Source organism: Acidovorax sp. Q11 (assembly GCF_054950075.1).
On the sequence record NZ_JBUDZG010000004.1, the window covers coordinates 112,449 to 166,995 of the forward strand.

Sequence of the window (54,547 nt, forward strand, 5' to 3'; positions counted from 1 at the left end):
TGGTCTTGATGTAACCCTCAAGCCCCTCCAGACCCAGGTCCAGGATGGCCTGGGGTGTGCCTGCCACGGGGAACAGCTTGCGCGTGGCCTTGTTCACGCCCACGTCAGTGGCCTGGGCCGACAGCAGCACGGCGGCCAGCAGCTCGAACGGGGTGGTGTATTCCAGCTCCGTGTTGGGCATCGGGTTGGCCGCCTTCAGGGTGGCGAAGAAGGGCTCGATCTGGGCGGTTTTCATCATCATCGTTGGTGGGGTGGGGCAGGGGGCTGGCTTCTTTTGGCGGGCGTGGCCGGTGGCGCATTGTCCCGCAGCTGCGCCTGCAGAAACTCAAGGAACATGCGCACGGCAGCGGGCAGGGTGCGGCCGCTCAGGGTCTGCAGCTCGGCGGCGCGGGCGCCCATGCCGGGCTCGCGGATCTGGGCGGCATGCATTTCGCCGCGCTGCACCCGATCGCGCACCGTCACCTCGCCCGAGATGGACAGGCCGCCGCCATGCAGCACAAAGTGCATCAGCGTCTCGAAGTGGTTGCACACCAGCGCGGGCTCAAAGACCAGGCCCCGCTGGCTGCAGCCAATGTCGAACAGCTGGCGCACGGTGTTGTCGCGCTCGGGCAGGGCGATGGGGTAGGCGTGCATCTGCGCCAGCGTGACGGAGTGGGCGCGTGCCAGCGCGTGGTCAGGCCGCATGATGGCAATGACGGGCGCGGCCTGGCGGTGCTGCACGGTGATGTCCCGCTCGGCCGAGCGGCTGTAGGTCAGGCCAATGTCTGCATCGCCGTTGAGCACCCCCACGGTCACAGCTGCCGGGCTGGCCACGCGCAGGTGGAACTGGATGCCGGGGTACTGCAGGCGGAATTGCGCCATCACGCGGGGCAGGAACTCGATGGCAAAACCCGCAGAGCTGCAGATGCGCACCAGCCCCGTGCGCAGGCCCTGCAGCGCCTGGATGTCGGAGACCACGCGGTCGGCCTCCAGCGCGCCGCGCCGCGCATGGGCGGCCAGCAGCTCGCCTGCAGCGCTGGGTGCCATGCCGCGCGGCCGCCGGTCAAACAGCGGCACGCCTAGCAGGTCTTCGAGGGCGGCGACTTGGCGGCTCACGGCCGAAGGCGACACGTTGAGGCGCGTGGCGGCCTCGCTGACCGAGCCGCTGCGCACCACTTCCAGAAAGTAGCGCAGCGCGGTGTCCTGCAAGCGGCTGGAAAGCATGGGGGGCCTTTCGGGGCGTGGATTGCGTAAAACGCAAAGATAACCCCAGAAATCGTTGATTGTCGAAACGCAGCGGGCTGCTTATGCTGACTTGCAAATGACACATTTACCGGCCCCAGCCCCCATGCCTTCTGCAAACAGCGTCACCCCGGGTGGCACCCCCAGCCACATCGTGGACTACACGGCCACCGGACTGTCGCGCGCCATCCATGCGCGGGAGGTCTCCTGCACCGAGGTGCTGGATGCCTACCTGGCCCAGGTAGACCGGCTCAACCCCGTGGTGAACGCACTGGTAGCGATGGTGGACCGCAACGCCCTGCGCGCACAGGCGTCAGAGCGCGATGCGCAACTGGCGCGCGGCGAGAGCCTGGGCCTGATGCATGGGTTTCCGCAGGCACCCAAGGACATCATGCCCGCTGCGGGCATGGTCACCACGCGGGGCTCGCCCATCTTTGCCGGGCAGGTGTCGGCCACCGATGCCGTGGTGTTCGAGCGCATGCGCGCGGGCGGAGCGCTCTTCATCGGCCGTAGCAACTCGCCCGAGTTTGGCCTGGGCGGCCATACCTACAACCCGGTGTACGGCACCACGCGCAATGCCTACAACCCGGCCGTGTAGGCAGGCGGCAGCAGTGGCGGCGCAGCAGTGGCCGTGGCATTGCACATGCTGCCCGTGGCCGATGGCTCGGACATGATGGGATCGTTGCGCACGCCAGCGGCTTTCAACAACGTGTATGGGCTGCGTACCTCGTTCGGCCTGGTGCCGCACGGGCCGACGGAGGAAGTGTTCTTCCAGCAGTTCAGCGTGGCCGGGCCCATGGCGCGCAACATCCCGGACCTGGCGCTGCTGCTGTCGGTGCAGGCAGGTTTTGATGCACGCCTGCCGCTCACGCGGCGCCATGAGGACGTGGCCCTGCTGGGCCAGCCGCTGGAGCGCGACTGGCGCGGTGCGCGCATCGGCTGGCTGGGTGACCTGGGCGGCCATTTGCCCACCGAGCCCGGCGTGTTGGCCACCTGCGAGCAGGCGCTGGAACACTTCCGCACGGTGGGTTGCACCGTGGAATCTGTGGCGCCCGCATTCAATCTGGAACAGCTGTGGAACGCCTGGATCGACCTGCGCAGCTTCAGCGTGGCAGGGGCCAATGCGGCCTTGTATCGCAACCCGGCCACGCATGCTCTGCTCAAGCCCGAGGCGGTGTGGGAGATCGAGCGTGGCATGCGCCTGACGGCCCTGCAGGTGTACGACGCGGCCCGCGTACGCAGCGCGTGGTACCAAGTGCTGCGCGGCCTGTTCGAGCAATTCGATTTTCTGGTGTTGCCCGCTGCCCAGGTTTTCCCGTTCGATGCCGGGCTGGACTGGCCCCACGAGGTCGGCGGCCGCACCATGGACACCTACCACCGCTGGATGGAGGCCGTGGTGCCCGCCACCATGGCGGGCCTGCCCGCGCTGGCTGCCCCCGCAGGCTTTGGGCCTGGTCGGCTGCCTGCGGGCTTGCAGATCCTTGCCCCGGCGCAGCAGGATGCCGCCGTGCTGCAGATCGGCCATGCCTATGACCAGGCCAGTGGCTATGTCCGTGTGGCGAGCCCGCTACTGGGTTGATGCGCCTGAAGTCCGTCCCGCTTTTCCAGAATTTTTTTTGACCGGTGAAATCCCCATGCCCTTGCTGCGCTCCCGCTTCATTTCCTGTCTTCTGGCTGGCGCGTGCGCGCTGGCGGCGCCCGCCGTGGCCTGGGCGCAGGCCTATCCTGAGCGGCCGGTCAAGCTGGTCATACCGTTTGCACCCGGCGGTGCCACCGACATTTTGGGGCGGCTGCTGGCCACGGCCCTGGGCGAGCGCCTGGGCCAGCCCATGGTGGTAGAGAACCGGCCCGGCGCAGGCACGGTGGTGGCGGCCTCGCTGGTGGCCAAGGCCCCGGCCGACGGCTACACCCTGCTGCTGGGCGCCAACACCACGCTCACCATGAACCCCGCCATCCGCACCAATCTGCCGTACGACCCCGTGCGCAGCTTCACGCCCATCGGCATGGTGGCGGACATGGGGCTGTTGCTGGTGGCGCACAACGATGTGCAGGGCAGCACGCTCAAGGACATCGTGGCGCAGGCCAAGGCCGCGCCGGACAAGTTCTCGTACGGCTCCTACGGCACGGGCTCATCGGTGCATTTTGGCGCCGAGATGCTCAAGACCACGGCAGGCTTTCCGATGATGCATGTGCCTTTCAACGGCAGCTCGCCCAACCTGACGGCGCTGATGGGCGGGCAGGTGCAGCTGGCGGTGGACACGGTGGTGGCCTCCACTCCGCTCATCAAGGCGGGCAAGATCAAGCCCATCGCCGTGCTGAGCCCGCAGCGCCTGGCGTTGTTGCCCAACGTGCCCACGGTGGCCGAGAGCGGCTACCCGGGCTTCGACATGGGCTCGTGGTTTGCGTTCGTCGCGCCCGCTGGCCTGCCCGCACCGGTGCAGAAAAAGCTGGAGAAGGCCCTGGCCGACACCATGGCATCGGCCGAATTCAAGAAGAAGCTGGTGGACATCGGCATGACCCCGGCCTGGGGCAATGGCGACGCGCTGCGTGCCCGCATCGAACGCGAACTGCCGCTGATGCGCGCCGTGGCTGCACGGGCCGACATCCGCGTGGATTGACACACGGGCGCTGGCGTTGGGCACGACGGATTCGTCCACACCTTCTCAGGCCACGCGCTGCACCGCCAGGCACAGCCAGCAGGGAAACGCGCCCGTGGCGGGGTTGACGGCGAAGTGCTCGTTATACACCTCGATGGCGGGCCGGGCCGCCACCTCCCAGCCTGGGGGGATCTGCCCGGGGGCCGTCATGCGGGCCCAGGCCGCGCCGATCTCGGGCCCGGTGCCGACAAACTGAAAACAGGCGTAGTCGCCTCCGGGGAAGTCCTGCACTTGGGCCTCGGTGCCCGTGCGCAGGCCCACGCCCACCTGCACGCAGGCGTCGTAGCGGCACTGCGCGGGCGGGGTGCAGGCGGGGTTGTCCAGGCTGATGCCATAGAACTTGGGGCGCGGCTCGCTCAGGCCATGGGCCTCGCACCAGCGGCCAAAGCGGTCCCACAACTGCGTGAGGGAGGGGCCGTAGGGGCCGGTCTGGCGCATGTAGGCAAGGCGCATCGGGGGCAGCTGGCGGATTTCGAGGGGCATGGGGGCTCCGTAGCGGGGCGGTGGGTCAGGTTTTTGCCTTCGCAGTTTAGGGTGACACGCCCCAAGCCGCAGGAAACCTGCACGCCAATTGGCGACAATGCGAGATCCTTTGCCACCCACTTCTGTCCACGCCATGCAATTTGCCGACCGCCTGAACAACGTAGAAACCTCCGCCATCCGCGAGCTTTTCAAGCTTCTGGGCAAGCCCGGCATCATCAGCTTTGCAGGCGGCTTCCCCGACAGCGCGATGTTCGACGTGGAAGGCATTCGCGCCGCCAGCAATGCCGCCCTGGCCGAAGAACCCGGCGCTGCACTGCAATATGGCGCGACCGAAGGCTACAACCCGCTGCGCGAACAACTGGCCGCCTTCATGACCAGCAAGGGCGCCAAGGATGTGGCGGCCGACAACCTCATCGTCACTACCGGCAGCCAGCAGGCGCTGGACCTGCTGGGCAAGACGCTCATCAGCCCCGGCGACAAGGTGATTGTGGAAGGCCCGACCTTCCTGGCCACCATCCAGTGCTTTCGCCTGTACGGCGCCGAACTCATCAGCGCCCCCATTGATGGCAATGGCGTGAAGACCGACGAGCTGGAAAAGCTCATCGCCGATCACAAGCCCAAGTTCGTCTACCTGATCCCCACCTTCGGCAACCCCAGCGGCGCCATGCTGAGCCTGGAGCGCCGCAAGGCCGTGCTGGAGATGGCGGTGAAGCACAACACCCTGATCGTTGAGGACGACCCCTACGGCGACCTGTACTTTGGCGATGCGCCTCCCCCCAGCCTGCTCAACCTGTCGGCCAGCGTGCCCGGCAGCCGCGATCTGCTGGTGCACTGCGGCAGCTTGAGCAAGGTGCTGTCGCCCGGCCTGCGCGTGGGCTGGATGATTGCCCCGGCCGAGTTGCTGGGCAAGGCCACCATGTGCAAGCAGTTCAGCGATGCACACACCAGCACCTTTGCGCAGGCCACGGCCGCGCAGTACCTCAAGGCCGGCCGCATGCCCGGCACGCTGGCCCATGTGCGCAAGGTGTACGCCGAGCGCGCCCAGGCCATGGGCGACGCGCTGCGCAAGGAGCTAGGCGATGCCATCGAATTTGTGCAACCCCAGGGCGGCCTGTTCGTGTGGGCGCGTCTGACCGGCGCGGGCGGCAAGGTGGCAGACGGCAACGTGATGGCCAAGCGCGCGATTGAAAAGGGCGTGGCCTTCGTGCCCGGCACTCCGTTCTTCTGCGCCAACCCCGACCACGCCACCTTCCGCCTGTCGTTTGCCACGGCCGATGTGGACAAGATCCGCGAAGGCGTCGCGCGCCTGGGCCAGGCGATCTGACGCCTCCATGTCCGACACCAACGATCTCGCCAACGTTCTCCAGCGCCTCGAGAGCCTGGAGATCAAGGCCAGCTTCACCGAAGACCTGCTGGACCAGCTCAACATGACCATCTACCGCCAGCAGGAGCTGATCGACCGCCTCGCACAGGAGGTCATCCAGCTGCGCCGCCAGGTGCCCGAGGGCGGGGGCTCACTGGCGCCGCGCAACCTGCGCGACGAGTTGCCGCCGCATTACTGAACTGGCAATCTAGGCTTTCAGCGACCGCCACGCCGCATCCGCCAACTCTGCACGGTAGGTGGTGGGCGAGGGCAAACCTCCCTGGGCCGCATTGCCCGACAGCCACGCCCTGCAATAACTCTGCACCGGCCCCATCACCAGCGACGGCATCAGCTCACACGGCAAATCGCGCACCGCGCCAGACCGTCGGTGGGGTTCAAACCAGGCCACCAGCGCCTGGTTGCGGCGCCGCGCGGCCTCAGCCAGTTCGGGCGTGCGCGGGCCTGCGGCCACGGCGCCCCGCGCCTGGAACATGAAGCGCGCCCGCTCGGGCTGCGCCACCACCCAGTCCAGATAACCGGTGACCAGCGCCCGCACGCCCGCCTCCACGCTCAGAGCCGCGTCCAGTTGCGCCTGCACGGCGCGCGATTGGTCGTGAAAGATGTCGAAAAACAGCGCGGCCACGATGCCGTCGCGGTTGCCGAAGTGGTGGTAAATGCTGCCCACGCTGGCACCGCAGCGCACGCGCACGCCGTCGATGGTGACGGCATCGACCCCGCCTTCGGCCGCGCAGGCGAGGGCGGCGTTCAGGATGTCCTGGCGGCGGTCAGTGGTTGCGTCGGCAGGGGATGAGGCGGGGGGCGGGGAATTGCGGCTTGCCATGGAACGGGATTCTAGAATAAAGTTCTAGAAAATATTTCTAGTCCACGATCCTTCCATGCATTCCTCTTCCATTGCCGCCCCTGCAGCCGCTGCCTCCATGCCCGGCACCGCCTTGTACCCGCACCTGCTTGCCCCGCTCGATCTGGGCTTCACTACCCTCAAGAACCGCGTGCTCATGGGCTCCATGCACACCGGGCTGGAGGACGGGCGCGACCTGTCTCGCATGGCGGCGTACTTCCGCGAGCGGGCCGAGGGGGATGTGGGCCTGATCGTGACGGGCGGCTTTGCGCCCAACATCGCGGGCTGGGCCAAGCCGTTTGCGGGCACCTTGTCCACCTCGGGTGCGGCCAAACGCCACCGGGTGGTGACCGACGCGGTGCATGGCGCGGGCGGCAAGATCGCGCTGCAGATCCTGCACACGGGCCGCTACGCCTACCACCCGCTGGCCGTGGCGCCGTCGCGCCTGCAGTCGCCCATTTCGCCGTTCACGCCGTTTGCGCTGTCGGCGCGCGGGGTGGAGCGCCAGATCCGCGCCTTCGTGAACTGCGCGGTGAAGGCGCGCGAGGCCGGGTACGACGGTGTGGAAGTGATGGGCTCCGAGGGCTACTTCATCAACCAGTTCCTCTCGCAGGCGACCAACCTGCGCAAGGATGCCTGGGGCGGCGACTACAGCCACCGCATGCGCCTGCCCGTGGAGATCCTTACCCGGATGCGCGAAGCCGTGGGGCCAGACTTCATCATCATCTACCGCCTGTCCATGATTGACCTGGTGCCCGGCGGCAGCGCGTGGGACGAGATCGTCACCCTGGGCAAGGCCGTGGCCACGGGCGGGGCGAACATCGTCAACACCGGCATCGGCTGGCACGAGGCACGGGTGCCCACCATTGCCACCAGCGTGCCGCGCGCAGCGTTTGCCTGGGTCACGCAAAAGATGAAGGCCGAGTTCGCGGCGGCAGGCATCACCACGCCGCTGGTCACGTCCAATCGCATCAACACGCCCGAGGTGGCCGAGCAGGTGCTGGCCGATGGCTGCGCCGATATGGTGTCGATGGCGCGGCCCCTGCTGGCCGACGCAGCGTTTGTGAAGAAAGCCGCGCAGGGCCGGGCCGACCGCATCAACACCTGCATCGCCTGCAACCAGGCCTGCCTGGACCATGTGTTCCAGAACAAGACCAGCAGCTGCCTGGTCAACCCTCGTGCCTGCCACGAGACCGAACTGGTGTACCGCCCGGTATCGTCGCGCAAGCGCATTGCCGTGGTCGGCGCGGGGCCCGCGGGCCTGACCGCCGCCACCGTGGCCGCCGAACGCGGGCACGAAGTGCATCTGTTCGACGCGGCGCCCGCTATCGGCGGCCAGCTCAACATGGCCAAGGTGATTCCGGGCAAGGAAGAGTTCCACGAAATGCTGCGCTACCTAGCCACACGCGTGGAGGACACGGGCGTTCAGCTGCACCTGAACCGCAAGGTCGATGCAGCCGATCTGGCGGGCTATGACGAGGTGGTGGTCGCTACCGGCGTGCTGCCGCGCGACCCGCAGATCCCCGGCCAGGACCACGCCAAGGTGCTGAGCTACATCGACGTGCTGCGCCACGGCAAGCCGGTGGGCGAGCGCGTGGCCATCATCGGCGCGGGTGGCATTGGCTTTGACGTGGCCGAGTTCCTCACCCATGGTGAGCATCCGTCCACCACGCTCGACCTGCCCGCCTGGAAGGCCGAATGGGGCATCACCGACCCGGCCGATGCGCGCGGCGGCCTGGCCCCCACGGGGCCGCGCGCCACGCCGCCCGCGAGGCAGGTGACGCTGCTGCAGCGCAAAAAAGGCAAGCTGGGCGGCGGCTTGGGCAAGACGACGGGCTGGATCCACCGCACCGTGCTGAAGATGAAAGCGGTGGAGATGGTGGGTGGCGTGAACTACGAGCGCATTGCCGACGAAGGGCTGCTGGTCTCGTACGGCGAGAAGCGCGAAGACCCGACCTGGATCCCGTGCGACACCGTGGTCCTGTGCGCGGGCCAGGTGCCGTTGCGCAGCCTGGCGCAGGACCTGGAGGCCCAAGGCCGCAAGCCCCACCTGATCGGCGGTGCGCTGGAGGCGGGCGAACTGGACGCCAAACGCGCCATCGACCAGGCGGCGCGGCTGGCGGCGCGCCTGTGATGCACGGGTAGAGCGTGGTTCGTGGTAAAAAAGGCCGTTACCGCGCTATGGGTAAGTATTTGTAGCTATATTTTTAATAGCAAATGATGGTCCCGCACCCGGGCCCGGCGCCGACCCTCAGGTGGCGGCAGGGGCCTGTAGCGCATGGAACACCCGCAGCGCTGCCCAGGCGTCGTTGGCTGCGTAGACCAGCTGGGCCTCGGTGAGCTTTTCGTTGGCCCAGTTGGAGGTGGCGGCTTTCTTGGACTTGATGAAGCGCCGGTTGAACAGCATGGCCACCGCGCCTTTCACGCCCATGTCCTTGCGGTAGCCGCGTTGGCGGAACACGGTGTTCAGCTCCAGCACGTCGCTGGGTTGTACCCCCAGCTTGGCCTGTATGCGTTTGGTGTCGTCGCCCAGGCCAAAACCCGCCTTGGTCACGCCGCGCAGCGCCAGCAGCTCGGCCACACGCGCGCGGCAGCCGGGGTCGTGCAGCTGAAAGACCCAGGCATGGTCGAGCGTGGCCAGCTGCACGATGTGGGGCCCGTCGGACTGCTCGCCCTGCACGAAGGTGGGTTTGGATTCGGTGTCGAACCCCCAAACACGGGCGGCGGCCAGGGCTGTGCAGGCCTGTTCGGCCTGCGCGGGGGTGGAGACCAGCGCGATGCGGTCGGTGCCCAGGCGCTCAAAGGGTTCCAGCAGGGCGATCTGGTCTTTGTCGGGGGTGGCGTGGTGGGAGGGGCGCGCACTGGGGTGGTGGCGCCGGGCAGGGGGAGTGGCCGTCAAGCGGGCATTGTGCCGTGTGCCCCCTTGTGTCCTGTGTTCCCCCGTGTCCATCGTGCGGCTGCGGCCTCCGGACCGGATTATTTGCACGCGTCGAGAAAATAGCCTGGTAATGTTATTGACAGTGCTTTAATAATAAGTTGGTTTATTGCTGCGAGGGCGCGGAAGAAGCGATCAAACTCATTCCCAGCGGCGTGCCCTTTTGATCGCGAATGGATGTGATGACCTTGAATGCAGCGGCTTGAACCCGGTCGGGGAGGCGCACAAAATTGTTTTCACTGACCAGGGTGTCGCCATTCACAAACGACCAGATAATGAATTTGAGCGCATGGCTGGTTTGCTCGGGGTTGCTGGTGACCTTGGGGAACACCACAAAGGTTCCCATGGTGATGGGCCACACGGATTTACCGGGTTTCTGCGTCAGCGTGTTGTTGAAGGCCCCGGTGGCCGACCATTCGCTGTTGGCCAGTGCGGCCTTGAAGGCATCGATGGAGGGTTTGACAAAAACACCTTCGGCATTCTTCATCTGCACCGACGCCAGGCCGTATTCGGCCACATAGCCAAAATCCACATAACCAATCGCGCCCACGGTGTCGCGCACGCCTTTGGCCACGCCCTCGCTGCCTTTGAAAGCCAGGTGGCCGTCGGGCCATTTGATGCTGGTCTTGACGCCAAAAGAGGCCTTCCATTTGGGGCTGACCTTGGCCAGGTAATCCGCGAAGTTGTAGGTGGTGCCCGAGCCATCGGCGCGCACCACCACCTTGATGGGCAGGTCGGGCAGCGGCGTGTCTGGGTTCAGGGCGGTGATGTCGGGGGCGTTCCAGCGGGTGATCTCGCCCATGAAGATGCGGCTCAGCACCTCGCCTGTCAGGCGCAGCTGTGCGTTCTGGACCTTGGGCAGGTTGACGATGGGGCTGATGCCGGTGATGGCCACGGGCAGCGCAATCAGGCCGTTGTCGATCAAGTCCCTGTCCGAAGGGTAGACGTCGGTGGCCCCGAAACCCACCGCCTGCTGCTGGATCTTTTTCATGCCGGCACTGGAGCCCACAGGTTCATAGGCCACCCCAGAGCCCGTTGCCCTGGTGTAGGCCTTGGCCCAGCTGCGGTAGATGGGGGCTGCGGCAGACGAGCCAGCACCGGTCACGGCTTGGGCGCTGGCCCCACCCGCCAGCGGCAAGGCCCATGCGAGCGCAAAAATGGCATAGATATATTTCATGGATTTCTCTGTTATTGGTTTTGAATGTGTTTGTATTTTTCGAAAATCTGCAGGCTATCGGCCTGCGAGGCCGGTAGCTTATCAAAAAGTATTATCTTTTTTAAAAGCCCGGTGAGGGTGAAATGGTCTTGTCGTTGCGTCACGGTTTTGTCATTTGAAACAAATAGTATCTTTCTCCGATGGCCATACCGTGGCTGGAAATGGTGGCTGAAACAGGGGTGGCACGACCACGCCAGGTTTTCGCCACGTGGATCAAACGCGATGGTGGTGCCCCCAGGTCGCCACCGGGTCATTGACGAGACTCTCAGATGCTTCAAAAAATCAAAATTGGTACCCGACTGGCCCTGGCATTTGCCGTGCTGCTGCTGTTGATTTCGGCCCTGGCGGCGGGCGGCATCAGTGGTGCCAAGCGCCTGACTGAGCGCAGCGCCGCGCTGTATGGCGACCGCACGGTGCCTTTGGGCGTGCTGGCCGAGATCAGCCACCTCACCCAGCGCAACCGGGTGCTGGTGATGGACATGCTGATGGACCCTGGCACCAGCAACCTGCAGGCCAGCCACACTGAGCTGACGGCGAACGTGGAGCGCATCCGCAGCCTGTGGGCCAGCTACACGGCCAAGCCGCTGGCCCCGCAAGAACAAACCCTGGCCCAGGCCTTTGCCGACGCCAACACCCACTACCTGGACAAGGGGCTGCTGCCCGCTGCGCAGGCGCTGGTGTCGGGCAAGTACGACGACGGGTCGGAGCTGTACATCACCCAGATCCGCCCCCAGGCCGCCAAGGTGCAGGCGGCGGTCGAGCAGCTGGTGGGCCTGCAGATCGAGGTGGGTGCAGAAGAGTTTGGTGCCGCCAAGGCGATGAGCGAGACCATCCATGTGTGGATGCTGGCCGCCACCGCGCTGGCGCTGCTGGTGGGGGCGGCGATGGCCCTGATCATCACGCGCTCCATCTCCCGCCCGTTGCAGCAGGCGGTGGCTCTGGCCCGCACGGTGGCAGGGGGCGACCTGAGCGCGCAGATCGTGGTGCGTGGAACCGACGAAACCGCCGAACTGCTGGGCGCCCTGCGGGAGATGAACCAGCAGCTGGTGCGCGTGATCACCGAGGTGCGCGACAGCACCGAAACCGTGGCGCGGGATGCCGTGCTGATGGCCGGTGGTGCCGAAGACCTGGCGCGCCGCACCGAGGTGCAGGCGTCCAACCTGCAGGAGACAGCGGCCTCGATGGAGCAGCTCACCATCACCGTGCAGCACAACACCGACAACGCCCACCGCGCCACCCAACTGGCGCAGGAGGCCAGCAAGGTCGCCAACGAGGGCGGCACCGTGATGCGCGACGTGGTGGCAACCATGCAGGAGATCAACCTGCAGTCGCAGAAGATCACCGACATCATCAAGGTGATCGACGACATTGCGTTCCAGACCAACCTGCTGGCCCTCAATGCCGCCGTGGAAGCAGCCCGCGCGGGCGAGCAGGGCCGTGGTTTTGCCGTGGTGGCGGGCGAGGTGCGGGGGTTGTCCCAGCGCAGCAGCACGGCGGCGCGTGAGATCCGGGGCCTGATCGCGGCCAGCGTGCAGGGCGTGGGGCGGGGCTCGGCGCTGGTGGGCCAGGCCGGCGAGCGCGTGGCCAACACCGTGCGGCATGTGAACCAGGTCGTGGCGCTGATCAGCGAGATCCAGAACGCGGGCCAGGAACAGGCCCGGGGCATCGCCCAGATTGGCGAGGCCGTGCGGCAACTGGACGCCGCCACGCAGCAGAACGCGGCGCTGGTGGACGACAGCTCGTCCGCCTCCACCGGTGTGAAGAACCAGGTCCGGCGCCTGCTGGAGGTGATCCACCAGTTCCGGCTGGCGCCCGACGGTGCCCGCCCGGCCGTGGATGCGCTGGAGGGGCCCCGCCAGGGCGGGTTGCCGCTGCCGCCAACAGCGCCGAACGCGCTGGCGGCCGCGCTGCCCGCCGGGGCTACGCCGCGCCAGCCGCAGCTGTCCATGGCACCGCGCTAGGCCCCGGCGTGCCCCCATCCTCCGTGGCTATGCACTGGTAGCCCGGCCATGAATCACACCGATGTCCTGATCGCCATTGCCGAAGTGGCGCGCAGTGGCGGTGCATCAGCGCCTGAGGACGCGATCGCGCAACTGGCCATGATCATCGACGGCCTGGAGCTGTCGCACCAGGGCGCCGAGCAGGTGATGGAGATGCTGCTGGGGATTGCCGCCTGTCTGTGGAATATGCAGCAGGAGCGGATGCGCCTGTAAACGTGGCGTGCTCCCATCCACCTTGCGGTGGCACGGCAGGGGCAGGGTGCCCTGCGTCAGTCGCCCGGGGTTTCGAGCGAGGCGATCTGGTCGCGCCCCTGGTGCTTGGCCTGGTACAGCGCCTGGTCGGCGCGGTCCAGCATGTCGCGCAGGCTGCGGTCGCCCTGGCGGAAGGCGCCCACCCCCAGGCTGGTGGTGATGCGGTAGGCCTGGCCTGTGTCGTCGCTCAGCTGCAGCGCGCGCACGCTCTGCAGGATGCGGTGAGCGGCCTCCAGGCCCTCGGCCAGGGTGGTCAGTGGCAGCAGCACGCCAAATTCTTCGCCACCCAGGCGCCCCAAGGCATCGCTGGCGCGCAGCTGGCTTTTGACGGCCTGGGCAAAGGCCACCAGGGCCCGGTCGCCCTCCAGGTGGCCATAGCGGTCGTTGATGGTCTTGAAATGGTCCAGATCCAGCATCAGCAGCGTGAGCGGCTCGCCGCTGTGGCATGAATGGGCATATGCGGATTCCGCCGTCTCCAGAAACGCACGCCGGTTGGCAATGCCGGTGAGCATGTCGGTGGTGGCCAGCCGCTGCAGCTCGCGCTCCAGGTTCTTGCGCTGCGTCACGTCGCGGTAGATGCCCTCCACCCCTGCGAAGTTGCCCGCATGGTCATACAGCGCGTGGCTGCTGATGGAGATGTCGATCACCTGGCCGTCGCGCCGCACCATCTGGCCGGGGAAGTCGCTGACCTCGCCATCCGCCAGGATCGCGGCCTTGAACGCGTCGCGGTCGGAGCTGTGCGGGTAGTACGACTCGGCCGTGCGGCCCTCGATCTCGTGCGGCTCGTAGCCCAGCACGCGCCGCACGCCAGGCCCCACATGCTGCACTACGCCCTGGGCGTTGGTGCGGTAGTACACGTCCTGCAGGCTGTCGAACAGGCGGCGGAAGTTCTGCTCGCTCTCGCGCAGCTGGGCCTCGATCTCGCTCTGGTGGGTCATGTCCAGGCCACACATGAGCACGGCGGGGGCGCCATCCCACTCCGTCGCCACGCTGCTGATCAGCACCATGCGCAGGCTGCCGCGCGCGGTGCGGATGCGGAACTCGGAGGATTTGTTGGGCCGCCCCGCCTGCTCGGGCACGGCCACCTGCTCGATGCGGTTGCTGGAGCGCACCTTGTCCATGGGGTGCACGAAATCACCCGAGAGGCGGCCGATCAGGCTGTCGGCGCTGGGCGCTTCCAGCAGTTCCACGCTGGCCGCGTTGGCAAAGCGGATGGCGCCATCCTGTGTGACGAGCACAGCCGCTGGCAGGATGTGCAGCAGACGCAGGTCGTAGGACATGGGGCTTGGTGGTAACCAAAAGTAATGCACCATTGTGGCACCTGGGGGCTTGGCTGGGAACGGGCGGGTGTCGCAGGCGGTACCATCGCCCATGAGAAAAACTTTCCAACTCCACGTTGAAGGCAAGAATCGCGACCGCGTTCTGGATGCCGTCAAGCACGAAATCCGCAAATACATCAAGCGCGAACGGCGCCGCGACCTGCCCGAAGGTGCCGATTTCTGGGACTTTGACTGCCAGTTTGGCCGCACCAAAGAAGACGCCGCTGTAGCCCACCTCTCGGCCCTGACCGGGCTGATCAACGGCGTGGCCGCTGAGGGCGGCGCGCAGTTCTATGTCGAGATTTTGGCCAAGCCCGCCAAACGCACGCCACGGGCGCCGGGCGAGTCGCAAGGCGCTGATGGGGATGGTATGGACGAGGGCGACGAAGAGGTCTGACACTGAGGCCGCTTGGGCGGCCGCCCTTCACGGCGCTTCCAAAGGCTCCTTTCAGGAGCCTTTTTTATGGGCGGTGGAGGGCGCTTCGGTAGCTGCAGCCGCTGCAGCGCGCAGCTTGTCCTTTTTGCTGGGCCGCCTGCCCTTGATGCCGCCGGTGCCCTGGGGGTCCGTGGATGACGGGGGGGCCGGGTTCTCGGTGGGCTCGAAACCCGCAATCTGCTCGCGGGGCAGGGCCAGGTGCTGGCGTTTCTCGATCAGCCGGAAATGCGCTTCGGCATCGGCCGTCACAAAACTCACGGCCATGCCACTCTCGCCCGCGCGGCCGGTGCGGCCGATGCGGTGCACGTAGTCCACGGCCGAGCGTGGCAGGTCGTAATTGACCACAGCAGGCAGCTGCGCAATGTCGATGCCGCGCGCGGCCAGGTCGGTGGTCACCACCACCTGCCAGCGGTCGTCCTTGAACTCCTGCAGCACCTGGTTGCGCGCGCCCTGGCTCAGGCCACCGTGGAAGGGCGATGCAAAGATGCCCGCCTTGTACAGCTTCTCGGCCACATGCTCGGCCGCGTATTGCGTGGCCACAAACACCAGCACGCGCGACCAGTTGTGTTCCTTGACCAGGTGGCGCAGCAGCTGGGTGCGGCGGCTGGCGTCCACTGCAATGGCGCGTTGTTCGATGGCGGGCTCGTTGCCCGGGGTGCGGGGCACCTCCACACGCACGGGGTTCTTCAGCAGGCCATCGGCCAGCGCCTGCACCGCTGCAGGGAAGGTGGCCGAGAAGAACAGGTTCTGCCGCTGCGCAGGCAGCAGGGCCAGCACACGGTTCAACTCTTCGGCAAAGCCTAGGTCCAGCAGGCGGTCGGCCTCGTCCAGCACCAGGTGCGCCACGGCCGACAGGCGCAGCGCGTTGTGGTCTACCAGGTCCAGCAGGCGGCCCGGCGTGGCCACCACAATGTCGGCCCCACCGCGCAGGCCCAGCATCTGCGGGTTGATCGAGACGCCACCAAACACGATGGCCACTTTCAGCGGCTGCTGCAGGTGCTGGGCCAGGCTGCGTAGCACCTCGCCCACCTGGGCGGCCAGCTCGCGCGTGGGCACCAGCACCAGGGCGCGCACCCGGCGTGGGCCGCCAGTGGCGCTCAGTTGCAGCTGTTGCAGCAAGGGCAGGGCAAAAGCCGCTGTTTTGCCCGAACCGGTCTGGGCGGCCCCCAGCAGGTCAGCCCCCTGCAGGATGGCCGGGATGGCACCCGCCTGGATGGGCGTGGGCGCGACAAAACCCGCTTTTTCTGCAGCGTGGACAAGGGCAGGGGACAGACCGAGGGAGGCAAAGGGCATGGAGGCGGCGCTGGGGCGGCGTTGGCAGGAAGGGCCGCACGGCAGCGCGAAACGGGGAAGGAGATGGGGGATTGTCGCCGCAGTTGCGGTTTGGGCCCCTGTGTGCGCGGAGGCCATGGCATGCCGGGCCGGGCTGCGGGCCCGGCGAGGGGGCATCGCGCGGATAATCGGGGCCCCGGCGCCCCGCCGGTTTTCCATTTTTTGGTAGCGCCATGGCCCTCACCCTTGACTCTTCTGCCATCACCCACGGCATCCAGCTGGCGGTGGCCCCTGTGTTTTTGCTCACCGCCGTGTCCGGCATGATCGGCGCCGTGGCCGGGCGCCTGGCCCGCATCATCGACCGGGCCCGCGTGGTGGAAGACCGAGCCCGTGCCAGCACCGAGCCCGAGTTTCTGGCCCGCGCCTACAAGGAGCTGGCCGACCTGCGCCTGCGCGGGCGGCTGGCCAACGGCTGCATCGCCCTGCTCACGTTCTGCGCCTTCTTGATCGGCATCACCATCATCCTGCTGTTCCTCGGCGAAACGACCAATTTCCAGTCCAACCGGCTGGCGGTGGCGGGTTTCCTGGCGGGCGTGGCGTCCTTCCTGCTGGCATTGGTGTGTTTCCTCACCGAAACCTTGTTGGCCACGCGCCTGCTGGATTTCCACATGCTGCAAAACGAAGTGGAGCACAAGCGATGAAGTCGTTCGCCGACCTGGGCGGCCTGGTTTACTCCACCGAATCTGGCCGCATGTGCCCCGACTGCCGCCAGCCCGTGGCGCAATGCACCTGCAAGCAGAACAAGCCTTTGCCCACCGGCGATGGCATCGTGCGGGTGTCGCGTGAAACCAAGGGCCGGGGCGGCAAGGCCGTGACCCTGGTCAAGGGCGTGTTGGTGGATGCAGCTGCATTGGAGCAACTCGGCAAGCAGCTCAAGGCCGCCTGCGGCAGCGGCGGCACGGTGAAGGACGGCGTGATCGAAGTGCAGGGCGACCATGTGGAGCGTGTGATGGCCGCATTGCAAAAGCTCGGCCACAAGGTCAAGCGCGCGGGCGGCTGAGGGGCTGGCGATGGATGCGGACAAGCTGCAGCGCCTGGTCACCACCGAGATGCCCTATGGCAAGCACAAAGGCACGTTGCTGGCCGATCTGCCCGGCAACTACCTGAACTGGTTTGCGCGCGAGGGTTTCCCCAAGGGCGAACTGGGGCAGTTGCTGGCGCTCATGCACGAGATCGACCACAACGGTTTGTCGGACCTGCTCAAGCCGTTGCGCGGTGCGGGTGCTGCAGACCGCCGCTGATCCGCAAGTCACTTGCAACGCCCGGCTGCACGGGCTGCTCCATGTGCTTGAGCTTTGTCGGGGGCAGGCCAAAGGCCGCTGGAGCGCCACAGCATGGTGACGATCATTGCCAGCGCAATCAGCAGGGGGCGCATTACTCCGGCGTCCAGCTGCCCGTCGGTCGCTGCCTGCAAAGGGCCGACCACGTAGCGCAGCACTTCGGGCAGGGCTGCGAGCAGAACCGCGCCCAATACCACGCCTGGGATATGGCCCATGCCGCCGAACACCACCATGGCAACAATGAGCACCGACTCGTTCAGGCTGAAGGCTTCGGGGGAGATAAAGCCCTGGAAGGCTGCAAACATGGCGCCAGTAACGCCGCCAAAACTGGCCCCCACGCCAAACGCCAGCAGCTTGAGATTGCGGGTGTTGATCCCCATGGAGCGCGCCGCAGTCTCGTCGTCGCGGATGGCCATCCACGCGCGGCCGATGCGCGAATCCTGCAGGCGCTGGCAGATCGCGATGGTGATCAGCACCAGGGCTAGGAACAGGTAGTAGTAAAGCGTGACGGAGGCTACTTCGTGGCCTGCCACGGCCAGGGGCTTGCTCAGGTCCACCCCCAGGATGCGGACCGGGTCAATCAGCCCCAGGCCTTGGGCGCCCTGGGTGATGTTGACCGGGTGGCCCATGTTGATGACCAGCAGCCGCACAATCTCTCCAAAGCCCAGCGTGACCACTGCCAGATAGTCGCCACGCAGTTTCAGGGTGGGAGCCCCCAGCAGCATGCCCAGGATGGCTGCTAGCGCCGCGCCCAGCGGGATGGTCACCCACCAGGGGGCGTGCAGCCCGTCCGGGAACAGTGCAGCGATCCAGGCAAAGTGGTCGGTCAGGTGCGGTGAGGTCAGCAGCGCAAACAGGTAGGCGCCCAGTGCGTAGAAGGCGACGTAGCCCAGGTCGAGCAGGCCTGCATAACCCACCACGATGTTCAGGCCCAGCGCCAGCATGACGTACAGCAGGCTGGTGTCTGCGACACGCACCCAGTGGTGGCCAAAGCTTTGCAGCACCAGGGGCAGCACGAGCAAGGTGACTGCCAGGCCTGCGTGCCTGGCATGCCGTGCAAAGGGCGTTTTCATGGGCCGGGGTGGGTGATGGCGCGCTGCATGAAACGCCAGTGGCCGTGCAGCGTGGCAGGCACTTCGGTGCCTTCGTAGGCTGCACAGTCGGTAAAGCCGTGGGCTGCGTATAGGCCGTGCGCAGCCTGCATGAAATGCGCGGTGTCCAGGCAGATGCGGGTGTAGCCCCGCTGGCGGGCGTCTTCGAGCAGCCTGCGCAGAGCCGATGAGCCCAGTTGCATGCCCCGGTAGGCGGGGCGCACATACAGGCGCTTGATCTCGGCAGTGTTGCCGCCCAGGATGCGCAGCCCGCACATGCCAGCGGCTTCGCCATCCACCTTGATCAGATAGAACATGCTGCCCGGTGGGTGCTCGGCGCAGAGCGCCTGAACCATGTCCCCGTCGCCTCCGGTCTGCAGCAGCTCGGCATCGGGAAAGCATCGCGCCATCTCGCCCTGCACCCAGGACAGGTACTCGGTCTGCAGGCTCTGCAACGGATCGTGGGCAGCGCAGGGGCTGCTGGCTCTGGCGCGAATGAACGACGGGGTGGGCATGCGGTGGGGTGTTGGGGTGAGTTAGAGAAGGTTAAACTGGCTTGAATAAATAAAAAAGTAGCTTTGACTCCTTTCATTGCGGATCAAAACGATTGAATCGACCGCATCAGACAACCAAATTGGCAGGTGCATATGGACAAGCTCAGCGGCATGTTGGCCTTTGTCAAAACGGCGGAACTGGGCAGCTTTGTGGCGGCTGGAAGGGCGCTGGCGATATCTGCGTCTGCCGTGGGCAAAGGGGTGGCACGGCTGGAGCAGGAGGTGGGTGTGCGGCTTTTGCAGCGCAGCACCCGGCGCGTTCAGCTCACGGCGGAAGGGCATCTGTTTCACGAGCGCTGCCGCCGCATCCTGGATGACTTGGACGACGCGCAGGCCATGCTGTCCTTGTCGCGCGAGGCCCCCCGTGGAAAGCTGCGGGTGAGCGCACCCATCGTGGGCTACTACTTCCTGATTCCCCTGGTGCCGGAGTTTCTTGCGCGCCACCCAGAGGTGGAGCTGGACATCAATTTCAGCGACCGCGCGGTCGATCTGATCGACGAAGGCATTGACGTGGCCATCCGCAGCGGAGACCTGCGCGACTCCCGCCTGGTTTCGCGCCCGTTGCAAAAATTTCGGCTGCTGTTGTGTGCTGCACCGGCTTACTTGGCGCTCCACGGCATGCCCGTTGCCATGCGTGACCTGGAGCAGCATGCCTGCGTGCGGTTTCGCCACCCGGATTCTGGCAAGTTGCTCGACTGGCCCTGGCGCGAGGCGGTGGCCAGCACCGAGCCCCGCCTGCACACCGTGCTGGCCTGCAACAACATCGAGGCGGTCTTAGGCGCCACGCTGCGGGGGCTTGGCATTGCGTGCCTGCCCGATTTTTTGGTGCGCGATGCCCTGGCCGATGGCCGACTGGTCAGGGTGCTTGAGCAGGACATGGGCCCCAGCCGCCAGTTCTGGGCGCTGTGGCCCTCCAGCAGGCATTTGTCGCCCAAGGTGCGTGTGTTTGTGGACCATCTGGGGGCGCGGCTCTCCGGCCCGCCATAATCGCGCCTAGATACACAACTACCCTGAGGGAATGCACATGAAGGGCCATATCGCTGCGATCGTCCTGGTCGTTTTGGGCGTGTTTTTTCTGCTGACCAATCTGGGGCTGATCAGCATCAGTCTGCGCGAGCTGCTGCGGGTGTGGTGGCCGGTGGCGCTGATTGCGGTGGGCCTGGCGCTGTTCTTCACGCCTGGCGACAAGAAGAAGTAACTGGCCCCGGCACAACAGGCCGGACCCTGACTCAATCCCCGCCGTGCTCGCTGCGCGGCGGCACAAACGCCGGGTCGCTGCCAAAGTAGCCCCGGAACAGATTGCGCGCAATGCCGTGTGCCGCTACCTGCAGGTCGTGCGCCACCTCGGGGGCAAACAGGCCGCTGGTGTGGCGCTGCCACAGTCCCACCCAGGCGGCAAAGTGAGCGGGCGTCACGCCCTCCAGCGCCATGTGCTTGCCAAATACGTCGCCCTTGAAGCTGCGTGTGCCCAGTGCCACCGTGCTCCAGAAGTCCACCAGCCGCTGCAGGTGGGCGTCCCACTGGCCGTGCAGGGCCTTTTCAAACACGGGCCCCAGCAGCGGGTCCTGGCGCACATCGCCATAAAAACCATGCACCAGCCGCGTGATGCTCTCCACGCTGGGTGGTGCGTGTGCCCCAAGACCCTCGGGTGAAGTGGTTTGCAGGTTCATGCCTGCAGTGTGCCCCCGCCGCTGCAGGCGCAGCCTGACGGACCGCAACCTTGCGACGAAGGGGTTGTGCTGGCTTCGAAAGCCGGAAACAGCACGTTGTTTTCCAGGTGGATGTGGTTGATGAGGTCATCGCCCAACTGGGCGATACCTGCATACAGCGCGCGCCAGGTATTGCAGGCGCCTTGGGGGGGCGTGGCGTCGTTGGTCAGGGCGTTGAGCTTGTCCAGCGCTTCGCCGTGGTCCACGTGTTCGGCGCGCATCATGCCGATGGGCTGGCCCACAAAGGGGTTGCCGCCGCTCTTGAGCATGGGGAACAGCACCTGCTCTTCCTTGAGCATGTGCGAGAGCAGCTCTTCGTGCATGGTTTCCAGGTGGTCGGCCAGTCCGGCGGGCACATGGGGGTTGTCGCGGTGCACGGCCTCCACGCGGCGGGCCATGCGGATCAGCTCGGGCAGCTGCTGGCGGTGCACCTCGTGGTAGCGGACCAGGATGTGGTCGATGAGCGCGCTGGGCGATGCGGCTTCGGGCACGGCGTCGCTGCGTTGCAGGGCCGCCAGCTCGGCCAGCACGGCGTTCGCGTCCAGCCCCTTGTCGGTAGCCGCCTTTGCCAGGCTCACTTGGCCGCCGCAGCAAAAGTCGAGCTTGAGCCGCCGGAACACCGCCGTGGCGCCGGGCAGTTGCACCGCGATCTGGCCGATCTGCTGGTCGGCACTGAGCGGGGTGGGGTGGGCGGGAGCAGCATCCAGGCGGTCAACGCGGGCGTTCATGGCGGGTCCTTTTAAAGATTCATTTGATGTGAATATTTTATTCAATAAAATTCGTCCTGCATACCTCTTTAACTTGACCTGCGGCAAAACCCATGCGCCTGACCCAATGGACCGACTACACGCTGCGCGTGCTCATGTACTGCGCAGCCGCCGAGGGCCGCGAGCAGCCGGTGACCATCACGGAGGTGGCCGAGGGCTACGGCATCTCGCGCAGCCACCTGATGAAAATCGTGCAGCAACTGGCCGCCCAGGGGCTGCTGGAGACCACGCGCGGGCGGGGCGGCGGCATGCGGCTGATGGTGCCTGCGTCGGCCATCAACATCGGCGCCGCGGTGCGAGCGACCGAGACCGACTTCAACCTGGTGGAGTGTTTTGACCCCGGCACCAACCAGTGCCGCCTGAGCAGCCACTGCCGCCTCAAGGGCGTGCTGTGGCAGGCCATGCAGGCCTACCTGGCGGTGCTGGACAGCGTGACGCTGGCCGACCTGATGGCCCCGGCCGCTGCGGGTGGGGCGGCTGCACGGGCCTTGCTGCCCACGGTGGCACTGCCCCAGAGCGGCGGCGCCATGCGCAGGAGCGCACCCGTGGCCGGATTGCCATCCAAAACCGAAAACATTGAGTAAAAATGGCCGTTTGCGCGCGTTGTGTATCGAATTTGCGCTATCAAATTGATGGTAAATTCGGCCCAGGTGCACCCACACATCCAAATGCCTGCCGGTAGCGCGCCGGGGTCAGGCCCACATGGCGCGCAAATTCGCGTGTGAAGTGGGGCTGGTCGGCAAAGCCGCACGCAAACCCGATTTCTGCGAGGCCATGCGGGCTCTCCAGCAGCCACTGCGCCGCCACCCGCGCACGTGCCTCGGTCACGATGTGGCGGCAGCTCAGGCCGCGTTCGGTCAGCGCCCGCTGCAGGCTGCGGCGGGCCAGGCCCGTGTGCTGGGCCAGTGCATCCACCGTGTGCTGCGCTGCCGGGTCCTGCAGCACATGGCGCGCCAGCTGGTGCGCCAGCGGTGGCCAGGGCAGGGCTTCGCACAGGCGGGTGGCGGGCTGGGGCTGCAAGGCGGGGGTTGTGGGTGCGTTGCCGTCGTGATGTTCCCAATGCAAGGTCCAATGGCCTAGCAACCTTCGCGCGGCCAGCGGTGCCAGTTGCGCGTGCAGTTCGGCCGGGGTGGCGACAGGGGCTTCCATCCGCAGGTTCACGCGGTGGCCTGCGGCCTCGGGCGCGCCGATCTCCACCCGCAACCCGCGCACGCCCAGGGCCTTGCTGGCACCCACCAGCACACCCAGCACGGCCAGGCTTTCGGTGGGATGGGGTTCTTCCGGCACACCGGGGCGCGCGTGGTGGCGCAGTGCCAGCGTGCCCGGGGCGCTGGCGGTGACGCTGACCTGGTGGCGCGAATGCACATACCGCTCCAGCCGCTGCCAGCGCGCCATCAGCTCGGGCGGGCTGCTTGCCCCCAGCAGCGCGCGGTGCACCGGGTCGCCCGCCAGCAGGTCCACCCGCTGGGCCAGCTGCAGCAGTGTGCCCAGGCCGCCCTGGTGCAACACGGCTTCGACCACGCTGCGTTTGTAGGCCAGGGGCACGTGGCTCGCGGCCAGCCCGTCGGCACCCGGTGGGGGCGGTGGCGGCACCAGCCCGTGCGCAGCCATGGCGCGCACCAGCAGGCGGACCATGGCGGCGCTGGCAAAGTCTTGCATGGGCGGATTGTGCCGTTGGTGCTACCCCGCTAAGCCCGCGTGGACAAGGCTTGCAGCACATCCGCGCTGCGCACCGGCAAGCGGGCAAAACGCACGCCGGTGGCGTCGCGCAGCGCGTTGGCGATCGCTCCGGCCCCGGCCACCATGGCGGTTTCTCCGGCACCGGTGGGCGGCGCGCTGCTGTCGATCAGGTGCACATGCAGCGGCGGAATGTCGCCCATGCGTGGCAGCGGGTAGTCGGCAAAGCTGGCCGCTGCCACGCCCGAGCGGGCCACGGGCAGCTGCTCGTGCAGCACCATGCCCAGGCACCACACGAGGTTGCCCTCGGTCTGCGCGCGCACGCCGTCGGGCTGCAGCACCAGGCCGCAGTCGTGCGCGCACCACAGCGCCGTTACGCGTACCTGGCCGGTGGCGCGCTGCACCTCCACATCGGCCACGGCGGCGGCGTAGCTCACGCCCTTGTAGATGCCGCCTGCGATGCCGCGCCCGCGCAAGGTGCTGGCGTCGCTGGCGGGGCGCTCTGGCCAGCGGGCCTCGGTGGCGGCACTGCGCAGCACCTGGGCCAGGCGTGCATCGGTGGTGTGCTGCAGGCGCCAGTCCAATGGGTCTGCCTCTGCGCGGCGCGCGCATTCGTCCATGGCGCTTTCCACCACCAGGGTGTTGGGCCCCGCGCCCAGGCCACGCCAGGGGCCTGTGTGCAAGGGCAGGCGCTGGGCGGTGAACTCGATGCGCTGCTGGGGCACGTCGTATGGCATCTGCGCGCCGCGCGCCACGCCGCTGTCGCCCGCCAGGTCGGCCAGGGTCTGCATCCACACCGGCATGGCGGCGGGTGTGAACAGGATGTGGCTGCTGGCCAGCGCGTGCCACCAGTGGGTGATGCGCCCGCCCTGCACGCGCGCCCGCACGCGGTGGCTGGAGGGCGGGCGCTGGAAGCCCTGGGCGAACTCCTGCGCGCGGCTCCATTGCACCTTGACGGGCGCCCCCACAGCCTGGGCGAGCACGGCGGCTTCCAGCTCCACCGTGCACAGCGTGCGGCCGCCAAAACCACCGCCGATGCGGCAGGCCTGCACCTCGATGCGTTCTGCCCCCAGGCTGAACTGGCGTGCGAGCACGTCGCGCATGTAGAACAGGTCTTGGGTGCCCGCCCATACTTTCAGGGCGATGCCTTCTTTGCCTGCGTCGGCCAGCCAGTGCGCCGTGGCGCTGCGCGGCTCGATGGGCGCGTGGGCGGCCAGGGGCACGTCCATGCGCAGGTCCAGCGTCCATGCTGTGTCTGTGGGCAGCTCGTCATTGCGCAGGCGGTGCTGCAGCGCGCCCCGGCGCAGGTGGGTGTCGATGTCGATGCGCTCGTCGATGGCGGCCTGCTCGAATGCGCTGCCATCTTCCACCTGCCATTGCACGGCCAGCGCGGCCTCGATGCGGTCGAGCGCCGAGGGCGTGCGCGCCACGATGCCCAGGCCCAGGCTGCCCATCTGCGCGAGGCGCGGGTGCTGCACCACGGCCACGCAGGCCGGGTCGGCGCGGGCGGCCTTCTCATTCCACGCCTGTGGGCGCGAGGTGATTTCGGCCGACACCGGTGCGCGCAGCACGCGGCCATAGAGCAGGCCGGGCAGGCGCGTGTCGCCCGCAAACAGCGGCTGGCCGGTGACGAGGGCGTGCAGCTGGCCCGGTGCCGCAGGCGTTGTTTTGGCCGCCCCGGTGCGCGGTTGCAGGCTGCGCAGCGCATTGGCCGGGATGTCACGCGCGGCCAACGTGCCCGTGGTCTGGCCTTGGGCCAGGGCCTCGCGCAGCGTGGCGCAGGCGCGGGCCAGGGGCAGGGCAAAGTCCTGCACGCTGGCGCTGCCCACGGTGGCGCGCACGCGGGCGATGTGGCGGGTGCTGGGCAGTTGCAGGTGTACTTGTGCAGGCGGCACGCCCAGCTCGGCAGCGGCCAGGCCCTGCATGGCGGCGCTGATCTGCTGGCCCATTTCGGCGCTGGGCAGCCACAGGGTGTAGCGGCCGTTTTCGTGCCGTATCCAGCCCAGCGCGTCGTCGGCGGTGGAAGTGGGGCGCTTGGGGATCACCGGCACCAGGCTGCAGCCCGTCAGCGTGACGGTGAGTACCCCGGCGCCTGCCGCTGCCAAAAACTGGCGGCGCTTCATGGCTTCGCACCTTCAGCAGCCTGGTGGATGGCCGCGCGCACCCGGTGCTGGGTGCCGCAGCGGCACAGGTGGGCCGACATGGCGGCGTCGATCTGCGCATCGCTCGGGCGGGGCGTGGCGCGCAGCAAGGCCACGGCGCCCATGATCTGGCCGCTCTGGCAGTAGCCGCACTGGGGCACGCGCAAGTTCAGCCAGGCCTGTTGCACGGGGTGCAGCGTGCCGTCGGGTGCCGCCAGGCCTTCGATGGTGGTGATGGAGCGCCCTTGCAGCCCGCGCGCCGTCTGCAGGCAGGCGCGTTGCGCCTGGCCGTCGATGAGGACGGTGCAGGCGCCACATTGGCCCATGCCGCAGCCAAAGCGGGTGCCCGTCATACCCAGGGGCTCGCGCAGCAGCCAGAGCAGGGGTTCGTCCTCCCAGCCGGGGGGCACCGGCTGGGCTTGTTGGTTCAGGGTGATGTGCATGGGGCCTCCGTGGGTGTGACGGGGCCAGTGTGCAAAGGACGGGGGGAGCGCGTCTTGAAGATTTGCGCCAGACGCAGCGCGGGGCGCATCAGGGCATAGGGCGCCCGGTGGAGTAAAAAATAGTGGTCAAAATGGCCGTCTGCGCGCGTCCATCAAGCGCAAGCAGCTATTGTTTTGGAAGCAATGCTTTCCACTGCGGCATGGTCTGCGTCCACCACAGCCGCAGGCGCATGGCCCATTCGGGCGTGTAGCCCGAGGTGGCAAACCGCACCTGGCCGTGCGCGTCGATCACCACCAGCGCGGGCACGGAACGCACGCCCCAGCTGCGCGACAGGGTGGCCTGCGGGTCCACCGCCGTGGGCCACGGCATGCCGCGCTGGCGTTGCACCTGGGCCACCCGCTCGGCGTTGCCCGACTGCATGGCCACGCCCAGCAGGGGCCAGTCGGAGGAGAGGCTGGTGATGCTGGGCTCTTCGAGCTTGCAGACTGCACACCATTCGGCCCAGAAGTGCACGGCCACGGCCTGGCCGGGGTGCTGGGCACGCCACTGGGCCAGGGTGGTGGGGGCGGTGGCGCCAGCGCTGGGGGCCATCACCAACGCCGCATCGGGCGCAGGGCCTTGGGGCAGGTTGCGCGTGCGCCAGGTGTCCACCGCCACGATGGCGATCCAGGCGAGTACAAGGGTGACCATGTGCTGCTTCCAGCCCTTGCGCAGGGACTGCGCAGCGCGGGTGATGCGGGCTTTCAGCATGAATGGGTGAAGGGAGATACCGCGGGGGATCAGCGCAGCACTTCCAGCAGCCGGTCCAGCCCGCCCTGGTTGATGGCCACCTTGGCCTGCGCGCGCACGGCGGGCTTGGCGTGGTAGGCCACCGACAGGCCGGCCGCGCCCATCATGGGCAGGTCATTGGCGCCGTCGCCCACCGCAATCGCCTGCTGGGGCGAGATGCCCATGAGCGAAGCCACTTCCAGCAGCGTGCGGCGCTTTTCGGCGCCGTCGCAGATGTCGCCCCAGGCCTGGTCCACCATGCGGCCGGTGAGTTGGCCATCTTGCACTTCGAGCATATTGGAGCGCGCAAAGTCGATGCCCAGGCCCGCCTTCACGCGGTCGGCAAAAAAGGTGAAACCGCCCGAGACCAGCAGCGTCGTCAGGCCTGCAGCCTTGGCGGCGGTGATCAGCTCCTTGGCGCCAGGGTTGAAGCGCAGGCGCTCGGTGAACACCTGTTCCATGTGCTGCACCGTCACGCCCTTGAGCAGGGCCACGCGCTGGCGCAGGCTCTCTTTGTAATCGGTGATCACGCCCTGCATGGCCGCTTCGGTGATGGCGGCCACCTCGGCCTTGCGGCCTGCGGCGTCGGCGATTTCGTCCACACACTCGATGTTGATGAGGGTGGAGTCCATGTCAAAAGCGATGAGCTTGTAGCTCGACAGGGACAGCGGGGGCGTGATGCCCTGGATGACGAGGCCGGGGGCGAATTCGGTAGCGTGGGTCATGGCGCAGACGACGGGGTTTTTGTGTGGGGGAGAACAGAACCCGCAATGGTATCGCCCCGCCTCATGCCCCTTCCGTCTGCGCCTGTTGCCATGCCACCGTGGTTGCGGGCGCCCTGCGCAGCGCCGCTGCTTCAGCGCGACGGCGGTGGGCCCTTGATGCTGCCGCTGCCAGCCCTTGCGCGGCCCGCAGGGTTGGGTGTGGGCGGCTCGTTCATCTTGACCAGGAACATGCGCAGGAAAAACGCGGCCATGCACAGCATGAACCCGATGCCAATGATGCTCATCAGGCCGTAGTCGGTAGAGAAAAGATCGTTCAGCAACTTCATGGTGGGGCACTCCTTGTGGTGGGTGTGGCATCCACTATCGCGCTGCGGTGGGCAACGCCCCTTGCGCTGTATCAAGCATCAGTTGCAGTGCTGACGCAGTCGCTGCCAGTGCTCAGATGGAAGGAGGATTGACGACGCGTGTGCAGCCGTCAGGTGTGGACCGGTGCAGGGGCGGCCGTGGGGCCGCAAGGCTCAATCCCGTTCTGCCGCAGCCAGCAAGGCGGCGATGCGCTGCAGCAGCGCCAGGGCCGCCACGGGCTGCGTCTGCAGCCACGCGTGCAGGGCATGGCCCACGCCAGGCAACTGGACCACGTCCACGCTGCGCGCGGCCTTGGCGGCCTGGCCGTAGCCCTGGATGACGGTGGGCGGGATCACCGCATCCTCCGCGCCCCACACCAGAAGCAATCGGCCGCGAAAGCGCCGCAATGCTGCCCAGGCAAGGGCATCGGCGAAGTCCGTGGTGGCGCGCAAGGTCTGCTGAAAAGCTGGGCCAAAGGGCTGGTGCTCTGCCGCCGGCGTGTAGGCCGCTGGGCAGAACAGCACCAGGGCGCGTGGCTGCAGCGTATCCAGCAGCTGGCAGGCCGTGTGGCCGCCCATGCTGGAGGCCATCAGGGCCAAGGGCGGGCATGCGGTCCCCAGGCCCAGGTGGGCTGCCACAGCCAGCGCCTGAGCCTGGCGGTCTGCCAGGCTGGAGCCCAGCAGGCTGCCGCCCGTGGTGCCGTGGCCTACGAAGTCGAAGGCTGCGCCGGTCCAGCCTTGGGTGGCCAGGGGCTGGAGCAGGTAGTCCACGCGCCGGTGGTTGGTGGCCGCACCGCCGCCATGCAGAGACAGCAGGCGCGGCACCGCTGCGGCCATGTGACCCCAGGTGCTGCCATGCAGTTGGCGGGCGCCGTGGGCCATGGCAAAAGGCGTGCGCACGGCGACGGGTGCGCTGTGCACTGCGGCCTCTGGGGTGGCGGAGTCAGGGCTGTCGGCCATGCAGGTACAGCCGGTCCGACCAGGTGGCCAGCCACTCGGGCTTGAAGGCCACAAAAATCGCCGCGAGCATGCCGGTGACAAAGCCGTCGCCCCATGCCATCAGCCAGCGCGCCACCAGCGACAGCTCATCGCCCACGCCGGGCAGCAGGTGGCCGCTCCACTGCGACAGGACACCCGCCGCAAACACGCAGACCACCGTGCCCAGAAACGCACGGCCCAGCACATAGACAAAAGGCCTGGTGCCGGTGTAGCGCCGCAGCAGCGCACCCAGGCCCAGCGCCAGCGTGGCGCCCAGCGCGTCGGCCCAGGCCAGCGCGGGCGAGATCACGCTGGCCGCCGTGCCCACGGCGATGAGCACCGGGATCGCCAGAGGCCAGCCCAGCATGAGCACCACCAGGCAGGCACCCGACCACTGCAGCTGCAGCGGCATGGCGTGCAGTGTGGGCAGGGCCCACAGCCAGGGCAGGAAGACCAGCGTGGCGAGCAGTGGCGTCCACAGCGCAGAGGGCTCGGCATGGCTTTTGTGCGCCAGCGGCTTGCGGTTGGCCAGCATGCGCCAGGGCCGCGCAGCCAGGGCGGCAGCCAGGGCCACAAGGAGGAGGATGCCTTCAAGCCACATGACCGTCTTTTGCTATCCTATTAATAGCTATTGAGGCATGATGGACGCGCGGCAGAGGCCAATTTTTCTCAAAATTGAACACTCATGCGGCCACCACCGGCTGCCCCAGCGACCGCAGGATGTCCCGCACCATCTGCGCGCGGTCTTTCGGCTCCTTCAGCTCGCGCTCGATGCGCAGCTTTTCGTTGCCCGCCAGCTTGATGTGCTTGTTCTTCTGGATCAACTCGATGATGCGCATCGGGTCGATGGGCGGCTGGGGCTTGAAGGTGATGTTGATGACGCCCGGAGCGGCATCCACCTTCACCACGCCGTAGGGCTGGCTCAGCACGCGCAGGCGGTGCACGTCGATCAGGGTCTGGGCCTGCGGCGGCAGTTTGCCGAAGCGGTCCACGATCTCTTCGAGCAGGCCGTCGATCTGGTCGGGCGTCTTGGCGGTGGCCAGCTTCTTGTAGAACGACAGGCGCAGGTGCACGTCGCCGCAGTAGTCGTCGGGCAGCAGGGCGGGGGCGTGCAGGTTGATGTCGGTGGTGACCGACAGGGGCGAGAGCAGGTCGGGTTCTTTGCCTGCCTTGAGCGCCTTGACAGCCTCGTTCAGCATCTCGTTGTAGAGCTGGAAGCCCACTTCGAGCATGTTGCCGCTCTGGTTCTCGCCCAGCACCTCGCCGGCGCCGCGGATCTCCAGGTCGTGCATGGCCAAGTAGAAGCCGCTGCCCAGCTCCTCCATCTGCTGGATGGCATCGAGGCGCTGGGCGGCGTGCTTGGTCAGGCCCTCGGTGTCGGGCACCATGAGGTAGGCATACGCCTGGTGGTGGCTGCGGCCCACGCGGCCGCGCAGCTGGTGCAGCTGCGCCAGGCCGAACTTGTCGGCGCGGCTCATGATGATGGTGTTGGCCGTGGGCACGTCGATGCCGGTCTCGATGATGGTCGAGCACAGCAGGATGTTGTAGCGCTGCGCCACGAAGTCGCGCATCACGCGCTCCAGCTCGCGCTCGGGCATCTGGCCATGGGCCACGGCGATGCGGGCCTCGGGCAGTATCTCTTCGAGCTTCTGGCGGCGGTTCTCGATCGTCTCCACCTCGTTGTGCAAAAAGTAGACCTGCCCGCCGCGCTTCAATTCGCGCAGCACCGCCTCGCGGATCACGCCCGTGCCTTCGTTGCGTACAAAGGTCTTGATCGCCAGGCGCCGCTGCGGCGCGGTGGCGATGACCGACAGGTCGCGCAGGCCTTCGAGTGCCATGCCCAGCGTGCGCGGGATGGGCGTGGCAGTGAGGGTGAGCACGTCCACCTCGGCGCGCAGGGCCTTCATCTGCTCCTTGTGGCGCACGCCGAAGCGGTGCTCCTCGTCGATGATCAAAAGGCCCAGGTTGTGGAACTTGGTGGACTCAGACAGCAGCTTGTGCGTGCCGACCACGATGTCCACCGTGCCGTCGCCGATGCCCTTGATGGCCGAGGTGATCTCCTTGCCGGAACGGAAACGCGAGACCTCGGCCACCTTCACCGGCCACTTGCTGAACCGGTCCACCAGGGTCTGGTAGTGCTGCTCGGCCAAGAGCGTGGTGGGCGCGAGGAAGGCCACCTGCTTGCCGCCTGTGACGGCCACGAAGGCCGCGCGCAGCGCCACCTCGGTCTTGCCGAAGCCCACGTCGCCGCAGACCAGGCGGTCCATGGGGCGCGGGCTGATCATGTCCTGGATCACGGCGTGGATGGCGGCGTTCTGGTCGGCCGTCTCCTCGAAGCCGAAGTCGTTGGCAAAGGTTTCGTAGTCCTGCGGGCTGTAGCGGAAGGCATGGCCCTCGCGCGCGGCGCGGCGGGCGTAGATGTTGAGCAGCTCGGCCGCGCTGTCGCGCACCTGTTCGGCGGCCTTGCGCTTGGCCTTTTCCCACTGGCCGCTGCCCAGCTTGTGCAGCGGCGCCTCGTCGGCGCTCACGCCGGTGTAGCGGCTGATGAGCTGCAGCTGACTCACGGGCACATACAGCACCGCCTTGTCGGCGTATTCGAGGTGCAAGAACTCCTGCATGGCGGGCGTGCCGTCGGGGTTCTTGTTGCCCACGTCCATGTTGACCAGGCCGCGGTAGCGCCCGATGCCGTGCTGGCTGTGCACTACCGGGTCGCCCACGTTCAGCTCGGCCAGGTCCTTGATCAGCGCCTCGACATCGCTCACCTGCTCCTGCTTCTTGCGCCGGCGCGTGGTGGGGCCGGCGGCAAACAGCTCGGTCTCGGTGACGAAGTCGATGCCGTCCTCGACCCAGCTGAAGCCCACCGTGAGGCCGGCGGTGGCGATGCCCACCTTTTCCTCGGCCGTGCCCTGGAACTCGGCCAGCGAGTCGAAAGTCGGCGGGTTCACCCCGCTGGCGCGCAGAAAGTCGAGCAGGCTCTCGCGCCGGCCATCGCTCTCGGCCAGCAGCAGCACGCGGTGCTGGGTGTTGCGGATGTGGGCGTGCAGGCGGGCCAGCGGGTCTTCGGCGCCACGCACTACCGACAGGTCGCCCAGCTTCTGGAAGTGCGGGTTGTCGGCAATGTCCTCCACACCGGGGCGGATGGACAGCTGGGCATGCTCCTTGGCGCGCGTGTAGAACTGGTCTGCCGAGAGGAACAGCTCCTCGGGCGGCAGCACCGGGCGCTCGGGGTCGCCCTGCACCAGGCGAAAGCGGTCCTTCGTGTCCTGCCAAAAGCGCTGGAAAGCCGGCTCCAGGTCGCCATGCAGCACCACCGTGGCTTCTGACCCGAGGTAGTCGAACACCGTCGCTGTGTCATCGAAAAACAGCGGCAGGTAGTACTCGATGCCGGCCGTGGCCACGCCCGCGCCCATGTCCTTGTAAATGCGGCTCTTGGTCGGGTCACCCTCCAGCATCTCGCGCCAGCGGCTCCTGAACTTGGCGCGCGCGTCGTCGTCCATGGGGAACTCGCGGCCGGGCAGCAGGCGCACCTCGGGCACGGGGTACAGGCTGCGCTGGCTGTCGGGGTCGAACGTGCGGATGCTGTCTATCTCGTCGTCGAACAGGTCCACCCGGTACGGCACCAGCGAGCCCATGGGGAACAGGTCGATCAGCCCGCCACGCACCGCGTATTCGCCGGGGCTGACCACCTGCGACACGTGGCTGTAGCCCGCCAGCGTGAGCTGCGCCTTGAACTTGGCCTCGTCGAGCTTTTGCTTGACCTTGAAGTGGAAGGTGTACCCCGCTAGGAAGGACGGCGGCGCCAGCCGGTACAGCGCCGTGGTGGCGGGCACCAGCACCACGTCCGCACCGGTGTCCTTGTCCTTCTGGCTGATGCGCCACAGCGTGGCCAGCCGCTCGCTGATCAGGTCCTGGTGCGGGGAGAAGGTGTCGTAGGGCAGCGTTTCCCAGTCCGGGAACAGCGCACAGCGCAGGCCAGGTGCAAAGAAGGCCATTTCCTCGATGAGGCGCTGCGCGTCGGTGGCATCGGCCGTGACGATGGCGGTGGTGCGGCCTGCCGCCTTGTCACGTTCGGCCAGGCGGGCCAGCAGCAGCGAATCGGCGCTGCCCACGGGGCGGGGCAGGGTGAAGCGTTTTCCGGGGGAGAGTTTGGGCAGTTCCATGCGGACGGAGTCGGTCGTCTGGGCCACCGCATCCCCAGGGGCGCGATGCGCGCACGGGCTGGATGGGGGCAACGGGGCATTTTAGGTGTTGCAAGCCATCTGTACCGGGGCGTGTGGCAAGTGCCGCACCACTGGTCGCCCGTGGCCTGTCGTCTGTCGTCTGTCGGCCGGTGCCCATGGCCGTCTGCTGGCACCCTAAACTCCCGCGCCAGGAGGAGGACACCCCTTGAGCACCACACTGACCACCGAGCACCTGCAGGCCCGCCGCCTGGACCGTGCCCTGGACGAACTGCTGGCCAACGCGCGGCGGGCCGCCGTGGCCGGTCACGCGCGCGAGGCCCTGGTCGCGTTGGGCCTTTTGTTGCAGCCTGAGGGCGCTTGGCGCCTCCCTGCACATGGCGCGCTGGTGACCGAGGCGCAGCGGCTGTGGCCCCTGGTGGCCCTGCTGGCCGGACAGGGTTGCCCGGCGGTGGGCGAGCAGCAGGCGATGGACGCCGTGCAACTGGCTGAGTGGGCCGAAGAACAGGCCGGACAACTGCTGCAGTCCCTGGCCCTGCCGGGCCGCCAGCAGCAGGTGCCTGCGGGCGAAGGCTGGTCGCCCGACTTCCTGGCTACCCTGGTGCAGCGCCAGGGGGCGGCAGGCGCGCCGCAGCCACACCGGGCCTTTGGCAGCTTTTGCATCGATGCGGAACTGGTGCTCAAGGCGCGTGTTGCCCGGCAGTGGGGTGTGTTGCACGCCATGGGCGACGAGCTGCCCACGGCCGACGACCTGATTGCCCTGGGCCTGCCCGAGGGCGAGGTGGCCGCCATGCTGGCGCAGATGCAGTCGGCCGGGCACATCGACGTGGCGCCTGCGGCCGAGGCCACGGATACTCTGGCCATTGCGCGCGCTATGGCGGGCTACCTGCGCGCCACGGGCTTTGCCGGTGGCTACCTGGTGCACAACATCTGGCAAGCCGCCTGGCTGCTGCTGGCGCACGAGGGGCGTGATGGCGATGCCGCCGACGTGGCAGCCGTCTGGCTGGCCCACGATGCGCCGACCGCTGCCACGGGGCTGCTCGATCTGGCCGTGGTGCCCGCCACCGCGCGCCTGCTGCGCGCGGGCCACCTGGCGCAGGTTGTGGGCGTGGAAAAAGCGGCCGTTGTTGGCTGGCTCGCCGCCCTGGGCACGCGCTCCGTGTCCGGGCCTGCCAATCCCGCGCTGCCAGCAGAGATTGCCGCCACCCCCACGGAATCGCACGAAGCCTGGCATGCCCGCCTGCAGGGCACGCCGCTGGCGGGGCTGGACTGGCTGGTGCTGCCAGTGCCCGGCCACGCTGGCGCGGACAGCGGTGAGATCGCCTGGGCCGCGCAGGTGCCTGTGGGCGAGCGCCAGGCCCTGTGGCAGGCAGCGAGGGCACTGGTGGAGCGCGGCAGCGGCCGCTGGCCCGTGGTGACCACGCTGTGGTCCGGGAGCACCGAGGCACCGGATGCCGATGCCCTGGCGAAAGACCTGTTCATGCGCTTCCCCTACGAGCAGGGGGCCGCGCGCGACGATGTATCGCCGCGCTCCTTCATCGCGACCGCGCGCAGCTTGGACCCCGAAGACCTGCTGGCCGAACTGGCCGGGTCTTTCTACCCGTTGGACGAAGAAGACCAGCTGGAGGTCTGGCGCAGCGAACTCGTGTCGGCGGGGGCTTCTGCCGATGCCGCAGGCTTCGACGCTGTCTGGGCCGACTGCGCGGGCGACCGCCTGCGCTTCGAGCACTGGCTGGCCACGCTCGAAGCCTCCCACGGCGCTGCTGACCCCGAGTGCGGCCGACAGGAGCGCTTCGACCCCGACAACGCCTGGCTGGTGCTGCTGCCCACGCCTCACAGCGAAGAGGCGCTGGCCTATCTGCACTGGTACGGCATGGAGCGCGGCCCCGCCGACGGTTTCATCGCGCTGCTGCGCCGCTGGCGCGAGCAGCACGGCGCCGAGCTGTGGGCCCACCATGGCACCATGCTCGAATTCGTGGTGGGCCAGCCGCCTGGGGATTTCGACACCGCCCTGGCCCTGGCGCGCGAACATGACCTGGCCGCGCCCTGCACTCTGGCACTGCCCGGCATCGCCTTGCGCCATCACGCGCTGGGGCTGGTGGGGCATGGCACCTGGTTCCTGCACGAACGGCCTTGAAGGCTGGCGGTGGAAGGGGAGTAAGGGGCTAAGGCCTCCTAAAATGCGCCTCTCATGACCATCGACCCGCTGCTGCAACCCTCGCTCGCTGCCCCCCATGCGCCCACATCGGCGCCAGGGCGTTTGTGGGCGCTGGTGCCCTGTGCGGGCGTGGGCTCGCGGGCCGTGGCTGTACCGCCTGCCGCACCCGCAGGCAGCACGGTGTCGGCCTTTGGCGCGCTGGCCGCAGCCGCAGGCGAGCCTGCGCCGCCACCCCTTCCCAAGCAGTACCACCTGGTGGCGGGCCACCCCATGGTCATGCACACGCTGGCTGCGTTTGCCGGTGTGGCCCGGCTGGCGGGCACGCTGGTGGCAGTGGCGCCGGGAGACCAGTTCCTGGACGCCCATGCCCACCCCTCGTTTTTTGTTGCCCACTGCGGCGGGCCCACGCGCGCAGCCACGGTGCAGGGCGGGATCAAAACCCTGCTGGAGCGAGGCGCTGACCGCGACGACTGGGTGCTGGTGCACGATGCCGCGCGTTGCCTGGTCACGGCCGAGCAGATCGACCGGCTCATCGATGCCTGTGTGCACGACTCTGTGGGTGGCCTGCTGGCCCACCAGCTGGCCGACACACTCAAGACCTCCATCGACGGGCCGGGCGGCGTGCGCGTGGCTTCCACCGTGGACCGCAGCAACAAATGGCTGGCGCAGACACCGCAGATGTTCCGCATCGGCCCGCTGCAGGACGCGCTGGCCAAGGTGGGCACCAACGTAACCGACGAGGCCAGCGCCATGGAGGCCATGGGCCTGCACCCGCGCCTGGTGCCCGGCGGCGCGCAGAACTTCAAGGTGACCTACCCCGACGACTTTGCGCTGGCTGAGGCCGTGCTGGCCCAGCGCGGTTACGGCACCACGCTGGCCCGTTTTGGCGGCGAGCGTGGCTACGGCGCCAGCGAGACGGGGCGCAAGACGATTTTCTAATCCACCCCGGACGGGGGCGAGGCAAAGGAACACATGAATTTCAGGATTGGTGAAGGCTGGGACACGCACGCCCTTGTACCTGGGCGCGCTCTGGTGATCGGCGGCGTTCACATTCCCCACTCGATGGGCCTGCTCGGCCACTCGGATGCCGATGTGCTGCTGCACGCGATCACCGACGCCGTTCTGGGCGCGGCCGGGCTGGGCGACATCGGCCGGCACTTCCCCGACACCGATGCGCAGTTTCGCGGCGCCGATTCGGCCGTGCTGCTGGCCGAGGCCGCGCGCCGCGTGCGCGCTGCGGGCTGGCGCGTAGGCAATGTGGACAGCACCGTGGTGGCGCAGGCGCCGCGCCTGGCCGCGCACATTCCGGGCATGCGCGAGTGCATTGCCAAGGCCCTGCAGGTGGAGCCTGACCAGGTGAATGTGAAGGCCAAGACGGCCGAGCGCCTGGGGCCCGTGGGCCAGGGCCTGGCCATGGAAGCGCGCGCAGTGGCGCTGATCTACAAGGCCTAAGCCTTCAGGCGGTCTGCGCAGCCCAGGCTGCTACATATCCGGGCACGGGTGTGGTGTTCAGTCGGTCAGCCACAGGTGCACCGCGCACCTGCACCAGGGGAAGTACGCCTGTCCACACGGGGTGTTGCATATCTTCGGCATCGTCCACCGGCGGGCCGCTGCGCACCTTGCAGGCGGCTTCATCAAGGGAAATGCGCAGCACGGTGGTGGCGGCGAATTCCTTGTCATTGCTCGCGCGGATCTCGGCCTGGCGGCCCACGGCCAAGTGGTCCATGAGGGCAGCCAGTGCGGCGTGCTTGTCGGCCACGGGCTCGAAGCGGCCATAGATCATGGCCGAGCGGTAGTTCATCGAATGGTTGAAGGCCGAGCGCGCCAGCACCAGGCCGTCGAGGTGGGTGATGGTGACGCAGGCCTGCGCACCCTGGCCCAGCCACTTGACCATGCGACCGCCATTGGAGCCATGGATGTACAGGTGCTCGCCCTCGCGCCAGCAGGCCGTGGGGATGTTGTGTGTGCCCTTGTCGTCGGCAAAGGCCACATGGCACAGGTAGGCTGCGTCGATGATGGCGTGCAGCGTGGCGCGGTCGTAGCGGGCGTTTTCGGCCACGCGGCGGACGCGGGTGCGGTCGGTCGGGGGCAGGGCGGTGGCGTTGTCGTTCACGGGGCGTGTTTCCGATGGGAAAGTGGATGAAGGGGCGCAATGTAGATCCTGTGTGGTGCCAAAATAAGACCCACAACGTGACTATTTTTTAGGGCCACAGATCGCCATGGATTTTCAGCTGCTGTTCGGCGCCTTCAAGGCGCAGCCTGCACATGCGCACTGGCCGCAGCAGCGCCAGCTGCACGAGTGCTTGCGCAACGGCATCCGCAGTGGCAACCTGGCCAGCGGCATCCGCCTGCCTGCCAGCCGCACGCTGGCGGCCGAGCTGGGCGTGGCGCGCAACAGTGTGTTGTACGCCTACGAGCAGCTCGCCACCGAGGGCTTCATCACGGCCACCCGGCGCGGCAGTGTGGTGGCGCCTCTGGCAGAGCGGCTGGTGGCGGGCTCCGCCCCCGTGCCGCCGGTTCCTGCGGGACGTGCGAGCCTGTCGCGACGCGCTCAGAACATGCCGCTGCTGCCGGGATCGGAAACGGCCGCCGCATTCGCACCCGGTGTACCCGCGCTGGGCGACTTCCCGGTGCTGCGCTGGCGGCGCATGCTGGACAAAGCCTGGGCATCACTCACGCCTGCACACCTCAACTATGCCGACCCGACGGGCGAGCCCGCGCTGCGCGAGGCCATCGCTGGCCACCTGCGCGTGGCGCGCGGTGCGTTGGTGGACGCCGCGCAGGTCTTCATCACCGACGGCACGCAGGGCAGCCTAGACCTGTGTGCCCGCTCCTTTGCCGACGCGGGCGACAAGGTGTGGATAGAGAACCCGGGGTACCAGGGCGCGGTGGCGGCCTTTCGCGCTGCGCAACTCAAGGCCGTGGGCATTGTGGTGGACGCCAACGGCATGGCCCCCACGGCCAGCGACTGGCTGCGCCAGCGGCCCCGGCTGATCTACACCACGCCGTCGCACCAGTACCCGGTGGGCAGTGTGATGAGCCTTGCGCGGCGCTTGGCGCTGATTGATGGCGCGCGCCAGGCGGGCGCGCTGGTGGTCGAGGACGACTATGACAGCGAGTTCCGCCACGATGGACCGCCCCTGGCCTGCATGCAGGGCTTGGCGCCCGATGCGCCCGTGGTCTACCTGGGCACCTTCAGCAAGACAATGTTCCCCGGCCTGCGCATCGGCTTCATGGTGGTACCCATGGCCCTGGCACCCGCGCTGGCCCTGCTGCTGGACCGCGCCGCCCCGCGCGGGCGCACGGCCGACCAGCGCGCGCTGGCCGAGTTCATCGTGAGCGGACAGTTCGCCCTGCACCTGCGGCGTATGCGCCGCCTGTATCGCCAGCGGCGCGATGCGCTGGTGGCCGCGCTGGCGCAGCACTTGGGCGATGTGGCTACCGTACACGGCGGCACGGCGGGCATGCACCTGGCCCTGCGCCTGCACGACGCGGCTGCCGACGATGTGGCGCTGAGCACGCGCCTCATGGCGCAGCACGGCATCATGGCCCCGGCCTTGAGCCTGCACGCCGTGGGCTTGCGCGTCCAGCCCTGGCGCGGCTTTCTGCTGGGCTATGCGCAGGTGCCGGTGGATGCGATGGAGCCGTTGGTAATGAAGCTCGCTGCCGTGGTGCGTGGCGGTGCCTAGGGCGTGTCATCCATCAATACCCCCACGCGAAAGCCATCCAGGCCGTGCAGTGCTAGGCGCCCTGAGTGCCGTGTAGCTTGGCTACACAAATGAATGGCAACGACGCAATGCGCGGCCTGGATGACTTTCCCTTCGGGCTGGCTGCGCAATGCGGCGTCTGCTTTGTCGGGTGGCTTGCCAATAGCCCGCTATTGGCTGCGCCCCCCTTCGCGCATCCATCCACATTGCGCGGCTAGCGCGTGGGGGTATTGATGGATGACACGCCCTAGGCGCTGTCCCTCTCGATAATGGAAAAGCCGATGTCCACTACCGGCTCAGCCACGGGCTGGCCCTCGGCGCGGTCGGCAATCAGCTGCGCTGCCGTATGGCCCATCCGGGTGCCATCGATGCGCACGGTGGAGAGGCTGGGGCTCACGGTCTGCGCGAAGTCGATGTCGCCAAAGCCCATCACCGCGAGCTGATCGGGCACGGCGATGCCGCGCACGCGCGCCTCGGTCAGCACGCCCAGTGCGAGCATGTCGGAGCTGCAGAACACTGCATCGATGTCGGGCGTATCGGCTAGCAGGGCAACCAATCCCTCGCGACCATCGGCGTGGGTGGTGGGCGATTTGCCCAGCCGCACTGCAGGCGCGCGCAGCCCCAGGCGCAGGGCGGCGGCTTCAAAGCCGCGTGCGCGGCGGGCCGCGCGCTCGTCGCCGCCACTGAGCAGCGCCAGGCGCCGCCGCCCTTTGTCAAACAGGTGCTTGCACACGGCAGCACCCAGCTCTTCATGCCGCAGGCCCACCAGCATGTCGATGGGGGTGTCGGTGAAGTCCCAGGTCTCGACGATGGGAATGCCCGAGGCGGTGAGCAGGCGCCGCCCCTCTGGCGAGTGCATGACGCCTGTGAGCACGATGCCATCGGGCCGCCGCCCGACGATGGCGCGCAGCAACTCGTCCTCGCGCGAACGCGCGTAGCCCACCTGGCCCAGCATCACCTGAAAGCCCCGCAGTTCCAGAGCCTCGGTCAGCGCCTGCACCATTTCGCCAAACAAAGGGCCTGTGAGCGTGGGCACTAAAGCCGTGACCACATGGCTGCGTGCCGAACGCAGCCCGCCAGCCACGAGGTTGGGCACGTAGCCCAGTGCTGCTACCGCTTCCTGCACACGTTCCCGCGTGCGCTCAGACACCTGCTGCGGGGTGTTGATGGCGCGCGAGACAGTGATCATCGACACGCCCGCCCGCCCGGCCACTTCGCGCAGCGTGACGGCGGGGCGGTCGCGGCCAAGGAGAGGGGCAGGGTGGGCCGGGTCGGGGGCGTGCATGGTGGCGGAGTCTAAAGCGGGAAGTCGCCTGATCAATGCTGCAGGTGGTCTCGCGGTGCATCAGCGTTCATCGAAGTTAAAACCAAGGGTTTATCCTATGTTGTCTGATGATGTTAACGTTAACATTCGCTTATTCAAGCAAGGTTTTTCAAATTTCCACCGAGAAGAACCAGCTTGTACGACCTTTGGGTTTGCTTTCCACTATTCACCGCGCGCCATTCACCATGACCCCTCAAGACCTCAAAACCATCATGGGCTCCGGCCTGTTGTCCTTCCCCATCACGGACTTCGACGAGCAAGGCAACTTCCGCCCCAAGACCTACATCGAGCGCCTGGAGTGGCTCGCCCCCTACGGCGCCAGCGCCCTGTTTACCGCCGGTGGCACGGGTGAATACTTCTCCCTGTCGGGCCCCGAGTACAGCCAGGTCATCAAGACGGCCGTGGACACCTGCCGGGGCAAGGTGCCGATCATTGCCGGTGCCGGTGGCCCCACCCGCACGGCCATTGCCCATGCCCAGGAGGCCGAGCGCCTGGGCGCCCACGGCATCCTGCTGCTGCCCCACTACCTGACCGAAGCCGGCCAGGAGGGCCTGATCGAGCATGTGGCCCAGGTCTGCAACAGCGTGAAGTTCGGCGTGATCGTCTACAACCGCGACCGCACCAAGCTCACGGCCGACTCCCTGGCCATCCTGGCCGAGCGCTGCCCCAACCTGATCGGCTTCAAGGACGGGGTGGGCAACATCGAGACCATGTCCTCGATCTTCATGAAGATGGGCGACCGCTTCTCGTACCTGGGCGGCCTGCCCACGGCCGAGGTGTATGCAGCCGCCTACAAGGCGCTGGGCACACCGGTGTATTCGTCGGCCGTCTTCAACTTCATCCCCAAGACGGCGATGGAGTTCTACAAGGCGGTGGCGGCCGACGACATCGCCACGCAGCACAAACTGCTCAAGGAGTTCTTCATGCCGTATCTGGCCATCCGCAACCGGGTGGAAGGCTATGGCGTGTCCATCATCAAGGCGGGTGCGCGCATCGTGGGCCATGACGGTGGGCCGGTGCGGGCGCCGCTGACGGACCTCAAGCCCCATGAGGTGGAAGAGCTGGCTGCGCTGATCAAGAAGCTCGGCCCGCAGTAAGCCGCGCTCTTTTCTTTCTCCCTTCACCCACACCCCATCTGAGGCCCCGCAGAGGGCCATCGACCATACCTTTTGGAGACACATCCATGTTCCTTGCCAAGAAACTCCTGTTCATCGCCAGCGCTTGCAGCATGGCGTTTGCCGCATCAGCCCAGACAGGCGCCCCCACGACCTGGCCCGATAAGCCCGTGACAATCGTCGTTCCATTCCCCGCCGGTGGCTCCACCGACATGGTGGCCCGCGCCATGGCACAGCAGATGGGCGACAAGCTGGGGCAGAACTTCGTGGTGGACAACCGCCCCGGTGCCACGGGCACGCTGGGTGCTGGCGCGGTCAAGCGCGCTGCGCCCGACGGCTACACGCTGCTGGTGTCGTCGCTCGGTGCCTTCGTCGTGGCGCCGCACCTGCTCAAGAGCGTGCCGTACGACGCGCTCAAGGACTTCGACTACATCACTGTGCCCGTGCAGGCGCCCAATGTGCTGGTGGCTGCGCCGGGCCAGAAGGCCCGCACGGTGAAGGAAGTGATCGCCCAACTGAAAGCCAACCCCGGCAAGATGAGCTTTGCGAGCTCGGGCAACGGCTCGTCGGACCACCTCTCGGCCGAAGTGTTCTGGCAGCAAAGCGGCACCGAAGGCCTGCACATCCCTTACAAGGGGGGCGCGCCGGCCATCAACGACCTGCTGGGCGGGCAGGTGGAGTTCTCGTTCCAGAACGTGAACGCCGTGCTGCAGCACATCCGCGCTGGCAAGCTGCATGCGATTGCCGTCACCGGCGATAAGCGCAGCCCCGTGCTGCCCGACGTGCCCACCCTGGCCGAGGCCGGTGTGGCCGGTGCCGAGGTCTATTCGTGGCAGGGCATGGCTGCGCCCAAGGGCCTGCCGCCCGCGCTCAAGAAGAAGCTATCGGACGCCGCCATCGCCGCCATGAACGACCCTGCCGTGAAGAAGCGCATGCTCGACCAGGGCCTGGAGATCGTGGCCAGCACGCCCGAAGCCTTCACCGCCTACCAGGCACGCGAATTCGCGCGCTGGAAGACCGTCATCGAAACGCGAAAAATCACTGCTGATTGAGCCCTGCCACGGGGCGCCTTCGCACGCCCCATCCTCGTTTTCGGACCACCATGACCACCTCCACCATCCCTTCTGCCACCACTAGCACCCCCGTCATCACCGAACTGCGCGTGGTGCCCGTGGCGGGCCACGACAGCATGCTCATGAACCTGAGCGGCGCGCACGGCCCCTTCTTCACGCGCAACCTGATCATCCTGCGCGACAGCGCGGGCAACACCGGGGTGGGCGAGGTGCCCGGCGGCGAGAAGATCCGCCAGACCATCGAGGATGCGCGCCCGCTGATCGTGGGCCGACCCATCGGTCACCACAACGCCGTGCTCAACGCCATGCGCGCCCAGTTCGCCGACCGCGATGCGGGCGGGCGCGGCCTGCAGACCTTCGACCTGCGCATCACCATCCATGCCGTGACGGCGGTGGAGTCGGCCTTCTTGGACCTGCTGGGCCAGCACTTGAACGTTCCCGTGGCCGCGCTGCTGGGCGAGGGTGTGCAGCGCACCTCGGTGCAGATGCTGGGCTACCTGTTCTACTTGGGCGACCGCGAAAAGACCGACCTGGCGTACCGTACCGAGCCCGATGCCGACAACGACTGGTTCCGCCTGCGCAACGAGAAGGCCATGAACGCCGAGGGCATCGTGCGCCTGGCCGAGGCTGCGTACGAACGCTATGGCTTTGCCGACTTCAAGCTCAAGGGCGGCGTGCTGCGCGGCGAGGAAGAGGTCGAGGCCATCCGCGCGTTGCATGAGCGCTTTCCCGAAGCGCGCGTCACGCTGGACCCCAATGGCGGCTGGTTGCTGAAAGATGCGATTCGCCTCACGCGTGATCTGCACGGCGTGATGGCCTATGCCGAAGACCCTTGCGGCGCCGAAGGCGTGTTCTCGGGCCGCGAGGTGATGGCGGAGTTTCGCCGCGCCACGGGCCTGCCCACCGCCACCAACATGGTGGCCACCGACTGGCGCGAAATGGCGCACAGCCTGGCCCTGCAGTCGGTGGACATCCCGCTGGCCGACCCGCATTTCTGGACCATGGCCGGATCGGTGCGCGTGGCGCAGATGTGCCAGGCCTTCGGTCTGACCTGGGGTTCGCATTCGAACAACCACTTCGACGTGTCGCTGGCCATGTTCACGCACGTGGGCGCCGCCGCTCCCGGCCGCGTGACGGCCATCGACACGCACTGGATCTGGCAGGACGGCGAGCGCCTGACGAAGGAACCGTTCCAGATCCAAAACGGCTTCATCGAGCTGCCCAAGAAGCCCGGCCTGGGCGTGGAGCTGGACATGGACGAGGTCGAGCGGGCCCACCGCCTGTACCTGCAGCACGGCCTGGGCGCACGCGACGATGCGATTGCCATGCAGTACCTGATCCCGGGCTGGAAGTTCAACAACAAGTCGCCGTGTATGGTGCGCTGAGCATGCGCCGTCTCATGCCCCCTCGTTTCTCAGAGGGGCCGCAGCAGGGCATCCGCACATAGGCGGGTGCCCTGTTCTTTTTAGGGGCATCCCCGGCGCTGCAGTCCCGCTCAGGCTGCAGGGTCGCCCAGGATCTCCAGCGCCTCTTTTGCGATCGCCAGCGACAACTGCTCCTGCAGGAGGCCGGCCTTGAGCACCAGGTGCTGCAGACGGCGTTCGCGGCTCGGCTCCTTGCCAATGAAGTCGCGTTGCTCGATGCGCTGGTAAACATCCAGCTTTGCCTGGTGCATGGCTTGGCGCCTGGCAATTTCCTGTGCCAGCCCGGCGGGGCCGATGGCTGCTTCGGCGCGCAAGCGCACCATGAGCTCATCGCGCAAGGGCGTGGGGTCCTGCTGCTCGGCGATCCAGCGGCGCAGCTCCTTGCGGCCTGCAGGCAGCAGGCGGAACTGGCGCTTGCGGCCGCGGCCCGTCTCTGCGGGAAGGGCCTCGATCCAGCGCGCTTCCTCCAGCCGCGCCAGCTCACGGTAGATCTGCTGGTGCGTGGCGTGCCAGAAATAGCCGATGGACTTGTCGAAGCGCTCGGCAAGCTCCGAGCCCGAGCAGGGGTGTTCGACCAGGGCGGTGAGAAGGGCGTGGGGCAGGGACATCGGAAGAAGAAGGGCGCGAAGGACGATTCGGAACTCGCCATCTTGCCTGAATCGGGTGCACAGTCCAATGTTTGTGCAACCAGTTGCATAAATGCGGGATGCTGGCTACATTTGTGCAACTGGTTGCATAAATACAAAGGAGACCCCCGATGAACGCCGTCTTGAAACCTGCCCCTGCCTCTCTGTCGGCTGGCAACAGCCCTTACCCAAACCTGCATGCCCCGCTGGATCTGGGCTTTACCACGCTCAAAAACCGCGTGCTCATGGGCTCCATGCACGTGGGGCTCGAAGAGGTGGCCAACGGCTTCGAGCGCATGGCAGCTTTCTATGCCGAGCGCGCGCGCGGCGAGGTCGGGCTCATCGTCACGGGCGGCATTGCACCCAACGAGCGCGGTCGGCCCATGCAGGGCGGGGCCATGCTGGTCAATGACCACGAGGCCGAGCAGCACCGCAAGGTGACCCAGGCCGTGCATGCCGAGGGCGGCAAGATCGCGATGCAGATCCTGCACTTCGGCCGCTATGCCTACCACCGCGACCTGGTGGCGCCCAGCGCCTTGCGCGCGCCCATCAACCCGCATGTGCCGCATGCGCTCACGGCCGACGAGGTGGAGCAGACCATCGAAGACTTCGCGCGCTGCGCCGCGCTGGCCCAGCATGCGGGGTATGACGGGGTGGAGGTGATGGGCTCCGAGGGCTATCTGATCAACGAGTTCATCGCCGCGCGCAGCAACCAGCGCGACGACGAATGGGGCGGCAGCTACGCCAACCGCATGCGATTCCCCGTGGAGATCGTGCGGCGCACGCGCGAGCGCGTGGGGCCGAACTTCATCATCATCTACCGCCTGTCCATGCTCGACCTGGTGGAGGGCGGCTCCACCCTGGCCGAGGTGATACAGCTGGCCCAGGCCATCGAGGCGGCGGGCGCCACCATCCTGAACACCGGCATCGGCTGGCACGAGGCGCGCATTCCCACCATCGCCACCAAGGTGCCGCGCGCGGCCTATGCCTGGGTGACGAAGCAGGTGATGGGGCAGGTGGGCATACCGCTCATCACCTCCAACCGCATCAACACGCCCGAGGTGGCCGAGCGCCTGCTGGCCGAGGGCTGTGCCGACATGGTCTCCATGGCGCGCCCGCTGCTGGCCGATGCCGACTTCGTGCGCAAGGCGCGCCAGGGCCGGGCCGACGAGATCAACACCTGCATCGCCTGCAACCAGGCCTGCCTGGACCACACCTTCGGCGGCAAGATCACGAGCTGCCTGGTCAATCCCCGTGCCTGCCACGAGACGGAACTGGTCATCGCCCCCACCGCCGCCAGCAAGCGCATCGCGGTGGTCGGCGCCGGCCCCGCGGGCCTGAGCTTTGCCGTCACCGCCGCGCAGCGTGGCCACGCGGTGGTGCTGTTCGATGCGGGCAGCGAGATCGGCGGCCAGCTCAACATCGCCAAGCAGGTGCCGGGCAAGGAAGAGTTCTACGAGACCCTGCGCTACTACCGCCGACAGCTGGAGCTGCATGGCGTGGACGTGCGCCTGAACGCCCGCGTGCAGGCCAGCGACCTGGCGGGCCAGGGCTATGACGAGGTGGTGGTGGCCACGGGCATCCGGCCGCGCACGCCCGACATCGAAGGCATCGACCACCCCAAGGTGCTGAGCTACCTGGATGTGCTGCGCGACAAGAAGCCCGTGGGCCAGCGGGTGGCGGTGATCGGCGCGGGTGGCATCGGCTTCGACGTGGGCGAGTACCTTACGCACGAGGGCGAGAGCGGCGCCCTGGCACCCGCCAAGTTCAACGACGAATGGGGCATCGACACCGCCTACACCCAGGCCGGCGGCCTGCGTGCCGCGCAGGTGCAGGCGCCCAAGCGCCAGGTGCACCTTCTGCAGCGCAAGACCAGCAAGGTCGGCGACCAGCTGGGCAAGACCACGGGCTGGATCCACCGCACCTCATTGAAGGCGCGCAACGTCAGCATGAGTTCGGGCGTGGCCTACGAGCGCGTGGACGACGCGGGCCTGCACATCACCATCGACGGCCAGCCGCACGTGCTCGATGTCGACCACATCGTCGTCTGCGCCGGCCAGGAGCCGCTGCGCGCGCTGTACGACGCGCTGGTGGCTGCAGGGCAGAGTGCCCACCTCATCGGCGGTGCCGACGTGGCCGCTGAGCTCGATGCCAAGCGCGCCATCCTGCAGGGCACGACGCTCGCAGCCTCGATCTGATTTTTTGAACGCCAACCACTCCAGGAGACATTCCATGACCGAAGCCCCGAAGAGCATCCACCCCGCCGTCGCCCGCTCGCTCGACACCTGGCACCACATGGTGGCCAGCCGTGACCTGTCGAACCTGCTGTCCATCGTGCACCCCGATGCGGTGTTCCGCTCGCCCATGGCGAACACGGCCTACACCTCGGCACCGGCGCTGATGCTGGCCCTGTCCACCGTGATCCAGGTGTTCGAGGACTTCACCTACCACCGCCAGCTGGCTACCGACGACGGCCTGAACATCGTGCTGGAGTTCAGCGCCCGCGTGGGTGACAAGCAGCTCAAGGGCATTGACCTGGTGCGCTTCAACGAGCAGGGCCAGATAACAGAGTTCGAAGTCATGGTGCGCCCTCTGAGCGGTCTGCAGGCCCTGGGTGCGGAAATGGGCGCGCGCCTGGGGGATAAGTTGCCCGCCTTCAAGGCCAAGGCCTGAAAGGCAAAGGCCTGAAAGGCAAAGGAGGATCGCACTTGGCCGGTGTGGTCCTCCTGCTTGGCTTTTTGGTGAATGCCACCTCGGTGAGTGCGGCTCGGCCGCAAGCTACAGCTTGTCCTCTGCGCGTCGGCGTGGCAGTTGCCGCTTGACGGAGGGGCGTTGCAGGCGCTGTTTGGGGTCCACCCCATCGGGTAGATCTATGGCGCGCTGCAATTGCAGGTGCGCCACCAGCCCTCCGGTGCTGGAGTTGGCGAGGGCAAAAATCCCGCCCATGCGCTGCACCGTCTTGTCCACAATGGACAGGCCAAGGCCCGCACCCGCTGCCGCCGTTCGGGCAGAGTCGCCTCGGAAGAACGGCTTGGTCAGGTTGGACAACTGTTCTGGCGGGACGCCCGCGCCATGGTCGCGCAGCTTGACCAGCACCCAGCGCTCGCGGCTTTTGGCCACGATGTCCACGCTGGTGATGCCCGTTTCCTCGGTCTTGCCATAGCGTCGGGCGTTTTCCAGCAGGTTGGAGATCACGCGGGCCAGCTCTACTTCGTCGGCCAGCACGTTCAGGTCCTCGGGCACGCTCATGGTGATCTGCAGTTCCCGGTGGTCCTGTACGGCATACACACAGGACGAAACCACCGCATGCAAATTGATGGGCGTGAGCGTGACATGGTCGGGCCGCGCGTAGTCGAGAAACTTGTCGATGGTGGCGTCGAGCTGCACGATGTCCGCCACCATGTGCTCGCGGGCTACCTCGTCGTTCACGCTCATCTCGGTTTCCAGCCGCAGCCGAGCCAAAGGCGTGCGCAGATCATGCGAGATGCCAGCCAGCATCACGGCGCGGTCCTGTTCCAGCTTGGCCAGTTTCTGTGCCATGCGGTTGAAGCCGATGTTCACCTCGCGGATTTCACTGGTCACCACTTCTTCATCCAGATGGCTGGCGGCGAAGTCGCCATCTTTGACCCGGTTGGCTGCATAGGACAACTGTTTGAGCGGGCGATTGATCAGGCGCGCAATGGCTGCGGCGCCCGCCAGCGAGAGTGCGGCAGCCGTGATCAGCCATATCAACCAGGTGCGACCACCGGCTGGGCTGAAGCGCGAGCGGTCCATCAACAACCAGTTGGGGTCGCCGTTGATGTTGAAACCCACCCAAAGGCCGTTTTCTCCATTCACGCTCTGGGCCACGATGGTGTCGGGCCCCAGGCGCATGGTCAGCTCGTCGGTCAGCCGGTTGCCCAGGGCGGTGGGGTCCAGCAGCGCATATTTGTCCTTGGGCTCGCGCGGCAAGATGCGCACACCCTCCTGGTCGGCCATGGTCTTGATGAGGGACACGCGTGCGATGGCGTCGGAGTGCACCAGTGCCGCACGGCTCAGGTTGACGAGCGACGCAATCTGCTGCGCGGTCTGCAGTGTGCGCGGCTCGAATTCAAGCGCGCGCAAGGTCTGCAGCCATGCAAGGATGCTGCCCACCAACAACAGCGCCAGCAGGAAAAACGTGCGCCAGAACAGGTTGAGGCCCACGCGCGCGCGCTGCTCCCGCGCCCGGCGGATAGCCTCCAGGGGCGCGGGGCTGGTGGCCTCCGAGGCCGTCACCGATTTGTGGGACGACTGCCGGGGCTTGCCCTCGGTCTTGTACATGAACAGATCAATCAGCTCGTGCCGTCCGGCACGAACACGTAGCCCACGCCCCACACGGTCTGGATGTAGCGCGGCGCGGCGGCATCCACTTCCACCAGTTTGCGCAGGCGCGAGACCTGCACGTCCAGGCTGCGATCAAAGGGCTCGAACTCGCGGCCCCGGGCCAGCAGGGCCAGTTTTTCGCGCGACAGGGGCTGGCGCGGGTGGCGCACCAGGGCCTTGAGCATGGCGAATTCGCCGGTGGTCAGGGGCAGTTCCTCGCCATTGCGCTGCAGGGCGCGCGTGCCCAGGTCAAAGGTGAAGGGGCCGAAGGTGACCACTTCGTTGTCACCCGATGGGGCGCCAGGGGCTTCTTGCGCGGGTCGGCGGCGCAGCACGGCATGGATGCGGGCCAGCAGTTCACGGGGGTTGAAGGGTTTGCCCAGGTAGTCGTCGGCGCCCACTTCCAGGCCCACAATGCGGTCCACGTCCTCGCCCTTGGCGGTGAGCATGATGATGGGCGTGCGATCGTTGGCGGCGCGCAGGCGGCGGCAGATGGAGAGGCCGTCTTCACCGGGCATCATCAGGTCCAGCACGATGATGTCCACCGTTTCGCGCAGCAGCAGGCGGTTCAGTGCCTTGCCGTCTTCGGCGACCATGACTTCAAAGCCCTCTTGTGTGAGGTAGCGGCGCAGCAGATCGCGGATTCGCGCGTCATCGTCCACCACCAGAACTTTGTCGGTGCGATTGGTTGTTGTGGCCATGTTGATCCCAAGTCCAATTTGTAACAGAGCCAATTCTGACCACTTGGAACGCCGAAGTTCGGTTTTTGGGGGCTGGTTTGACCAACTGTTACAAGTTTTGCCCGACTTCTCACACTCGCTACCGACGTTTCACGGGGCGGCGCTTTGTAGCGGGTAAGGTGGCGGCCTGCGCAGCCGGATCATCTGTTGCGCGCTCTTTCGAAAAGGCCATCACCATGAAAATCACGACCCGTTTGGTCACGGCTGCGGCTTTGCTGGCCTGTTTTGGCGCTGCCATGGCGCAGACCGCCACCCCTCAGGAACCACGCAACGTGGTGCAGCTGTCGGCCTCTGGTACGGTTGAAGCGCAGCAGGACGTGTTGGTGCTCACTCTCTCGGCCAGCAAAGACGGCCCGGACGCTGCTGCCGTGCAGGCGCAGCTCAAGCAGGCGCTTGATGCAGCCCTTGCCGAAGCCAAGCGCACTGCGCAGACGGGGCAGCTTGATGTGCGCACTGGTCCCTTTGGCCTGTACCCCCGTTATGCCAAGGACGGCAAGATCAATGGCTGGCAGGGCCGGGCAGAGCTGGTGCTGGAGGGGCGTGACTTTGCGCGCATCACTGCGGCGGCTGGCAAGATTCCGTCCATGCCCATCAGCCAGGTCGCTTTTGCACTCTCGCGCGAGGCCCGTGCCAAGGTCGAAACCGAGGCGCAGACCCAGGCCATCGATCAGTTCAAGGCGCGTGCGGCCGAGTTGGCCAAGAGCTTTGGTTTTGCCAACTACAGCCTGCGCGAAGTGGCGGTGAACAGCAACGAGATGTCGCCTGGTCCCCGTCCGCGCATGATGGCGATGGAAGCCAAGACATCGTCATTCTCTGATGCGGCTGTGCCTGTGGAGGCGGGCAAGGCGCAGGTGGTGGTGACTGTTTCTGGCTCCGTGCAAATGCGCTGAGGCGGGCGGCCTTCAATTGCCTGTGACGCTGGTGGAATAGGCCATGCGCCGCGCGGCCTGGGGTTCTCGGCTTGGTTGTTTGGTGGCAGGCTGCCAGCAGGCTGTGCTCAAAGGGCCTGTCCGCCCGACACCTCGATCCGTTGTGCCGTCACCCAGCGGTTGGCGGGTGCCAGCAGGCCCGCCACCATGGGACCGATGTCATCGGGCAGGCCCACGCGGCCCAGGGCTGTCATCTGGGCCAGATGCTGGTTGAGCTCGGGGTTGTCGCGCACCACGCCTCCGCCGAAATCGGTTTCGATGGCTCCTGGCGCCACTGTGTTCACGGTGATGCCACGTGTCCCGAGTTCTTTGGCCAGGTAGCGCGTCAGCACTTCCACGGCCCCCTTGGCTGCCGCGTAGGCTGCGTAGCCCGGGAGCGACAGTCGGGTGAGACCAGTCGAAAAATTCACGATGCTTCCCCCATTCGCAATCAGCGGCAGCAGCGCCTGTGTGAGAAAGAACACCCCCTTGAAGTGCACGTTGACGAGGTGATCGAACTGTGCCTCGCTTGTAGTGGCAAACGCCGCAAAGTCCCCATGGCCCGCGTTGTTGACCAGGTGATCAAGATCAGTGCGTTGCCAGGTTGTCTGCAGCGCAGTGCGCAGGCGCTCGGTAAAGGTGCCGAAGGCAGCGATATTGCCGGTATCGAGCTGCAACGCCACAGCCCGGCGACCGAGGGCCTGGATTTCGGCCACGGTAGCCTGCGCTTCCTCGGCCTGGTTGCGGTAGGTGATAACCACATCGCCGCCGTCCCTGGCGATGCTCAACGCGGTATTGCGGCCCAGTCCCCGGCTGCCGCCGGTGACCAGCGTGATGGAGGGTGTGTGCAAGGTGGTGCTTCGTGTCATGGTGAACTCCTGTGTGTGGTGCCATCCAGTGTCCGGTTCCATGGCCTGTGACGGTTGCCGAAATCGCTTCGGTTTTTGCCTGATTCTCCAAATCCAGTGCCAATAAGTCGGCAAACCGGTACGCTTGCGGCATGACAACTCCCTTGTTCGAGGCGGTGAGCCGCTATGCCGAAGCCCATGCCCGCCAGGGCAGCGTGGTGCAGACCCCTATCCCCGGATTGAGCACGGTGCGCGCTACCGAGCCCAGCGGGTTGTTGCATGCGATTGCGCAGCCCCTTGTCTGCCTAGTTCTACAGGGCAGCAAGCAGGTGGCGATGGGGGCGCAGACCTTTGAATTCTCAGCGGGCGAGTCTCTGCTGATTACGGCCGATGTGCCCACAGTGAGCCAGATTACCCGTGCCAGCGCCGCAGCGCCGTATTTCTCGATTGCGCTGGAGCTGAGTCTGCCGGTAATTGCCGACTTGTCGGCCCAGATGGGGGTTGTACCCCGGGGCGACCATGCCCCTGTACACGTGGATCCCACCGATGCGGAAGTGGCCGATGTGGCCCTGCGCCTCATGCGGCTTCTGGAGCGGCCCGAGGCTGTCCCGCTGCTGCATGCGTCCCTGGTACGTGAATTGCACTACTGGTTGCTGGCGGGGCGGCATGGCGCTGCCATACGCAGCCTGGGCTGGCCCGGCAGCCACGCCCAGCGGGTGGCGCGCGCCGTTGCCGTGCTGCGTGCCGATTTTGCGCAGCCCTTGCCGGTGGAGAGCCTTGCGGCGCTGGCAGGCATGAGCCCCTCATCCTTTCATCAGCATTTCAGGGCAGTCACTTCCTTGTCGCCGTTGCAGTTTCAGAAGCAGCTGCGCTTGATCGAGGCGCGGCGGTTGATGCTGTCGGAGGGGGCCAGTGCCAGCAGCGCGGCATTTGCCGTGGGCTATGAAAGCGTGCCCCAGTTCACCCGCGAATACGGTCGGCTGTTCGGTTTGCCGCCGGTGCGCGACACGCAAGCCGCAAGAGACAGGACACGGGCGGTGGGGTGAGCCGCCCTCACTCGTGCTTCTCGGGTCGATGCACCTATTTGCTGTAGTCGATCAGCCCCCATACGATCACAGTGAGCTGGAGCAGGTTGATCAGGATGGCGACGGTATGGGTTCTGCGGAACCCCGGGATGGCGTCCATGTAGTTGGACTGTATCTGCCCCCCGAGCGCATCCATCTTCGGGATGATCTTGCTGCGCAGCACAACAGCGATTGCGGCCAGTGCGGCCGCACCGCAGGCAATGCCAGGGTGGCCTGCCAGCACAAAACTGATCGCCGTGGCGCAGGCCGTCACAAAGGCGCAGACATAGTAGACATGGAAGAACCCACGCACAAAGCGTGCGTCCAGCGGCGTGTCATGCTTGAGCACCAGCAGCGGGATTGAGCCCATGATGAAGTACGCCGTGGTCACGAGCAGCGCCACTGTGAAGAACATGGCGGCAATCATTGCGGCAGACATCGCGATTTCCTCCAATGGTGGGATGCTGTCCAGGGGCCCGCAAGAAAGAGGCAATGTGCCCCAACGGTTTTCCTGGAGGACAACACCATTCTAGGGAAGCCACCTCGGTCATGGTCTGGTGGAATGCGAGACCCGCAGGTGGTGGCGGGTGGGGCCCGCAGGGCAGGGGCCCCGGGGCCGTGGGCGCAATTGCCGTGGGCCGAGTGCCGCGAAGATGGCTTACTGCGCAGCCCAGCCGCCGTCCATGTTCCAGGCCACGCCGCGCACGTTGTTGGCCGCCGGGGAGCAAAAGAACACGGCCAGCTCACCCAGTTCTTCGGGCGTGGTGAACTGCATCGAGGGCTCCTTCTCGCCCAGCAGCAGCTTCTTGGCATCCTCGTTCGACAGGCCGTGCTCGGCGGCCTTGGCGTCCACCTGCTTTTGCACCAGGGGTGTGAGCACCCAGCCCGGGCAGATCGCGTTGCAGGTCACGCCCGTGGTAGCGTTCTCCAGTGCCGTGACCTTGGTCAGGCCTACGACGCCATGTTTCGCGGCCACATAGGCCGCCTTCTGGGCGGAGCCCACCAAGCCATGCACCGATGCCACATTGATGATGCGACCCCAGTTGGCGCTTTTCATGGCGGGCAGCGCCAGACGCGAGGTGTGAAAAGCGCTGGTGAGGTTGATGGCAATCACGGAGTCCCAGCGCTCCACGGGGAAGTCTTCCACATTGGCCACATGCTGGATGCCCGCGTTGTTCACCAGGATGTCCACGCGCCCGAACTGTGCGGCGCTGGACTTCATCATGTCCTCGATGTCAGCCACCCGGCTCATATCAGCGCCGTGGTAGGCCACTTGCACCCCCGCCGCAGCGCCTGCGGCCAGGACTTCGGCACGGGGGCCGTCCACATCGCCAAAACCATTGAGCACGATGTTCGCGCCCTGGCGGGCCAGGGCCTTAGCGATTCCGAGGCCAATGCCACTGGTGGAGCCGGTGACGAGGGCGGTTTTGCCTTTCAGCATGAGAGTCTCTCCGAATGAATTACGATGCCACGCAAGGGAAAGTTGGCAACCATGGCCTGCGCCATAGGTTCCGGATTCCGCAAGCATTATCGAGCGCCGACCCCGGATTTCGCACCCATGAATGAACCTACGCTGAACTACGTACTGTGCCCGGGCTCCGCCGCCCCTCCAGTGGCCCCGGACCGCACGCCCGCTCCGGCGCAGCAACACCGCATGGCGTACTGGGAGTGGAATGCCACGGGCAATCCGGCACATCCGCATGTGGTGGTCTGCGTGCATGGCCTTTCGCGCCAGGGGCGCGACTTTGACACTCTGGCGCGTGCTTTGAGTGCGCATGCGCGGGTGGTCTGCCCCGACGTGGTGGGGCGCGGCCAGAGCGACTGGCTGGCCGACCCTATGGGCTACCAGATTCCGCAGTACGCGGCCGACATGCTGGTTTTGCTGGCGCAGTTGCACCAGCAGGGGCCCATTGCCACGCTGGACTGGGTGGGCACCAGCATGGGGGGGCTGATCGGCATGGGCATTGCGGGCCAGCCGGGGGTGCCTTTGCCGGCGCCGCTGCGCAGGCTGGTGCTCAACGATGTAGGGCCGGTTATCCAGTGGGAGGCCCTGCAGCGCATCGGCCAGTACCTGGGGCAACTGGCGCGGTTTGCTTCGCTGCAGCAGGCCGCCGATGCCATGTGGACCATCTCCACGAGCTTTGGCCCGCACACGCCAGCCCAGTGGCTGGAGCTGTCGCGTGCGATGGTGCGCACCTTGCCTGCGTCAGAAGGGGGCGGCATCACGCTGCATTACGACCCCGCCATTGCCGTGCCTTTCAAGACCCTGACCCCGGAGTCCGCCGTTGCGGGCGAGGCTGCGCTGTGGCAGCTGTACGACCATATCCAGGCGCGCACGCTGCTGTTGCGTGGCGCGCAGTCGGATCTGCTCTCTCGCGCGACGGCGCAGGCGATGGCAGAACGCGGCCCCCGGGCGCACGTGGTCGAGTTTGAGGGGGTGGGGCATGCGCCTACCCTGGTGGCGGCCGATCAGGTCGCGGCCGTCAC

Annotated in this window: 54 protein-coding genes and 1 pseudogene (2 of these 55 only partly in view); 26 read left to right on the forward strand and 29 right to left on the reverse strand. The window is 66.9% G+C overall.

From position 1 onward, the window contains the following. Positions 1-235, reverse strand: the beginning of a protein-coding gene (gene nth / locus ACYZGB_RS05320; RefSeq protein WP_462387332.1) for an endonuclease III. It extends 404 nt beyond the left edge of the window; the window shows 235 of its 639 coding nt (coding positions 1-235); its start codon is at positions 233-235; the stop codon falls past the left edge of the window. A 2-nt stretch (positions 236-237) separates the two neighbouring features. Beyond that, positions 238-1,203, reverse strand: coding sequence for a LysR family transcriptional regulator (locus ACYZGB_RS05325; protein ID WP_462387180.1), 966 nt, complete (start codon positions 1,201-1,203; stop codon positions 238-240). A gap of 124 nt (positions 1,204-1,327) precedes the next feature. Here ACYZGB_RS05325 and ACYZGB_RS05330 point away from each other — a divergent pair. Next, positions 1,328-2,800, forward strand: a pseudogene (locus ACYZGB_RS05330) (amidase). A gap of 55 nt (positions 2,801-2,855) precedes the next feature. Next, the gene (locus ACYZGB_RS05335) at positions 2,856-3,839 is read left to right on the forward strand and encodes a Bug family tripartite tricarboxylate transporter substrate binding protein (RefSeq protein ID WP_462387181.1); all 984 of its coding nucleotides are present in this window, start codon (positions 2,856-2,858) and stop codon (positions 3,837-3,839) included. A 45-nt stretch (positions 3,840-3,884) separates the two neighbouring features. Here ACYZGB_RS05335 and ACYZGB_RS05340 read toward each other — a convergent pair whose 3' ends face one another. Continuing rightward, entirely contained in the window at positions 3,885-4,361 is a 477-nt protein-coding gene (locus tag ACYZGB_RS05340) for an AraC family transcriptional regulator (RefSeq protein ID WP_462387182.1), read from the reverse strand. 133 nt (positions 4,362-4,494) lie between these two features. Between ACYZGB_RS05340 and ACYZGB_RS05345 the strand changes: the two genes are divergently transcribed. Both ACYZGB_RS05345 and ACYZGB_RS05350 read left to right on the forward strand, forming a co-directional pair. Further along, on the forward strand, positions 4,495-5,685 hold the full coding sequence (locus tag ACYZGB_RS05345) for an aminotransferase-like domain-containing protein (protein WP_462387183.1): 1,191 nt from the start codon (positions 4,495-4,497) through the stop codon (positions 5,683-5,685). 7 nt (positions 5,686-5,692) lie between these two features. Then, positions 5,693-5,923, forward strand: coding sequence for a SlyX family protein (locus tag ACYZGB_RS05350; RefSeq protein WP_462387184.1), 231 nt, complete (start codon positions 5,693-5,695; stop codon positions 5,921-5,923). Between the two features lie 9 nt (positions 5,924-5,932). On the opposite strand, the gene ACYZGB_RS05355 is transcribed toward ACYZGB_RS05350, so the two are convergent. Further along, positions 5,933-6,565 carry a TetR/AcrR family transcriptional regulator gene (locus ACYZGB_RS05355; RefSeq protein WP_462387185.1) on the reverse strand — a complete coding sequence of 211 codons (633 nt, stop codon included), beginning with the start codon at positions 6,563-6,565 and terminating at the stop codon, positions 5,933-5,935. Between the two features lie 97 nt (positions 6,566-6,662). Here ACYZGB_RS05355 and ACYZGB_RS05360 point away from each other — a divergent pair, with 97 nt between their 5' ends. Then, positions 6,663-8,717: an oxidoreductase gene (locus ACYZGB_RS05360; RefSeq protein WP_462387333.1), complete on the forward strand. Its 2,055-nt coding sequence runs from the start codon at positions 6,663-6,665 to the stop codon at positions 8,715-8,717. Between the two features lie 117 nt (positions 8,718-8,834). On the opposite strand, the gene ACYZGB_RS05365 is transcribed toward ACYZGB_RS05360, so the two are convergent. Both ACYZGB_RS05365 and pstS read right to left on the reverse strand, forming a co-directional pair. Continuing rightward, positions 8,835-9,482, reverse strand: a complete 648-nt coding sequence (locus ACYZGB_RS05365; protein WP_462387187.1) for a 3'-5' exonuclease — start codon at positions 9,480-9,482, stop codon at positions 8,835-8,837. 142 nt (positions 9,483-9,624) lie between these two features. Continuing rightward, the gene (gene pstS / locus ACYZGB_RS05370; protein WP_462387188.1) at positions 9,625-10,695 is read right to left on the reverse strand and encodes a phosphate ABC transporter substrate-binding protein PstS; all 1,071 of its coding nucleotides are present in this window, start codon (positions 10,693-10,695) and stop codon (positions 9,625-9,627) included. A gap of 308 nt (positions 10,696-11,003) precedes the next feature. Between pstS and ACYZGB_RS05375 the strand changes: the two genes are divergently transcribed. Both ACYZGB_RS05375 and ACYZGB_RS05380 read left to right on the forward strand, forming a co-directional pair. After that, the gene (locus ACYZGB_RS05375) at positions 11,004-12,695 is read left to right on the forward strand and encodes a methyl-accepting chemotaxis protein (protein ID WP_462387189.1); all 1,692 of its coding nucleotides are present in this window, start codon (positions 11,004-11,006) and stop codon (positions 12,693-12,695) included. Positions 12,696-12,743: 48 nt separating this feature from the next. Next, the gene (locus ACYZGB_RS05380) at positions 12,744-12,947 is read left to right on the forward strand and encodes a hypothetical protein (RefSeq protein WP_462387190.1); all 204 of its coding nucleotides are present in this window, start codon (positions 12,744-12,746) and stop codon (positions 12,945-12,947) included. A gap of 56 nt (positions 12,948-13,003) precedes the next feature. Here ACYZGB_RS05380 and ACYZGB_RS05385 read toward each other — a convergent pair whose 3' ends face one another. After that, positions 13,004-14,266 carry a sensor domain-containing diguanylate cyclase gene (locus ACYZGB_RS05385; RefSeq protein WP_462387191.1) on the reverse strand — a complete coding sequence of 421 codons (1,263 nt, stop codon included), beginning with the start codon at positions 14,264-14,266 and terminating at the stop codon, positions 13,004-13,006. A gap of 91 nt (positions 14,267-14,357) precedes the next feature. Between ACYZGB_RS05385 and ACYZGB_RS05390 the strand changes: the two genes are divergently transcribed. After that, a complete protein-coding gene (locus ACYZGB_RS05390) occupies positions 14,358-14,702 on the forward strand; it encodes a DUF6172 family protein (RefSeq protein WP_462387193.1) in 345 nt (114 codons plus the stop codon). Between the two features lie 51 nt (positions 14,703-14,753). Here the strand turns inward: ACYZGB_RS05390 and ACYZGB_RS05395 are convergent, their stop codons facing one another. Continuing rightward, complete coding sequence (locus ACYZGB_RS05395; RefSeq protein WP_462387194.1) at positions 14,754-16,034, reverse strand: DEAD/DEAH box helicase; 1,281 nt, start codon at positions 16,032-16,034, stop codon at positions 14,754-14,756. 212 nt (positions 16,035-16,246) lie between these two features. Between ACYZGB_RS05395 and ACYZGB_RS05400 the strand changes: the two genes are divergently transcribed. From ACYZGB_RS05400 to ACYZGB_RS05410, 3 genes are read left to right on the forward strand one after another with little or no spacing between them, the layout of a single operon-like run. Then, the gene (locus tag ACYZGB_RS05400; protein ID WP_094287643.1) at positions 16,247-16,714 is read left to right on the forward strand and encodes a DUF2721 domain-containing protein; all 468 of its coding nucleotides are present in this window, start codon (positions 16,247-16,249) and stop codon (positions 16,712-16,714) included. Next, on the forward strand, positions 16,711-17,073 hold the full coding sequence (locus tag ACYZGB_RS05405) for a translation initiation factor Sui1 (RefSeq protein ID WP_063461876.1): 363 nt from the start codon (positions 16,711-16,713) through the stop codon (positions 17,071-17,073). Before ACYZGB_RS05400 ends, ACYZGB_RS05405 begins: the two co-directional genes overlap by 4 nt. Before the next feature lie 10 nt (positions 17,074-17,083). Further along, on the forward strand, positions 17,084-17,314 hold the full coding sequence (locus ACYZGB_RS05410; protein WP_462387195.1) for a DUF3820 family protein: 231 nt from the start codon (positions 17,084-17,086) through the stop codon (positions 17,312-17,314). 8 nt (positions 17,315-17,322) lie between these two features. Here the strand turns inward: ACYZGB_RS05410 and ACYZGB_RS05415 are convergent, their stop codons facing one another. Next, positions 17,323-18,426, reverse strand: a complete 1,104-nt coding sequence (locus tag ACYZGB_RS05415; protein WP_462387196.1) for a branched-chain amino acid ABC transporter permease — start codon at positions 18,424-18,426, stop codon at positions 17,323-17,325. Continuing rightward, positions 18,423-18,959, reverse strand: a complete 537-nt coding sequence (locus ACYZGB_RS05420) for a GNAT family N-acetyltransferase (RefSeq protein WP_462387197.1) — start codon at positions 18,957-18,959, stop codon at positions 18,423-18,425. Before ACYZGB_RS05420 ends, ACYZGB_RS05415 begins: the two co-directional genes overlap by 4 nt. Before the next feature lie 132 nt (positions 18,960-19,091). Here ACYZGB_RS05420 and ACYZGB_RS05425 point away from each other — a divergent pair, with 132 nt between their 5' ends. After that, positions 19,092-19,985, forward strand: a complete 894-nt coding sequence (locus tag ACYZGB_RS05425; protein ID WP_462387198.1) for a LysR family transcriptional regulator — start codon at positions 19,092-19,094, stop codon at positions 19,983-19,985. Between the two features lie 37 nt (positions 19,986-20,022). Then, positions 20,023-20,196: a LiaI-LiaF-like domain-containing protein gene (locus ACYZGB_RS05430; protein WP_171012331.1), complete on the forward strand. Its 174-nt coding sequence runs from the start codon at positions 20,023-20,025 to the stop codon at positions 20,194-20,196. A 31-nt stretch (positions 20,197-20,227) separates the two neighbouring features. On the opposite strand, the gene ACYZGB_RS05435 is transcribed toward ACYZGB_RS05430, so the two are convergent. After that, positions 20,228-20,668, reverse strand: coding sequence for a group III truncated hemoglobin (locus ACYZGB_RS05435; RefSeq protein ID WP_462387199.1), 441 nt, complete (start codon positions 20,666-20,668; stop codon positions 20,228-20,230). Then, positions 20,665-21,435: an iron-sulfur cluster repair protein YtfE gene (gene ytfE, locus ACYZGB_RS05440; protein ID WP_462387200.1), complete on the reverse strand. Its 771-nt coding sequence runs from the start codon at positions 21,433-21,435 to the stop codon at positions 20,665-20,667. The genes ACYZGB_RS05435 and ytfE overlap by 4 nt, the downstream gene beginning before the upstream one ends. 92 nt (positions 21,436-21,527) lie before the next feature. Here ytfE and ACYZGB_RS05445 point away from each other — a divergent pair, with 92 nt between their 5' ends. Then, positions 21,528-22,058: an RrF2 family transcriptional regulator gene (locus tag ACYZGB_RS05445; RefSeq protein ID WP_462387201.1), complete on the forward strand. Its 531-nt coding sequence runs from the start codon at positions 21,528-21,530 to the stop codon at positions 22,056-22,058. Between the two features lie 40 nt (positions 22,059-22,098). On the opposite strand, the gene ACYZGB_RS05450 is transcribed toward ACYZGB_RS05445, so the two are convergent. The 9 genes from ACYZGB_RS05450 to mfd all read right to left on the reverse strand — a co-directional run bounded on the left by ACYZGB_RS05450 (position 22,099) and on the right by mfd (position 32,711). Beyond that, positions 22,099-23,133 (reverse strand): helix-turn-helix transcriptional regulator, encoded by a 1,035-nt coding sequence (locus ACYZGB_RS05450; protein WP_462387203.1) that lies wholly within the window; start codon positions 23,131-23,133, stop codon positions 22,099-22,101. A 29-nt stretch (positions 23,134-23,162) separates the two neighbouring features. Further along, positions 23,163-25,274: a xanthine dehydrogenase family protein molybdopterin-binding subunit gene (locus ACYZGB_RS05455; protein ID WP_462387204.1), complete on the reverse strand. Its 2,112-nt coding sequence runs from the start codon at positions 25,272-25,274 to the stop codon at positions 23,163-23,165. Continuing rightward, complete coding sequence (locus ACYZGB_RS05460; RefSeq protein WP_462387205.1) at positions 25,271-25,735, reverse strand: (2Fe-2S)-binding protein; 465 nt, start codon at positions 25,733-25,735, stop codon at positions 25,271-25,273. Before ACYZGB_RS05460 ends, ACYZGB_RS05455 begins: the two co-directional genes overlap by 4 nt. A gap of 166 nt (positions 25,736-25,901) precedes the next feature. Next, positions 25,902-26,486 (reverse strand): redoxin domain-containing protein, encoded by a 585-nt coding sequence (locus ACYZGB_RS05465; protein WP_462387206.1) that lies wholly within the window; start codon positions 26,484-26,486, stop codon positions 25,902-25,904. 29 nt (positions 26,487-26,515) lie between these two features. Next, the gene (gene serB / locus ACYZGB_RS05470; protein ID WP_094287681.1) at positions 26,516-27,229 is read right to left on the reverse strand and encodes a phosphoserine phosphatase SerB; all 714 of its coding nucleotides are present in this window, start codon (positions 27,227-27,229) and stop codon (positions 26,516-26,518) included. Positions 27,230-27,360: 131 nt separating this feature from the next. Then, positions 27,361-27,555 carry a DUF3149 domain-containing protein gene (locus tag ACYZGB_RS05475; protein ID WP_462387207.1) on the reverse strand — a complete coding sequence of 65 codons (195 nt, stop codon included), beginning with the start codon at positions 27,553-27,555 and terminating at the stop codon, positions 27,361-27,363. A 192-nt stretch (positions 27,556-27,747) separates the two neighbouring features. Next, entirely contained in the window at positions 27,748-28,533 is a 786-nt protein-coding gene (locus ACYZGB_RS05480; RefSeq protein ID WP_462387208.1) for an alpha/beta hydrolase, read from the reverse strand. Beyond that, positions 28,517-29,152 (reverse strand): hypothetical protein, encoded by a 636-nt coding sequence (locus ACYZGB_RS05485; RefSeq protein ID WP_462387209.1) that lies wholly within the window; start codon positions 29,150-29,152, stop codon positions 28,517-28,519. The genes ACYZGB_RS05480 and ACYZGB_RS05485 overlap by 17 nt, the downstream gene beginning before the upstream one ends. Positions 29,153-29,234: 82 nt before the next feature. Next, positions 29,235-32,711, reverse strand: a complete 3,477-nt coding sequence (gene mfd / locus ACYZGB_RS05490) for a transcription-repair coupling factor (RefSeq protein WP_462387210.1) — start codon at positions 32,709-32,711, stop codon at positions 29,235-29,237. 226 nt (positions 32,712-32,937) lie between these two features. Between mfd and ACYZGB_RS05495 the strand changes: the two genes are divergently transcribed. The 3 genes from ACYZGB_RS05495 to ispF are packed head-to-tail and all read left to right on the forward strand — an operon-like array spanning position 32,938 to position 36,339. Further along, entirely contained in the window at positions 32,938-34,866 is a 1,929-nt protein-coding gene (locus tag ACYZGB_RS05495; protein ID WP_462387211.1) for a DUF4253 domain-containing protein, read from the forward strand. A 54-nt stretch (positions 34,867-34,920) separates the two neighbouring features. After that, positions 34,921-35,826 carry an IspD/TarI family cytidylyltransferase gene (locus ACYZGB_RS05500; RefSeq protein WP_462387212.1) on the forward strand — a complete coding sequence of 302 codons (906 nt, stop codon included), beginning with the start codon at positions 34,921-34,923 and terminating at the stop codon, positions 35,824-35,826. A 33-nt stretch (positions 35,827-35,859) separates the two neighbouring features. Continuing rightward, entirely contained in the window at positions 35,860-36,339 is a 480-nt protein-coding gene (ispF, locus tag ACYZGB_RS05505) for a 2-C-methyl-D-erythritol 2,4-cyclodiphosphate synthase (RefSeq protein ID WP_462387213.1), read from the forward strand. Positions 36,340-36,343: 4 nt separating this feature from the next. Here the strand turns inward: ispF and ACYZGB_RS05510 are convergent, their stop codons facing one another. Then, complete coding sequence (locus ACYZGB_RS05510) at positions 36,344-37,000, reverse strand: pyridoxamine 5'-phosphate oxidase family protein (RefSeq protein WP_462387214.1); 657 nt, start codon at positions 36,998-37,000, stop codon at positions 36,344-36,346. Positions 37,001-37,106: 106 nt separating this feature from the next. Here ACYZGB_RS05510 and pdxR point away from each other — a divergent pair, with 106 nt between their 5' ends. Next, positions 37,107-38,576: a MocR-like pyridoxine biosynthesis transcription factor PdxR gene (pdxR, locus tag ACYZGB_RS05515; protein WP_462387216.1), complete on the forward strand. Its 1,470-nt coding sequence runs from the start codon at positions 37,107-37,109 to the stop codon at positions 38,574-38,576. 265 nt (positions 38,577-38,841) lie between these two features. On the opposite strand, the gene ACYZGB_RS05520 is transcribed toward pdxR, so the two are convergent. After that, entirely contained in the window at positions 38,842-39,879 is a 1,038-nt protein-coding gene (locus tag ACYZGB_RS05520; protein ID WP_462387218.1) for a LacI family DNA-binding transcriptional regulator, read from the reverse strand. A gap of 224 nt (positions 39,880-40,103) precedes the next feature. Between ACYZGB_RS05520 and kdgD the strand changes: the two genes are divergently transcribed. From kdgD to gudD, 3 genes are all read left to right on the forward strand, one after another. Next, positions 40,104-41,015 (forward strand): 5-dehydro-4-deoxyglucarate dehydratase, encoded by a 912-nt coding sequence (gene kdgD / locus ACYZGB_RS05525; protein ID WP_462387220.1) that lies wholly within the window; start codon positions 40,104-40,106, stop codon positions 41,013-41,015. Between the two features lie 131 nt (positions 41,016-41,146). Further along, positions 41,147-42,085 carry a Bug family tripartite tricarboxylate transporter substrate binding protein gene (locus ACYZGB_RS05530; protein ID WP_462387334.1) on the forward strand — a complete coding sequence of 313 codons (939 nt, stop codon included), beginning with the start codon at positions 41,147-41,149 and terminating at the stop codon, positions 42,083-42,085. Positions 42,086-42,135: 50 nt separating this feature from the next. Further along, positions 42,136-43,491 (forward strand): glucarate dehydratase, encoded by a 1,356-nt coding sequence (gene gudD, locus ACYZGB_RS05535; protein ID WP_462387222.1) that lies wholly within the window; start codon positions 42,136-42,138, stop codon positions 43,489-43,491. Between the two features lie 110 nt (positions 43,492-43,601). Here gudD and ACYZGB_RS05540 read toward each other — a convergent pair whose 3' ends face one another. After that, complete coding sequence (locus ACYZGB_RS05540; protein WP_462387224.1) at positions 43,602-44,138, reverse strand: PadR family transcriptional regulator; 537 nt, start codon at positions 44,136-44,138, stop codon at positions 43,602-43,604. Positions 44,139-44,287: 149 nt separating this feature from the next. Here ACYZGB_RS05540 and ACYZGB_RS05545 point away from each other — a divergent pair, with 149 nt between their 5' ends. Together ACYZGB_RS05545 and ACYZGB_RS05550 are read left to right on the forward strand one after the other, a co-directional pair. After that, positions 44,288-46,354: an NADPH-dependent 2,4-dienoyl-CoA reductase gene (locus ACYZGB_RS05545; RefSeq protein ID WP_462387225.1), complete on the forward strand. Its 2,067-nt coding sequence runs from the start codon at positions 44,288-44,290 to the stop codon at positions 46,352-46,354. Positions 46,355-46,388: 34 nt separating this feature from the next. After that, positions 46,389-46,829, forward strand: coding sequence for a nuclear transport factor 2 family protein (locus tag ACYZGB_RS05550; protein WP_462387227.1), 441 nt, complete (start codon positions 46,389-46,391; stop codon positions 46,827-46,829). A 105-nt stretch (positions 46,830-46,934) separates the two neighbouring features. Here the strand turns inward: ACYZGB_RS05550 and ACYZGB_RS05555 are convergent, their stop codons facing one another. Then, positions 46,935-48,458: a sensor histidine kinase gene (locus tag ACYZGB_RS05555; RefSeq protein ID WP_462387228.1), complete on the reverse strand. Its 1,524-nt coding sequence runs from the start codon at positions 48,456-48,458 to the stop codon at positions 46,935-46,937. 11 nt (positions 48,459-48,469) lie between these two features. Continuing rightward, positions 48,470-49,201: an osmolarity response regulator transcription factor OmpR gene (gene ompR, locus ACYZGB_RS05560; RefSeq protein ID WP_010460834.1), complete on the reverse strand. Its 732-nt coding sequence runs from the start codon at positions 49,199-49,201 to the stop codon at positions 48,470-48,472. Between the two features lie 215 nt (positions 49,202-49,416). Here ompR and ACYZGB_RS05565 point away from each other — a divergent pair, with 215 nt between their 5' ends. Then, positions 49,417-50,130, forward strand: coding sequence for an SIMPL domain-containing protein (locus ACYZGB_RS05565; RefSeq protein WP_462387229.1), 714 nt, complete (start codon positions 49,417-49,419; stop codon positions 50,128-50,130). A gap of 107 nt (positions 50,131-50,237) precedes the next feature. Here the strand turns inward: ACYZGB_RS05565 and ACYZGB_RS05570 are convergent, their stop codons facing one another. Further along, positions 50,238-51,017 (reverse strand): SDR family oxidoreductase, encoded by a 780-nt coding sequence (locus ACYZGB_RS05570; protein ID WP_462387230.1) that lies wholly within the window; start codon positions 51,015-51,017, stop codon positions 50,238-50,240. A gap of 131 nt (positions 51,018-51,148) precedes the next feature. On the opposite strand from ACYZGB_RS05570, the gene ACYZGB_RS05575 reads away from it, so the two are divergent. Continuing rightward, complete coding sequence (locus tag ACYZGB_RS05575) at positions 51,149-52,042, forward strand: AraC family transcriptional regulator (RefSeq protein WP_462387231.1); 894 nt, start codon at positions 51,149-51,151, stop codon at positions 52,040-52,042. 34 nt (positions 52,043-52,076) lie between these two features. Here ACYZGB_RS05575 and ACYZGB_RS05580 read toward each other — a convergent pair whose 3' ends face one another. Both ACYZGB_RS05580 and ACYZGB_RS05585 read right to left on the reverse strand, forming a co-directional pair. Continuing rightward, on the reverse strand, positions 52,077-52,499 hold the full coding sequence (locus tag ACYZGB_RS05580; RefSeq protein ID WP_462387233.1) for a hypothetical protein: 423 nt from the start codon (positions 52,497-52,499) through the stop codon (positions 52,077-52,079). Between the two features lie 219 nt (positions 52,500-52,718). After that, positions 52,719-53,501 (reverse strand): 3-hydroxybutyrate dehydrogenase, encoded by a 783-nt coding sequence (locus ACYZGB_RS05585; protein WP_462387235.1) that lies wholly within the window; start codon positions 53,499-53,501, stop codon positions 52,719-52,721. Between the two features lie 117 nt (positions 53,502-53,618). Here ACYZGB_RS05585 and ACYZGB_RS05590 point away from each other — a divergent pair, with 117 nt between their 5' ends. Further along, positions 53,619-54,547 carry the 5' portion of an alpha/beta fold hydrolase gene (locus tag ACYZGB_RS05590; RefSeq protein ID WP_462387236.1) on the forward strand. 40 nt of this gene lie beyond the right edge of the window, so 929 of the gene's 969 nt are visible here — the first part of the coding sequence; its start codon is at positions 53,619-53,621; the stop codon falls past the right edge of the window.

Bases quoted from the DNA above. Each gene is read 5' to 3' on its own strand.
- ACYZGB_RS05325 (WP_462387180.1), bottom strand. From the start codon at position 1,203: ATGCTTTCCAGCCGCTTGCAGGACACCGCGCTGCGCTACTTTCTGGAA.
- ACYZGB_RS05335 (WP_462387181.1), top strand. From the start codon at position 2,856: ATGCCCTTGCTGCGCTCCCGCTTCATTTCCTGTCTTCTGGCTGGCGCG.
- ACYZGB_RS05340 (WP_462387182.1), bottom strand. From the start codon at position 4,361: ATGCCCCTCGAAATCCGCCAGCTGCCCCCGATGCGCCTTGCCTACATG.
- ACYZGB_RS05345 (WP_462387183.1), top strand. From the start codon at position 4,495: ATGCAATTTGCCGACCGCCTGAACAACGTAGAAACCTCCGCCATCCGC.
- ACYZGB_RS05350 (WP_462387184.1), top strand. From the start codon at position 5,693: ATGTCCGACACCAACGATCTCGCCAACGTTCTCCAGCGCCTCGAGAGC.
- ACYZGB_RS05355 (WP_462387185.1), bottom strand. From the start codon at position 6,565: ATGGCAAGCCGCAATTCCCCGCCCCCCGCCTCATCCCCTGCCGACGCA.
- ACYZGB_RS05360 (WP_462387333.1), top strand. From the start codon at position 6,663: ATGCCCGGCACCGCCTTGTACCCGCACCTGCTTGCCCCGCTCGATCTG.
- pstS (WP_462387188.1), bottom strand. From the start codon at position 10,695: ATGAAATATATCTATGCCATTTTTGCGCTCGCATGGGCCTTGCCGCTG.
- ACYZGB_RS05375 (WP_462387189.1), top strand. From the start codon at position 11,004: ATGCTTCAAAAAATCAAAATTGGTACCCGACTGGCCCTGGCATTTGCC.
- ACYZGB_RS05380 (WP_462387190.1), top strand. From the start codon at position 12,744: ATGAATCACACCGATGTCCTGATCGCCATTGCCGAAGTGGCGCGCAGT.
- ACYZGB_RS05385 (WP_462387191.1), bottom strand. From the start codon at position 14,266: ATGTCCTACGACCTGCGTCTGCTGCACATCCTGCCAGCGGCTGTGCTC.
- ACYZGB_RS05390 (WP_462387193.1), top strand. From the start codon at position 14,358: ATGAGAAAAACTTTCCAACTCCACGTTGAAGGCAAGAATCGCGACCGC.
- ACYZGB_RS05395 (WP_462387194.1), bottom strand. From the start codon at position 16,034: ATGCCCTTTGCCTCCCTCGGTCTGTCCCCTGCCCTTGTCCACGCTGCA.
- ACYZGB_RS05400 (WP_094287643.1), top strand. From the start codon at position 16,247: ATGGCCCTCACCCTTGACTCTTCTGCCATCACCCACGGCATCCAGCTG.
- ACYZGB_RS05405 (WP_063461876.1), top strand. From the start codon at position 16,711: ATGAAGTCGTTCGCCGACCTGGGCGGCCTGGTTTACTCCACCGAATCT.
- ACYZGB_RS05410 (WP_462387195.1), top strand. From the start codon at position 17,084: ATGGATGCGGACAAGCTGCAGCGCCTGGTCACCACCGAGATGCCCTAT.
- ACYZGB_RS05415 (WP_462387196.1), bottom strand. From the start codon at position 18,426: ATGAAAACGCCCTTTGCACGGCATGCCAGGCACGCAGGCCTGGCAGTC.
- ACYZGB_RS05420 (WP_462387197.1), bottom strand. From the start codon at position 18,959: ATGCCCACCCCGTCGTTCATTCGCGCCAGAGCCAGCAGCCCCTGCGCT.
- ACYZGB_RS05425 (WP_462387198.1), top strand. From the start codon at position 19,092: ATGGACAAGCTCAGCGGCATGTTGGCCTTTGTCAAAACGGCGGAACTG.
- ACYZGB_RS05430 (WP_171012331.1), top strand. From the start codon at position 20,023: ATGAAGGGCCATATCGCTGCGATCGTCCTGGTCGTTTTGGGCGTGTTT.
- ACYZGB_RS05435 (WP_462387199.1), bottom strand. From the start codon at position 20,668: ATGAACCTGCAAACCACTTCACCCGAGGGTCTTGGGGCACACGCACCA.
- ytfE (WP_462387200.1), bottom strand. From the start codon at position 21,435: ATGAACGCCCGCGTTGACCGCCTGGATGCTGCTCCCGCCCACCCCACC.
- ACYZGB_RS05445 (WP_462387201.1), top strand. From the start codon at position 21,528: ATGCGCCTGACCCAATGGACCGACTACACGCTGCGCGTGCTCATGTAC.
- ACYZGB_RS05450 (WP_462387203.1), bottom strand. From the start codon at position 23,133: ATGCAAGACTTTGCCAGCGCCGCCATGGTCCGCCTGCTGGTGCGCGCC.
- ACYZGB_RS05455 (WP_462387204.1), bottom strand. From the start codon at position 25,274: ATGAAGCGCCGCCAGTTTTTGGCAGCGGCAGGCGCCGGGGTACTCACC.
- ACYZGB_RS05460 (WP_462387205.1), bottom strand. From the start codon at position 25,735: ATGCACATCACCCTGAACCAACAAGCCCAGCCGGTGCCCCCCGGCTGG.
- ACYZGB_RS05465 (WP_462387206.1), bottom strand. From the start codon at position 26,486: ATGCTGAAAGCCCGCATCACCCGCGCTGCGCAGTCCCTGCGCAAGGGC.
- serB (WP_094287681.1), bottom strand. From the start codon at position 27,229: ATGACCCACGCTACCGAATTCGCCCCCGGCCTCGTCATCCAGGGCATC.
- ACYZGB_RS05475 (WP_462387207.1), bottom strand. From the start codon at position 27,555: ATGAAGTTGCTGAACGATCTTTTCTCTACCGACTACGGCCTGATGAGC.
- ACYZGB_RS05480 (WP_462387208.1), bottom strand. From the start codon at position 28,533: ATGGCCGACAGCCCTGACTCCGCCACCCCAGAGGCCGCAGTGCACAGC.
- ACYZGB_RS05485 (WP_462387209.1), bottom strand. From the start codon at position 29,152: ATGTGGCTTGAAGGCATCCTCCTCCTTGTGGCCCTGGCTGCCGCCCTG.
- mfd (WP_462387210.1), bottom strand. From the start codon at position 32,711: ATGGAACTGCCCAAACTCTCCCCCGGAAAACGCTTCACCCTGCCCCGC.
- ACYZGB_RS05500 (WP_462387212.1), top strand. From the start codon at position 34,921: ATGACCATCGACCCGCTGCTGCAACCCTCGCTCGCTGCCCCCCATGCG.
- ispF (WP_462387213.1), top strand. From the start codon at position 35,860: ATGAATTTCAGGATTGGTGAAGGCTGGGACACGCACGCCCTTGTACCT.
- pdxR (WP_462387216.1), top strand. From the start codon at position 37,107: ATGGATTTTCAGCTGCTGTTCGGCGCCTTCAAGGCGCAGCCTGCACAT.
- ACYZGB_RS05520 (WP_462387218.1), bottom strand. From the start codon at position 39,879: ATGCACGCCCCCGACCCGGCCCACCCTGCCCCTCTCCTTGGCCGCGAC.
- kdgD (WP_462387220.1), top strand. From the start codon at position 40,104: ATGACCCCTCAAGACCTCAAAACCATCATGGGCTCCGGCCTGTTGTCC.
- ACYZGB_RS05530 (WP_462387334.1), top strand. From the start codon at position 41,147: ATGGCGTTTGCCGCATCAGCCCAGACAGGCGCCCCCACGACCTGGCCC.
- gudD (WP_462387222.1), top strand. From the start codon at position 42,136: ATGACCACCTCCACCATCCCTTCTGCCACCACTAGCACCCCCGTCATC.
- ACYZGB_RS05540 (WP_462387224.1), bottom strand. From the start codon at position 44,138: ATGTCCCTGCCCCACGCCCTTCTCACCGCCCTGGTCGAACACCCCTGC.
- ACYZGB_RS05545 (WP_462387225.1), top strand. From the start codon at position 44,288: ATGAACGCCGTCTTGAAACCTGCCCCTGCCTCTCTGTCGGCTGGCAAC.
- ACYZGB_RS05550 (WP_462387227.1), top strand. From the start codon at position 46,389: ATGACCGAAGCCCCGAAGAGCATCCACCCCGCCGTCGCCCGCTCGCTC.
- ACYZGB_RS05555 (WP_462387228.1), bottom strand. From the start codon at position 48,458: ATGTACAAGACCGAGGGCAAGCCCCGGCAGTCGTCCCACAAATCGGTG.
- ompR (WP_010460834.1), bottom strand. From the start codon at position 49,201: ATGGCCACAACAACCAATCGCACCGACAAAGTTCTGGTGGTGGACGAT.
- ACYZGB_RS05565 (WP_462387229.1), top strand. From the start codon at position 49,417: ATGAAAATCACGACCCGTTTGGTCACGGCTGCGGCTTTGCTGGCCTGT.
- ACYZGB_RS05570 (WP_462387230.1), bottom strand. From the start codon at position 51,017: ATGACACGAAGCACCACCTTGCACACACCCTCCATCACGCTGGTCACC.
- ACYZGB_RS05575 (WP_462387231.1), top strand. From the start codon at position 51,149: ATGACAACTCCCTTGTTCGAGGCGGTGAGCCGCTATGCCGAAGCCCAT.
- ACYZGB_RS05580 (WP_462387233.1), bottom strand. From the start codon at position 52,499: ATGTCTGCCGCAATGATTGCCGCCATGTTCTTCACAGTGGCGCTGCTC.
- ACYZGB_RS05585 (WP_462387235.1), bottom strand. From the start codon at position 53,501: ATGCTGAAAGGCAAAACCGCCCTCGTCACCGGCTCCACCAGTGGCATT.